Below are 51458 nucleotides of genomic sequence, written 5' to 3'. Positions count from 1 at the left end.
CGGGCGTCCCCGGATTCGGTCGGGGCGGGCTCGGGCTCGCGCCGGCCGGAGGGGTCGGGTGGGCCGTCGCCGGTCGCGACGACGTATCGGCCGTCCTCGATCTCGGCGATCCGGTCGTCGTCCGCGATGTCGAGGTCCGACGGCGAGAGCACTCCCTCCTCCGAGTCGGTCGGTCGCTCGTCGGTCATACTCGATAGATGTCAACTAACCGTAAATATCTGCCGGTCAGACGCGGAAGTTGAACGTCGCCTGGCTCCCGTTGACGATCACCGTCGCGCGGTGGTCGTCCGTGAGTCCGTCGTCGAGATCGACGGTCACCTCCGCGACGGCACCCGACGACCAGCGGTCGCCACCGGAGACGACCTCGATGTCGATCCCGGTCCGGTACTGCCCGTCGACCAGCACGTCGAGGTTCGAGCCGTCGGTGGGGATGGTCGTCTCGCCGGTGTTCTTCACGAGCAGGGTGAGCGATCCGTTCTCGTCCTCCTCGGGCTCCTGGTAGACCGCGGGGCTCGATGGGTCGCTGATGATCGCGATGTCGGTGTCGATCTGCTGGGTGAGCGAGTCGCTCTGCTGGTCGACGGAGCTGCTGACGTCCTCGACGCTGACGATCAGCGTGCCGGCGACGCTCGCGGCGACCAGCAGGCTCGCGATGAAGATGATCAGATGCGAGATCGAGACCGACCCCATCTACGTGGCCTCCGTGGTGTCGGCGTCGGGAACGTCGGCCGTCGCGGCGACCCCGTGCTGGGTGACGACCTTCACGCTGTCCCCGCCCGATTCGGCCTCGAACGCGAGGGTGTCGCCGGGCAGCCAGAGGTCCGTGTCGTCGGTGGTGGTGTCGCCATTGGTTATGGTGTGCTCCGCGTGGGTGTACCCGCCGTCGATCAGCAGGTCCGTGCGATCGATCGAGAGCGCGGTCGAACCGGTGTTCGTGACGTGGACGGTCAGGGTCGCGTCGTCCCGCTGTACGTCACCGATCTCGATTTCCGTGTTCTGTCGATCGAGGAGGCGATCAGCGTGCTCGTCCTGTGCGGTCGTCACCCTGTCGAAGCTGTCCACCGTGACCGTGAAGGCCGCGCTGAAGGCTATGAGACAGCCGATGAGGATGATCACCGTGGATCCGCTTACGCTGAAGCCCATTTGATGTGTTTCCGTTTGATGTACTGAAATCCGACGTCGCGTCGCAACGCCTACCGGTCAGTTCCGAAGGTGGTTAGCGGGCGGTTCTTAGAGGCGGACGGACTCGCCGTCACCGGAGCTAGCGAGCGAGTCAGGAGCCTGGAGGGTCACCGTCTGCTGGGAGCCCGATGCGGTCGTGATCGTCACTTCCGCGTTTTCACCCTCTGCGAGAGTTCCGATATCGACATCTGCACCGCTCAGCCCATCGAGATCCAGCTGGATCTGATACCGGTCACTGCGCTCGATCAGGACGTTGGAAGGGTCTTCATCCTCTGCCAGCTCCTCGCTAATCTGGACCTCTGCGAGGCTATATCCATCAGTGCCATCCTCACTGAATTCGAAGTCCTCAGCACCGTCCGGTCCTAAGAACTGCACACTCAGTGCCTCAAGGTCGATATCACCCGCACCGGGCGATTTCTGGACCATTAGATTGACATCGCTGATGTCATCACCGCTGGCGCCAACGGTCCCGACTTCGCTCAGGACGTTGATGTTGTCGGAGACCTGTTCCGTACTCTCGATGCCTGTATCTTCTGCCTGCNGCGCCAACGGTCCCGACTTCGCTCAGGACGTTGATGTTGTCGGAGACCTGTTCCGTACTCTCGATGCCTGTATCTTCTGCCTGCGTCTGGAGGAAGCCAGCCGTGTTGATCAGCACACCCGCTGCGATCGCCGCAACGAGGACCATCGCGATGAACACGATGAGGGTGCCGATACCGACCTGACCTCTTTCGGAGTTTTCTTTATTGAACATTTTAGAGCCTCACAGTGTCGCCGTCATGGACGATGTTGGGTGCGTTCAGGCTGTGGACGGTCTGCGCGCCCGAGCCGGTCGTGATCGTCAGCTCCGCACTGTCGCCGTCATCAAGCGTTTCGGTGGGCGTCAGCGTGATCGTGGCGCGAGTGGTGTCGTCGTTGAGGACTTCCACGTCATCCTCAACTTCGAAGTCACCAGAGTCGAACGTCTCGGCGTCATCGCCGAGCCACTCGATCATCACATCTCCGAGTACGATATCACCTGCACCCGGTGCCTTCTGAACAGTCAGTTCAACGGTATTGATGGACCCAACACCATCGGGATCGTCAGTGGAATCACTAGTGTCCTCACCGATCGAGGAGAGAACCTGCACGCGGTCGGAGACCTGTTCCGTACTCTCGATGCCAGTATCTTCGGCTTGCGTCTGGAGGAAGCCGGCCGTGTTGATCAGTACGCCCGCCGCGATCGCTGCGACGAGGACCATCGCGATGAACACGATGAGGGTCCCGATGCCAACCTGACCGCGGTCCTCTGTGGGGTTTCCGTCAAACATCTTTAGAGCCTCACTGCGGTTGTGTCGTCACCGATGTAGTTCGGTGCGTTCAGCGTGAGGTCGGTCTGTGCGCCCGAGCCGGTCGTAATCGTCAGATCGGCCGAGTCACCTGCATCAATGGAGTTACCAGTGATGGTGATCGTTGCTCGATCGGTCCGGTCGCTGAGAACATCGATATCCCCCTCGGTCAATCCACCGACATCAGTGATGGGATCCTCGCCGATCCATTCGATCATCACGTCGTCCAGAACGATGTCACCCGCGCCGGGTGCCTTCTGGAGAGTCAGTTGGACCGCATCAACCGATCCGTCATCACCTGTAGTAACGTCTGTCCCAACCGACGAGAGAACCTGCACGCGANCGCCGAGCCACTCGATCATCACATCTCCGAGTACGATATCACCTGCACCCGGTGCCTTCTGAACAGTCAGTTCAACGGTATTGATGGACCCAACACCATCGGGATCGTCAGTGGAATCACTAGTGTCCTCACCGATCGAGGAGAGAACCTGCACGCGGTCGGAGACCTGTTCCGTACTCTCGATGCCAGTATCTTCGGCTTGCGTCTGGAGGAATCCAGCCGTGTTGATCAGTACGCCCGCCGCGATCGCTGCGACGAGGACCATCGCGATGAACACGATGAGGGTCCCGATGCCAACCTGACCGCGGTCCTCTGTGGGGTTTCCGTCAAACATCTTTAGAGCCTCACTGCGGTTGTGTCGTCACCGATGTAGTTCGGTGCGTTCAGCGTGAGGTCGGTCTGTGCGCCCGAGCCGGTCGTAATCGTCAGATCGGCCGAGTCACCTGCATCAATGGAGTTACCAGTGATGGTGATCGTTGCTCGATCGGTCCGGTCGCTGAGAACATCGATATCCCCCTCGGTCAATCCACCGACATCAGTGATGGGATCCTCGCCGATCCATTCGATCATCACGTCGTCCAGAACGATGTCACCCGCGCCGGGTGCCTTCTGGAGAGTCAGTTGGACCGCATCAACCGATCCGTCATCACCTGTAGTAACGTCTGTCCCAACCGACGAGAGAACCTGCACGCGATCGGAGACCTGTTCCGTACTTTCGATACCCGTGTCTTCCGCCTGCGTCTGGAGGAATCCGGCCGTGTTGATCAGCACACCCGCCGCGATCGCCGCGACGAGAACCATCGCGATGAACACGATGAGGGTGCCGATACCGACCTGACCCCTGTCGTCTGTCTGTGTTTCGAACATAGTTGTTTTCGAGGCTCTACCGCTCTGGGCGAGCCCTGTATTACATTAGAAATCTTATGTATAAATAAATGACTGTCCTAATATCAAATGTGAATAGCAGGAATCGAAAGGGAGGGTCGATTGGCAGTATCGACCGATCCCGCCGTCGAGAGGGCCTCAAATCTACATCCCGCGCACGTGTCAGCGGAGTGTCCAAGGCAGCCGAAACATCGAGTCGGTCGTCAACTTTATTAGTATCGTATATCTCATATGACCTATCAGATGTATTCGGAAGAAGCCCTCCGCGCGCTCGGGAACGAGTACAACGCCGAGATCCTGGGTGCGACAGACGAACCGCGTTCGGCCCAGGCGCTCAGCGACGAGCTCGGCATCCCGATCGCGACCTGCTATCGACGGATCGAGGAGCTACAGGAGGTCGACCTCCTCGAACACCACGGGCGGGTGCTCTCGGACGACCGCCGACGGGTCAGCGTCTACCGACGCGCGGTCGACCGCGTCGCCGTGGACTTCGGGAGCGGGAGCTACACCGTCGACGTCGAGGACCGCGCGGACGTGACGACCACGCTCGACGACGTCTGGCGCTCGCTGTCGAGCTCCTAGTTCCACGACGGGGGTTCGTAGCCGGCCCGGCGGACCGCCGGCGGGTAGCCCAGCGCGATCACCACGGCGATCCCGACCGAGATCCAGAAGTTCGACTGGCCGGTGAGCCCGGCGACGAGCGTCACGAGCACGACGTAGATCGCGAACATCGCCAGGTAGTGGGGCAGGAGTTCGCGCCACTTCGAAGCCATACCGGGAGTTCGTGCCGAGGGAATTACGGGTTTCGTTCCATCGCGCTAGCGACCGCCCCGAGCACCTCGCCGCTCCCGACGACCGTCCCACGCTCCACGAGCGCCCCGTACAGCTCCCTCGCCGCCTCGCCGGCGTAGTTTCGCTCCGCGAAGGGGCGGTCCTCGACGACCACCAGCGCGTCGCTCGCGCGCGCACACTCGAGGTTCGCGAGGTTGCCCGTCCCGACTTCGCAGTCGCCGATCACGGTGACGTCGGCGGCCCCGATCAGCTCCGCGACGGCCTCCCGGGCCTCCGAACCGATCGGCGAGAACGGCTCGACGGCCACGCTATCGAGCCCGAGCAAGCGCGCGGTCTCGAGATCGGAGTCGCCCTCGCCGAGCGCCCCCGCGGAGACCTCGTAGCCCGCCACCGAGAGCACGTACAGTAGCCGCGAGACGGTGCCTCCGCCGCCGATCACGTGGACCCGCCCCTCGCGGTCGCCGCCCCGCTCGGGGAGCGCGGTCACGTAGACGGCCCCCGTAACGGGATGGCGGCTCACGACGGCGCGGGCGTCGAACGCCTCAGCGAGGTTCGCCTCGGTGAGCACCCGTTCGGGAGGCCCGCTCTCGAGGATCCGCCCGCCCGAGAGCAGCAGCAGCTCGTCGCAGTAGTGGGCCGCGAGGTTCAGGTCGTGGATCGCCGCGATCACGGTCTTGCCCTCGTCGGCGAGCTCGCGGACGAGCTCGAGGGTGCGGATCTGGTGGTTGATGTCGAGGCTCGCGGTCGGCTCGTCGAGCAGGAGTATGGGAGTGTCCTGGGCGAGCGCCCGCGCGAGGACGACTCGCTGGCGCTCGCCGCCGCTCACGGCGCTGATCGAGCGATCCGCGAACTCCTCCGTCTCGGTCCGGTCGAGCGCGCGCTCGATCGCCTCCTCGCCCGCCGGGTCGACGCTCGAGCGGAACCGCGAGCGATAGGGGGTCCGTCCCATCGCGACCACGTCGCGCACGTCGAAGTCGAACGAGAGGCTCGTGTCCTGGGGGACGGTCGCGACCCGCCGGCTCGCCGCCCGCGAGGGGAGGTCGTGGACGCTCTCGCCGTCGAGCGAGACGGTCCCGGCGTCGGGCTTCAACACGGCGCCGATCGCGCGCAGCATGGTCGACTTGCCGGCGCCGTTGGGGCCGACGAGGCCGACGAACCGCCCCTCGTCGATGTGGGTGCTGACGGCGTCGAGCACCGCCATCCCGCCCAGTTCGACGTCGAGATCGCGAACGTCGATCACAGCGCGTGCACCTCCCGGGTTCGAAGGAGATACAGGAAAAAGGGCGCGCCCAGCGCGGCGGTGACGATCCCGACGGGCACCTCGGCGGGGCCCGCCCGCGCCACGGTGTCGGTCGCGACGAGGAACACCGCGCCCGCGAGCGCGCTGGTCGGGAGCAGGATCCGGTGGTCGGGCCCGACCAGCAGGCGCATCATGTGGGGGACGATCAGCCCGACGAAGCCGATCACGCCCGAGACAGCTACTCCTGCAGCGGTGATGACGCTCGCGGCCGCCAGCAGCAGGCGCTTGGTGCGCTCGACCTCGATCCCGAGGCTCTGGGCGTCCTCCTCGCCCAGCAGGAGGACGTTGAGGTCGCTCGCGTAGACCATCAACAGGACGAAGACGGGGACCACGACGGGCAGCGAGAGCGAGACGTCGTGCCAGGTGCTCGCGTGGAGGTGCCCCATCAGCCAGTAGACCACCTGTTCGAGGCTCTCGCCGGCGCTGAGCTGGAGATACGAGATCATCGCGCCCAGGAACGTCTGGATCGCGACGCCGGCCAGAAGCAGGGTCGCGACGGGGGTCCGCCCGCCCTCGCTCGCGATCAGATAGACCGCGAACGCCGTGATGATCGCGGAGCCGAAGGCCATCGGGCGCAGCCCCAGCGAGAGCGGCAGGACGATCGAGGCGACCGCGCCGAGCGCGGCCCCCGAGGAGACGCCGATGATCGAGGGATCGGCCATCGGGTTCCGGAAGAACCCCTGCATCACGGTGCCGGCGGCCGCGAGCGCGAAGCCCACGACCGCCGCGAGGACGACCCTCGGCAGGCGGACCTGGGTGACGATCGTTTCGTGAGTCTCGGGGACCGGGAACTCGAAGACCGAGACCCATTCGAGCCGCGGGAGGGGGACCGAGAGCGGTCCCACCCCGGTCGGCGTCGCGGGGCCGAGCCCCCCGGGAACCGCGAGCCCGTTGAGGAGGATTCGGGCGACGACGACGGGCTCGACCCGGACGGGGCCGAGCGCCGCGCTCAGCAGGATCACGCCGAGCAGGAGGACACAGAGCCCCGCGGACCACGCCCCCGTTTCGATATGCCGCGTCACGACTGCAACTGGGGTTGGTTTAGGCAAATACTTATTGAATAAGCGCGCACCCTGTGTCGTGAATCGAGTCTTTACCGTCGTCGTGGCGCTGCTGGTGCTCACGTCGACGTTCGGAGCCGGGGCCGTCGGCGCACACGGCGGCGTCGCATCGGCCCAGCCGACGTGTGAGTTCCCCGTCAGCGTCACCGACGCGACGGGCGAGGAGATCTCCCTCGACGAGGAGCCCGAGCGGGTCGTCGCGATGCAGCCCAGCGACGCCCAGACGCTCTGGGAGATCGACGCCCGTGAGAAGGTCGTCGGGATGCCCGTCGGCCAGTACACCGAGTACCTCGAGGGTCACGACGAGCCCGAGGACATCACCGGCGACGACGACCTCACCGTCAACACCGAGCAGGTGATCGAGCTCGAACCCGACGTCGTCTTCGCCTCCGCGGTCGCCGACGAGGACCAGGTCGAGCAGCTCCGCGACGCCGGCCTGACGGTCTATCAGGTCCAGGACGCGACCTCGATCGACGACGTCGAGGAGAACGTCGAGACGTTCGGCCAGCTCACCGGCGAGTGCGAGGGTGCGGCCGAGACCCTCGAGTGGATGGACGAGGAGATCGGCACGATCGAGGAGGCCGTCGAGGGCGAGGACGAACCCACCGTGCTGTTCGCGATGGGTGACGGCTTCACCACCGGCGAGGGCACCTTCATCGAGGACGTGATCGAGACGTCCGGCGCCGAGAACCTCGGCACCGAGGCCGGCATCGAGTTCTACGGCCAGATCAGCGAGGAGGTCGTGATCAGCGAGGACCCAGACTGGATCGTCTACCCGGAGGGTAACTTCGATGAACCGCCCGTGAGCGATCAGGTCCTCGAGAGCACGACCGCCGGCCAGGAGGAGCAGATCGCCACGGTCGACGCGAACCAGATGAACCAGCCCGGCCCGCAGGTCGTCTACGCGATCCACGACCTCGCCGAGACGTTCCACCCCGACGCCTACGCCGCGGCACAGGACGACGCGGCGGAGGAGGCGGATGAGATGGATGAAACGGAGGAAACGGACGAGGAGCCGGCTGACGAGCCCGCCGAGGAGGACCAGCCCGGCTTCGGCGTCGTCGCCGCGCTCGTCGCGCTGGCGGCCGCCGGGCTGCTGTTCTTCCGGCGGCGATAGGTCGGAAGGCGTTTTACCTCCCGGGCAGCGAGAAGGGGTATGGTCGAAAACGTGATCTGGCCCGCCTATCTCGACGCGGAGGTGTCCCGCTCGAAGGGCCGACGGGTCCCGGGGGACCTCGCGGTCCCGGAGCCGACGGTCGACGAGATCGCCGCCGCCGCCCAGCAGGTGGGCTACGACGCGGTCATCGAGCGCGATCGGACCTACCCCCGCGAGTACGAGCCCCGGGGGCGGGTGCTGGTCAGGGACGCCGACGACGCCTCGAAGAACGACCTCGTGCAGGCCATCGCCGCCTACGTGACGGCGATGCGGGAGTGAGCCGATGAAACGCGTCGGCGAGGTCGTCCGCACCGCACAGGGGCTGGCGATCGCCCGCTGTCCCGAGGGGAGCGAGCCCGAGATCGGCACCGTCGTGATCGACGAGGGCCTCTCGGAGGTCGGCCGGGTCGTCGACGTCTTCGGGCCCGTCTCGCGGCCCTACGTCGCCGTCACCCCCGACGACCGGGCCTCCCTCCCGAAGCTGCTCGGCGGGAAGCTCTACGCGCGGTAGGCGACGAACGGAACCCCCAAGGCCCGCGAGCGAAAGCGGGCAGTATGGAGCAGCGCCGTCGCGTGTCGATCGCCGTCGCCGGAACTGTCGCCCTCTTCCTGACGATCCAGCTCGGCGCGCTCGCGCTGGTCGAGCCGTTCCAGTCGGCGGGCCTGCAGGCCGTCGAGGACCCCGACGATCCGACCAACTCCCTGCTCTACGTCGGCGCGATCCTCGTCGCCACGGGCCTGATGCTCGCGGCGTTCAAGTTCGACCTCCAGTGGCTCATTCGGGGGATGGTCGTCCTCGCGAGCGTCTTCCTCTCGTGGTACGTGCTCGTGGTCGTCCTTCCCCCCATATTCACCGTCGGCGGGGTCCACGTCCTCGCGGTCGTCGGCGCGCTGGCGATCGGCGCCGGGCTCGCGCTGTATCCCGAGTGGTACGTCATCGACGCTGCCGGCGTGATCATGGGCGCGGGCGCGGCGGGGCTGTTCGGCATCACCTTCGGCATCCTCCCCGCGCTCGTCCTCCTGGTCGTGCTCGCGGTCTACGACGCCATCAGCGTCTACGGCACCGAGCACATGCTCTCGCTGGCGGACAACGTCATGGAGATCAAGGTACCCGTCCTCCTGATCATCCCCGTCTCGCCGGGCTACAGCTTCCTCGACGCGGGCGGCACCGATGCATCCGAGGACGACGAGCCGGCCTCCGAGGGGCGGACGGACGGCGAATCCGAACCCGAACCCGAGCCGGAGCCCGACGACGCTCCGGGCCGGGACGCCTTCTTCATCGGCCTGGGCGACGCGGTGATCCCGACCGTGCTGATCGCGAGCGCGGCCTTCTTCGTCCAGACCCCCTCGCTCGTCCCGGGAATCGCGCTGACCGTCCCCGCGCTGGGCGGGATGATCGGCATGCTCGCGGGGCTGCTCGTCCTGCTGTGGATGGTCCTCCAGGGGAGGGCCCACGCCGGGCTCCCGCTTCTCAACGGTGGGACGATCGCCGGCTACCTGGTCGGCGCGCTCGCCAGCGGGCTGACGCTCACCCAGGCGCTCGGGCTGGGGCCGTATCTGTGACGACATGGGCCCGTCGAAACCCGTTCCTCGGGTGATTCCGCGACGAGACAGGTTCGTTGCGAGAGGGAGATCGACCCTGGCAGATACAGGCAGATGGGTTTTCCGAAAGGGTATCCGATCGCCAACTATGGTAGAGAGGCTTCCCCGGAGCGAGGGCAACAGTATCGGCTATTCGGCCACCGACGAGCTGAGCGAAGGAGAGTACGAGGAGATACTGGCCGACGTCGAGGAGGCGATCGAGGAGCACGGGTCGGCGAAGCTGCTCATGGATATCTCCGGCGTCTCGGAACCGTACGCCGAGTTCGACGCATACGAGGAGGACTTCGGCTTCTATCTCCGACACGGGGAGGACATGGAGTGTTACGCGGTCGTCGGCGACGATAGCCTGATCGAGTGGGGAACGGAGGCGAGCGATCTGGTCACCGATACGGAGATCGAGTTCTTCGAGGAGGACGAGCTCGACGAGGCGTGGGAGTTCGTAGAGGACGATTCAGGAAAGCGTCGAGAGTGAGCCGAAGTCGAAACGAGTTCGATACGCTGTGGGCGTGCTCGCGAACAGCTACCGTTCACCCAGGCGCCCGGGCTGTGAGAGCGGTCGCGGACGCTACGTACTGAGTCGGCCCGCGGCGGCGATCGTGGCGGCGCCGACCAGCGCGACGAGCCCCGCGGCGACGAACGCCGGCGCGTAGGTCCCGAGGACGTCGTGGCCCGCGCCGGCGAGATACGGCGAGACGAGCCCCGAGAGGCCGAGCGACACCGACACCAGCCCGAAGACGGCGTTGATGTTCTCCCGGCCGAACAGGTCGGCGGTGAGCGGCGCGAGCAGCGCGCCGTTACCCCCGTAGGCGAGGCCGTAGACGGCAGCGAACAGCAGGAGCGGCGCCACGGTGTCGAGGGCGGGGAGCGCGACCGTCGCGACACCCATGATCGCCGAGCAGACGACGAACGTCGGGACCCGACCGACCCGGTCTGCGGCGTGGCCGATCGCGACCCGCCCGATCACGCTCGCCCCGCCGATGAGCGCCACGGCGGTGGCGCCGACGGTCCGCGAGAGCCCCAGGTCGACGATGTGGACGACGAGATGCGAGAGGACGATATACAGCGTCGTGTAGACGAGCAGCCAGCCGGCGAACAGCGCGAGGAAGGCGGGCGAACGGGCGATCGCGCCGACCGCGGCCAGCCGCTCGTCGATACCGGTCCGGGGGCTCTCGACGAACCCGCCGTCGAACTCGTGGTCGGGGACCTGCTCGGCCGCGGGTTCGTCGCGAACCGCCGCGATGGCGACCGCCAGCAACGCCACGGCGCAGCCGGCGAGCAGAAGCAGCGCCGATCGCCAGCCCACGCGGGCGATGAGGACGTCGGCGACGGGCGCGACGACGACCATCCCCATGCCGAGCCCGGCCGATGCCAGCCCGCCCGCGAGCCCCTGGCGCCGGTCGAACCATCGGGGGACGGTCGCATACGAGACGACGAACAGGACGCTCATTCCGAGCCCGGTGACGACCCCGTAGGTGAACACGAGGACGGGGAGCGACCGGGCCCGGCTGGTGGCCACGAGCCCGACGACGAGCACGACGGTGCCGGCCGCGAGCATCCGGCGTGTGCCGTACCGGTCGACGAGCACGCCGACCCCGACCGCGCCGAGATACAGCATCAGCGACTGGACGCCGAACGCGACCGAGGTGGCGCCGCGGGAGCGGCCGAATTCCTCGAGGATCGGCTCGAAGAACACGCCGAAGGAGTACGAGAGGCCGAAGACGACGAACGAGCCCAGAAAACAGGCGGCGACGACGACCCAGCCGTAGTAGAGCTCCGATACGCGACCCATTGACACGGACGACGGGCTCCGATCGAGTTAAACGGTCGCGTTGGAGCAAGCCGTGGGCGGCCCGGCGGCGAGTCAGCGCCCGAGCATCGCTGCCCGCGGGTCGTCCCTCCCCGCTCGCCGATTCGGTGCGCTCCCGTCAGCGCCCGGGCATCGCCTCGCTCGCGGGGGCGAACTCGATCTCCGTCCCGCGACCCGCCTCGCTCGCGCGCTCGTAGAGCATGTGGGCGGCCGCGACCGTCTCGATCCCGGTGCCGCCGCTGTCGAAGACCGTGATCTCCTCGTCGTCCTCCCGTCCCGGGATCTCCCCTGCGAGGACCTCGCCCAGCTCGCCGTGAGGGTGATCGACGCCGATCGCCCCGGCCTCGATCGCGGCCATCAGCGAGCCGGCGTCGCGGTCGGTGCGCGCCCGGAGGTCGAGGACGTACTTCGCGCGTGAGACGGTCGTCGCGTCGAGCTCGTGTTTCTCGGTGTCGTACTGGCCCATCGCGGTGACGTGGGTTCCCGGCTCCACGAGCTCGCCGTCGAAGACGGGCTCGGGCGAGTTCGTCGCCGTGATCACGACATCGGCGCCCGAGACCGCGTCGGCGCTCGAGTCGACGGCCTCCACCACTGGATCGACGATCCCGTCCATCTCGTCGGCGAACGCCTCGCGGTTCTCGCGGGTCCGCGAGTAGACGCGAACGGAGTCGAACTCGCGGACGGTGGCGGTCGCGCGGAGCTGGCCGCGGGCCTGTGCGCCGCTGCCGATCAGGCCCAGAGTGTTCGCGTCCTCGCGGGCGAGCGCGTCGACGCCGACGGCGCCCGCGGCGCCGGTCTTGAAGGGGTTGAGGTAGGCGCCGTCGAGCACCGCGAGCGGCTCGCCCGACTCGGAATCGAACAGCGGCGTGATGAACCAGGCGTCGCGCTCGCCGAAGCCCGCGCCGTAGTTGTACCCGCCCATGGCGCCCGTCTCGGGCAGGACCGCCATGTAGCCCGTGAACATCCCCGGCGGCTCCTCGTTCGTGAGCTTCGTCCGGGGCTCGGCGGGTGCGCCCTCGCCGCGCTGGCGGTAGCCCTCGCGGACGGCGTCGACGTAATCCGCCGGCTCGGCGAGATCGGCCAGTTCGTCGCTCGTCAAGAACAGCGCCTCGGTCATGGGCCGGCTTCGGTCGCCAGCGAGAAAACAGTTGAGTCTCTCTACTCGGACGTCCGGGCGGGTACCGCGCCCGCACTGGGGGTGTCCGTGGGCTCGTTGACGAACAGCGCGTGCCCGATCAGGCCGACCGAGACGGAGGCGGCCACCGGGACGGCCAGCGTGAGCTGGAGCCCCAGAAGCGTCAGCGTTCCGGCGATTCCGAACAGTGCGAGGGGGATGAGGCCGAGGATCATATCATAGTAGGAAGTCATAATGTATTCTGATTTATGGACCATATCGGCATAAGTGTTTTGTTAACGTTTTGAATTATCTCCCGATATCCCTCCTTGTGAATCTTGAAAGGGTCTCTTACCGTTCTCTATAAGTTATAGAGATATGCCAAAAGATGAGGTGTACACGCATGGACACAAAAACGAGGATTTCGTGGACGGTTCGGGAGAAATGCAGCGGGTTCGACGGAGGCCGGCTATCGGCGGGAACGGACGCCGAGGGCCACGAGCACGCGCCAGGGCAGTAGGGTCGCGAGGCCGGTGACGACGGTGACGAGGACGAACGTCGGCGGCGCGCCGCCGACGAGCCACGGGGTCGCACGCAATCCGATGCCGACCAGTGCGGCGACCGTCCAGGCGATAATCACGGCGAGGGCCGTCTCGACGATCGACTCGCGGACGCGGGCGGTGTAGACCCCCAGCATCGGCGCGACGAGTAGCCACCCCAGCAGGAAGGGGGCGACCGTCTCCGCGGTGTAGAGAGGGTCGGCGAGCGGGGCGGTGCCGTGGGTGATCAGGCCGTAGGAGAGCTGTCCGGCGATGATCGCCGCGTCGACGACGAGCAGCAGGACCGTCAACGCCGATCGGTCGAACCGTGCGAGGTCGGCCATGACGGGCGTTCGGCCGGCGGGGCCATGTGTCTCCCGGTTTCCACACCGTTCAACACCGGGGGCGACAAAACGCCGACATGGAGCCCGAACTGCTCGGCTGGCCGCCCGACGGGCCGAAGCTCGAGCTCGACTACCGGTCGTTCAGCTACGCCGGGAAGTTCGTGATGACGAACACGGGCAAGGCGGTGGTGCGCGAGGGCGACGAGATCCGCGCGGCCGCGGCGTTCAACGAGGACCGGACCGACCCCGCGACGCTGTGGATCCGATATATCACGACCCACGACGAGCATCGTGGGGAAGGCCTCGGGCCCCGCCTGCTGGGGTTCGTCCGCGAGCGGGCGCTCGAACGGGGGTACGGGACCGTGCGGATCGCCGTCAACAACCCCTTCGCCTACGAGGCCTGCCACCGCGCGGGCTTCGGCTACACCGGCCGGGAGACGGGGATCGCCGAGCTGGTCCTCGAGGCACCCGCGGAGCCGACGACGGAGCGCTATCAGAAAGGGCTCGACGTATTTCGGGAGCGTGACCCCGAGGACCCCGAGCGGAGCTTCCTCGAGCGGAAACGCGGTGTCGACCCGCCGAGTGGGGAGGACGGGCGGGACGGATAGAAACGACCAAACGGTCGTCGGGGCTCGTGGGGGCATGGAGACGACACGGCACTTCGTCGCCACCGTCTACGTCGTCAACGACGGCGCGACCCTGCTGCACGAACACGGGAAGCTGGGGCTGTGGCTCCCGCCCGGTGGCCACATCGACCGTGACGAACTGCCCCACGAGGCCGCGAAACGCGAGGTCCGCGAGGAGACGGGTCTGGACGTGACGCTGGTGTGCGAACACGACGACGTGAGCTCGCCCACCGTCACGTCGCTGCCCGAACCCGTCCACCTCCTGTTGGAGGACATCAACGTCCACGAGGCGGGCGTGGGCCACCAACACATCGACTTCGTCTACTACGGTCGGGCCGATTCGCGGGAGCTCGCTCCCGCCGACGGCGAGCAGGGGACGGAGGCCTGGGAGTGGGTCGGGCCCGAGGAGCTGGATGAGAGGCGGTTCGACGCCGACGTCGCCCGGCTGGGCCGCGAGGCGATCTCCCTACTCGAGTAGCGACTCGACGTACTGCGTGACGTGGTCGTCCATCCGACGCTTGTAGCCCGCCCGCCGGGCGAGCCGGTCGATCTCGCGGGCGATCAGGCTGCCGTACTGCACCGCCTTCTTCTCCCGATCCGCAATCTCGGCCGGCACGAACCCGCGGGCCGCCCGCCGGAAGACCCGCTTTCGCTCCCCCTCCGTCGCGAGCATCGGCCCGTCGAGGCGGAGCGCGGCATCCACCACCCGGTCGTCGAGCAGGGGTGCGACCGGTTCGGCGCCGGCGGCCCTGATGGAGAGGACGTCGCGCTCCAGTTGCTCGGGAAGGGAGGCGATCACCTCGCGGGTCGCGCCCCGAACGGAGTCGGCCTCGACCCGGTGATCGGCCCGGATGACCTTCTCGTAGCCGCCGAACAGCTCGTCGGCGCCCTGGCCGACCGCCAGCCGATCGTGACCGTCCTCGACGGCCCGCTCGGCGACGAGAAAGAGCGGCAGGGCGATCCCGACGTCCATCGCGTTGGCCCGTCCCGTGGCGCGCGCCACGATGGGTACTGCCCGCTCGATGTCGGTGTGGGTACACTCGATGGTCCGGAGCTCGCGCCCCATCGCGCTGGCGCTTTCACGAGCGGCCTCGAGGTCGTGGCTGCCCTCGAAGCCGACGACGTACAGCGGGGCGTCGAGGCGACTGGCGACGACCGCGGAATCGACGCCGCCGGAGAACGCGACGGCGAGGCCGTCGTCGTCGATCCCGAGGCTCGCCTCCAGTGCGCTCGCGACCCGCTCGGTCGCCTCGTCCTCGGCGACGAAGGCAGGCGGGTCGGGGAGCGTCCAGACGCGCTCGTCGCCGGCGTGGCCGGCCGGGAACGAAACGGGATCCTCCAGTTCGGCCGGCGAGAAGGCCCACCCCGCGCTCGAGCGCTCCGTGAACACGGGATAGCGCCCGAGGACGTCCCGGACGGACCGGCCGTCGGGGAGTCGGCCGGCGAAGCCTCGGCCGCCGGGCAGGGAGTCGCCGCTCTCGATCGCCCGGTCGACGAGCGCGGGACTGGCCCCGTGGATCATTCGAGCAGGGAGGAGACTCGGCGTTTCACGCGGCGTTTCGCTCCGCCCCCGGCCTGTCGGAAGCTGATCCGCCAGGGGGTGCGCTTGCCGTCGACGGTCGTCCGGCCCTCGCGGATCCCCTTCGAGATCGCGTCGACGCTCCGCTCGCCCCCGGTGTCAACCCGCGTGACGGCCTGGCCGACCATCTCGCCGATGTGGGCGTCGCTGCCGGCGGTCATCGGGAGGCCCCGCGAGCGCGCGAAGCGTTCTGCCTTCCGGTTCGCTCGACCAGTGAGCAGCCGGGAGTTGTAGATCTCGATGGCGTCCGCGCGGGCGAGCTCGTCGCGTGAGACCCGCGTGCCGACGCCGTGGCGCGAGGACTGGAACGGGTGGGGAACGACGGCGATCCCGCCCGCCTCGTGGATCCGCTCGAGGGTCTCGTCGTAGGGGAGGCCGGCCTCCACCCGCTCCTCGACCCCGAGTCCGAGTACGTGGCCCGCCGCGCTCGAGACCTCGATCCCGGGGATCCCGACCAGCCCGTAGTCGGGGGCGAGCTCTGCGGCCTCGAGGCTCGCCTCGATCGCGTCGTGGTCGGTGATCGCGAGCGCGTCGAGGCCGACGGCGGCGGCCTGCTCGAGGAGGAGTTCGACGGGGTCGCGGCCGTCGTGCGAGAGGGCGGAGTGTGCGTGGAGCTCGACCGACAACACACCCGGGCTTCGGCGAGCGCCGGCAAAAGCGCCCCGGTCCGCGCCGATACCCATGAACGTGGGTATGGAAAGCGATTTATCCGCCTCGTTTGAACAGAGGGGTGAATGAGTCTGTCCGACTCGGATCGCGAGATCGTCACCGGGGAGCTCGGCCGCGAACCCACGCGAGCCGAGGCGGCGCTGTTCGAGAACCTCTGGAGCGAGCACTGTGCCTATCGCTCCTCGCGCCCGCTGCTCTCGGCGTTCGACAGCGAGGGCGAGCAGGTGGTCGTCGGGCCCGGCGACGACGCCGCGGTCGTCGCGCTTCCCGATCACGGCTCGGGCGAGGGCGAGACCTACATCACGCTGGGCATCGAGAGCCACAACCACCCCTCCTACGTCGACCCCTACGACGGGGCCGCGACGGGGATCGGGGGCATCGTTCGGGACACCCTCTCGATGGGCGCCTATCCCATTGCACTCACGGACTCGCTGTACTTCGGCGACTTCGATCGTGAACACTCCCGGTACCTCCTCGAGGGCGTCGTCGAGGGGATCTCCGACTACGGAAACGCGATCGGGGTTCCGACGGTGGGCGGCAGCCTCGCCTTCCACCCCGACTACGAGGGAAATCCCCTCGTGAACGTCGCCTGCGTCGGCCTCGTCTCGGAGGACCGGCTCGTCACCGCCGAGGCCCAAGAGGCGGGCAACGAGCTCGTCCTCGTCGGCAACGCCACCGGCCGGGACGGGCTGGGCGGTGCCTCCTTTGCCAGCGAGGACCTCGCGGAGGACGCCGAGACCGAGGACCGCCCCGCCGTGCAGGTCGGCGACCCCTACACCGAGAAGCTGCTGATCGAGGCCAACGAGAGCCTGATCGACGAGGGGCTGATCGAGTCCGCGCGCGACCTCGGGGCGGCGGGGCTCGGCGGGGCCTCGAGCGAGCTCGTCGCGAAGGGCGGCTTCGGCGCGGAGATCGACCTGAACCGCGTCCATCAGCGCGAGCCGAACATGAACGCCATGGAGATCCTGCTCGCCGAATCCCAGGAACGGATGTGCTACGAGGTGCGTCCCGAGAACGTCGAGCGCGTCGAGGCGATCGCCGAGCGCTTCGATCTCGGCTGCTCGGTCATCGGCGAGGTGACCGAGGGGAACTACACCTGTACCTTCGAAGGAAGCGAGGCGCAACGCGCCTCGGACGACACGAGCGGTGAGCAAAGCGAACCGCGAGGGCGCGAGACGGTCGTCGACGTCCCCGCGGAGTTCCTCGCGGACGGCGCGCCGATGAACGACCTCGCGCACGTCGAGCCCGAAGAGCCCGCACGCGATCTGCCCGACGTCGAATTAAGGGAGGCCTTCGAGACGGTCGTCGGGAGCCCGAACACCGCGAGCAGGGAGTGGGTGTACCGCCAGTACGACCACGAGGTCGGCGTGCGCACGGCCGTGAAGCCGGGTGACGACGCGGCAGTGATGGCCATCCGAGAGGCGCGGGCGGAGCCACGCTCCGCCGACGGGTCGAGCGGTGAGAACCGCGAGACGGGCACCGGGCTCGCGATCTCGGCGGGCGCGGACCCCAACTGGACGGGCGCGGCTCCCTACGAGGGCGCGCGGGCGGTCGCCGTCGAGAACGCGACCAACCTCGCGGCGAAGGGCGCGACGCCGCTCGCCGCCGTGGACTGCCTCAACGGCGCCAATCCCGAGAAGCCCGCGGTCTACGGCGGCTTCCGGGGGATCGTCTCGGGGCTTGCCGACGCCTGCTCGGCGCTCTCGGTGCCGGTCGTCGGCGGGAACGTCTCGCTGTACAACGACTCCGCGACGGGTCCGATCCCGCCGACGCCAACGCTCGCGATGGTCGGGACCCGCGAGGGCTACGACGCCCCGCCGACGCGGCTCTCGGGCGAGGGACGACTGCTGGTCGTCGGCGATCCGGTCCTCGCGGGCGAGGCGGAGCCCGAGCTGGGCGGCTCCGAACTGCTGGCCCGCTTTGGCGGCTCCGACCGGTTCCCCGCGCCCTCCGAGGGCGCCCCGGAGTTCGTCGCGGCGCTCGCGGCGGCCGCGAACGACGGGGGAACCCTCGCGGTCCACGACGTCAGCCACGGTGGACTGGCGGTGGCGCTCGCGGAGATGGTCGGCGAGGCGGGCGCGCGGGTCGACCTCTCGGGCGGGCCGACGATCGGGACCCTGTTCGGCGAGCGGGCCGGTCGCGCGGTGATCGAGACGACCGACCCCGAGGCCGTCCACGAACGGTTCGAGGACGTCGCGCCCGTCTCGGAGATCGGCGAGGCGACTCCTGAGAAAACGCTGGTGATCGAAACGGACGCGGGGGAGCTCTCGGCCTCGGCGGAGGAGATCCGGGCGCTCCGGGACGTCCTCGAACGAGAACTCGACTGAGACCGGGCTTCGGCGGCTTTGGCGAACTCGTCTCCTTCCGGCTACTCCAGCGAGACTACTCTCCCGCGGTCCTGGCTCTCCGCGCGCTCGACCAGGTGATCCGCCGTCGCGGCGTCCAACACTGCCGAACCGACGCTGCTGACCACGACGACCCCCTCCGGCCGCGTGAACCCTCCCTCGAAGACGTCCGAGAGAGGCACCAGATCGGCCGCCGAGAGCCCGCTGTCGCGCAGGTCGCCCGTTTCGATCGCTTCCTCGGGGACGTCCGCCAGCACCGCCTCGCTGCGCTCGATCGTCTCGCCGTCGAGCTCGCGCATCTCCCCGCTGTAGGCCCCGACCGCGACGACCAGCGCGTCGGGCGCGAGCGCGCTCCCCGGGAAGACGGGCTCCTCGCTCGTGGTCGCCGTCAGGACGACGTCGGCGCCGGCGACCGCGTCCTCGGGCGAGCCGACCGGCTTCGCCGTGATCCCCCGCTCGGTCAGATCCGCCGCACACCGGCGTTTGGAGTCGCTCGGCGAGTAGATCCGGACCTCCTCGAGGTCGCTCCCGGCGGCGATCGCGCGGGTCCCCCAGCGCGCCTGCGTGCCCGCGCCGATGATGCCCACTCGAAGGGGGTCGCTCGCCAGATCGCGGGCGGCGAGCCCGGCGATACAGCCCGTCCGCGCGCCCGTCACCCGGGTGCCGTCCATGTACGCTTCGGGCAGCCCCGTCCGAGCGTCCGTGACGGCGATCTGGGCGTTGACGGTCGAGAGCCCTCGTTCGGGATTCCCCGGGTGGACGCTCGCGAGCTTCGTCGCGTAGCGCTCGGCGCCGTGGACGTACGCGGGCATCGTCAGTCCGGTTCCGAGGGGTTCGTCGTCCAATCCGATTCCGACCGGGAAATGCGGGCGTTCGGGGCGCTCGACCTCGCCGCGGCCCTGCGCGAGGAAGGCGTCCTCGATGACGGGAAGCAGCTCCCCGAGGTCGAGCAGCGCGGCGACGTCCGACTCCGAGAGGATCCGAACCATGGGTCGAACGCCGCGGGCCGACGGCAAATGGTTATCCACTCGCGTTCCGTGTGACCGATATGCACACTGTCGTGATCGGCGGCGGGATCGTCGGCCTCGCGAGCGCCCACGCGCTGGCCGAGCGGGGCGTCGAGGTCACCCTCTGCGAGAAGGGGTCGCTGGGTGCCGGGAGCACGGGCCGCTCGGCCGGCGGGATCCGCGCGCAGTTCTCGACGCCGGTCAACGTCGCGCTCTCGCTGGCGAGCCTCGAGGTCTGGGACGCCTTCGAGGAGCGGTTCGGCGTCGACGTCGCCCATCGTCGGGTCGGCTACCTCTTCCTCGCGCGCGAGGAGGAAACGGCCGAGCGGCTACGGGAGAACGTCGCCATGCAGAACGAACTGGGCGTCCCCAGCGAGTTCCTCGACCCAGCGGCGACAGCGGAGCACTGCGGGGGGCTCCGGAGCGACCGGTTCGCCGGCGCGAGCTACTCCCCTACCGACGGCTTCGCGGATCCCGACCTCGCGGTGGAGGGCTACGCGCGGGCGGCCCGCGGGGCGGGCGTCGAGCTCCGAACCGGGACCGAGGTGACGGGGATCCGCCGCGATGGGGGACGAGTGGTCGGCGTCGAGCTCGCGGGGGCGAACGGGGACGGGCGGATCCCGGCCGATTACGTCGTCAACGCCGCCGGGCCGTGGGCGAGGCGGATCGGGCGGATGGCCGGCGTTGAGCTCCCGGTGGCGCCCAGGCGCCGCCAGATGGCGGTCGTCGAGCCCGAACGCCCGGTTCCGGAGTCGGATCCGTTCACGATCGACCTCGATGCGGGCTCGTACTTCCGGCCCGAGGACGGGGGGGCCGCGCTGGTCGGCGGGCAGTGGGGCGAGGACCCCGACGCGGATCCCGACCGCTACCACGAGGGGATGGACCCGGAGCAGGCCGCGGCCGCCGTCGAGCGCGCCGGGGAGTGGACGACCTACTTCGGGCCCGACTCGCGGATCCGCCGGGGCTGGGCCGGGTTGTATGCCGTGACCCCGGACAACCACCCGATCATCGAGGAGACGGTGCCCGGTCTGATCACCGCCGTCGGCTTCTCGGGCCACGGGTTCATGCACGCGCCCGCCACCGGCCGGCTGGTCGCGGAGCTCGCCTGCGACGGCGAGGCGTCGCTGGTCGACATCGGATCGTTGGGGAGCGGTCGGTTCGAGAAGCGGGGCGAAACAGAGCGAAACGTCGTCTAGTCGGAAAACCGCGACGGACGGGCGTATGGCGAACGGCCGCGTACCGGCGCGCATGACGCGAACAGCGCGGTTCGGACGGGAAGGAGCGTAACGAACCGTCCCCGACGTATCGGGGGTAGCGTTCGTGGTCGGATGGAAGACTTTCTCGAAGAGGGCGGCTAGCTGCCCGCGATGCGGGCGATCGTGCCCGGCAGGTCTCGGCGATGCGTCCGCTCGTTCACCCGGTGCGTTACTTCGGTTTCGAATCGAATCACCGGCGCTACTCGGAGTCCCGCGGTTCCCGGTCCTCGCCGAGCCACGTCTCTTTCACGTCTTCGAGCGACTCGCCGATCTTGCGTCCCTTGTAGCCGAAGAGGTCCGGGGAGCCTCCTTCCGACATCATTATCGGCCAGAACGGCTCGTCGGCGACCAGATCCTCCCCATCGACGCTCGCGTAGGTCGTTCCCGCGGGGACGCGTTCGAAGTTCTCAACGTACAGCTCGTAGGAGCTCCCGGAGGACTTCGGAACGGGTTCGCCGATGTGGAAGAAGTCCGGATCGGCCTCGGGTGGCTCGTCGGGGAGCGCGTCCACCCGCTCGAGGAACGCGCGGGCCTGATATTCGGCGGCCTCAGCGGCTTCCTCGGAGTCCTCCGAGGCGAGCTCGATCTCGACGGTGAAGCCACAGGTCGTGATCGTCTGCTCGTTCTCCCCCCAGTGATCGACGACGTGTGGCACGGGCAGTTCGGAGGCCAGTTCGAACTCACGCTCCTGGGCGCTGTGTATGAGCGCGAACGGCGTGGGCTCGGCCTCAGTACCGTGCAGCGAGAGTGACGTCCGACCCTCGACGAACTCGCAGAGCCGGGCGGCGATCCGTTCCTCCCGATCGCCGTCCGGATCGCCGGGGAACACGCGGTTGAGGTCCGAGTCGAGGTAGCGTTCGCCGGCCTCGATCGCGGCCGGATTGGCGAGGACGAACGCGACGCCCCGGCGGAGATCGAGGTCGGCCTCGCGCAGGCGACGCACCGCGCGGACGCCGCTCTTCTCGCTGCCGTGGACGCCTCCGATGACCACGACCTCGGGCTCCCCAGGACCCCGAACGGTCACGTCGAGTGGGCCGAATTCGTCTTCCATTGTACTGCCCGTATCTCGGGAGCCGAGACGAGTAAAGGCGCTCCTGGCGTGTTCCGGCCCGGTGAGGGTTGCGACGTGTGGAACCGTTAGTTCCCGGCCGGTTCGTGGCGGCACGTCCGATAGGGGGTCCGTGCTCGTATCACAGCCCCGACGGTCGGGAGGTCGGGTTCACGAGTTCACGGAACTGACTACGACTCCGTACCCGAAGCGCGTCGCAACCGCCACCTGCGATGGAACGATCGCTTCAAAGGCGCATCGAGGACGGGATCGATCCCGTCGTCTCTCCTCGTCGTCGGGCATCCCTACTGGCTCAAATCCACTGAAAGCTACCGCGAGGAGACGTACGCCTCGAGGCGGTTCATGGCCTCCTTCAGCTGGGGGAGGCCGCTCGCGTACGAGACCCGGAGGTGGCCCTCGCCGGCCTCGCCGAAGACCGAGCCCGGGACGGCCGCGACGCCCTCCTCCTCGAGCAGGCCCTCCGCGAACGCCTCGTCGTCGCCGGGGACCTCGGGAAAGACGTAGAAAGCACCCTGGGCATCGAAGCAGTCGATCCCCATCTCGGAGAAGCGCGAGAGGACGAACCGCCGTCGCCGGTTGAACGCCCCGACCATCTCCTCGACGTCGTCGTCGCAGCTCTCGAGTGCCTCGAGGGCGGCGTGCTGGGCGGTCGTCGGCGCCGAGAGCATCGAGTACTGGTGGATGCGGTTCATCGCCTCGATCCCCTCCCCGGGCCCGAGAGCGTAGCCCAGTCGGAGTCCGGTCATCGCATAGGCCTTCGAGAAACCGTTGAAGACGATCGTGCGCTCGCGCATCCCGTCGAGGGTGGCGATCGAGACGTGCTCGCCCTCGTAGGTGAGGTCGGCGTAGATCTCGTCGGAGAGGACTCGAAGGTCGTGCTCGCGACAGAACTCCGCGACGGGTTCGAGGTGCTCCTCGTGCATGACCGCGCCCGTGGGGTTGTTCGGATAGCACAGTATGAGGAGGTCGGCCTCCTCCGCGCCCGCGCGTTCGAGTGCCTCGTAGGTCAAGCGAAAGCGCTCCTCCTCGCGGGTGCGAACGGGCAGGGGCTCGCCGTCGGCGAGCAGCACGCCCGGCTTGTAGGAGACGTAGGAGGGGTCGACCATCGCGACCCGGTCGCCGGGGTCGACCAGCGCCCGCAGCGCGACGTCGACGCCCTCGCTGACGCCCGTGGTCACCAGCACCTCCTCCGCGGGGTCGTACGCGAGGTCGTAGCGCTCCGCGCAGTGGCGGGCGATCGCCTCGCGGAGCTCGCGCATCCCGCGGTTCGCCGTATACGAGGTCCGCCCCCGCTCCAACGAGCCGATCGCGGCGTCGCGGGCGGCCCACGGCGCCGAGAAGTCGGGCTCGCCGACGCCGAGCGAGATGACGTCGTCGCGCTCCTCGGCCAGTTCGAAGAACCTCCGGATTCCGGAGGGGGGAACCCGCCCGACGCGCTCGGAGGTCCTCATTCGAACGACCTCCGGCGAGCGCGAGTTCGGGACGGGATCGCCCCTGTCGTGGTGCCGTTCATGGCGAGACCGAGAGCCGATCGTCGTCGTCGCCGTCGTTCATCTCGATGCCGCCCTCCTTGTAGGTCTCCATGACGAAATGGGTCACCGTCTGGGTCACCTCGGGGACGGGCGCGACCTTCTCGCTGACGAACCGGGAGATCTTCCGCACCGAGCCCGCCTCGACGATCATCAGGAAGTCGTAGTTGCCGCTGACGAGGTGCAGCGAGTCGACCTCGGGGAACTTCGCGAGCCTGTCGGAGACCTCCGCGTAGCCCGTCTCGCGATCGAGGGTGACGTTGAGCTCGACCGCGGCGCGGGCGTGGTCCTCGTCGACCGCCTCCCAGTCGACGATCGCCTGGTAGCCCCGGATCGTGCCCTCGTTCTCGAGGTCGGCGATCGCTCGCTCGACCTCGTCCTCCGAGAGGCCGGTCTGGCGCGCCAGATCCGCCGTCTCGGTCCGGGCGTTCGCACAGAGGGCGTCGAGCAGTTCGCGTTTCGGCTCCATACAGGGGGAGCAGAGGGCAGCGGGTTAAGGCTTGCTCCCGGCCCGATATTCGCCCCGGCGGGATCGCAACGCATACCGATCCGGCGCGGGTAGCTCCCCCATGAACTACCTGCTGTGGGCGCTTCTCGCCCTGCTCGCCTACACGTTCGTCGCGCCGCTGATGAGCATCGCGACGACCGACGTGCCGAGCGACGTCGCGGTCATCGTCTCGAACACCATGCTCGTGATCGCCGCCGGGGCGATCATCGCCTTCACGCGCGAGCCCGTCGCCGAGTACCTCACCCATCCCGACGCGCCCTACATGTACGCCGCCGGGATCTGTCTCGCGGTGGGGATCCTCGCCTATTATCGGGCGCTCGCGATGGGGCCCGTCAGCGTCGTCGTCCCGATCTTCGGGATGTTCATCGTCACGAGCTCGCTGGTGGGGTTCGTCGCGCTCGACGAGCCGATCACGGGACGGAAGGTCGCGGGGATCGGCTTCGCGATCGTGGCGGTCTACCTCACCGCCGTCGAGTGAAGCTCTTTGTCGTCGTCGTCCATAGACCCCGGTATGGCGCTCCAGAAGTCCGACAGCGACCTCGCACACGGCGATCCGGCCCCCGAGTTCGAGCTTCCCGGTGCGGACGGCCGTACGTACGCCCTCGCGGAGTTCGCCGACCACGAGGCACTGCTGGTCGTCTTCACCTGCAACCACTGCCCGTACGCGAAGGCGAAGATCGAGCCGCTGAACGAGATCGCACGCGAGTACGACGACGTGGCGGTCGTCGGGATCAACCCCAACGACGCCGAGGAGTATCCCGAGGACTCGTTCGAACGCATGAAGGAGCTGGTCGAGGAGGGCACGATCACCTACGACGCCTATCTGCGCGACGAGTCCCAGGAGGTCGCCCGCGCGTACGGCGCGGTCTGTACGCCCGACCCGTTCCTCTTCGAGCGGGAAGGCGGGGAGTTCCGACTGACCTATCACGGGCGGATCGACGACGCCCACGATCCCGACGCCGAGCCGACCGAACACGACCTGCGCGAGGCCATCGAGTCGGTGCTGGCGGGCGAGGGGATCACGGTCGACGAGCAGCCCTCGCGGGGCTGTTCGGTCAAGTGGCGCGAGGAGTAGTCGGTTCGGAGTCAATCGTCCGTCCGGAGCCCGGCGACGAACGCCCGCGACCCGCGGTAGAGGGCGGCCGCGGCCGCCAGCGCGACGAGGGATCCGACGGCGACCGTCGCGGTTCCGTACCCGCCGACGACGGCCGAAACCGCGGCCACGAGCACGGCCGCCAGCACCGCGAACACGCTGACCGCGAGGGCGACGTGGCGGATGAGCATGACGCGGGGCGAGCCGCGGCCGAGCGCCGCGACGCCCCCCAGCTGGAGCGCGGCCGCCTCGACGGCGAGCTGGAGGCCGATCAGGACCGACAGGCCGAGGATAAGGGTGGAGCCGACGCTCCCTGAGAGCCAGTCCCAGCCGAGCGCCTCCAGCGCGTGGCCGAGCAGCGACGGGAGGACGGCCATCGTGGGGACGCCGACCAGAACGACGGCCCCCAGATAGACCGCGCCGGGTATCAGAAGCGATCGTCGTTCGGTGGACATGGATCGGACGTACACGAACGCGCGTAAATGCTTTCGGGCCGCGTGGACGGCTCAGTCCGTCGACTGCCGGAGCCGTTCCCAGGCACTTCGGAACTCGCTTTCGTCCTCCGTGCGTTCGTCCCAGGCCTCGAGGCCGCGTTCCTTCCTGGTGCCGGGAATCGTGTTATCGAGCACGAGCGCGACCAGCCCGCCGACGGCCATGCCGGTGCCGCCGATGACGAAGACGGTGTCGGCGATCAGGGGCGATCCGAGGACGGGCGAAACGCCGGCGGCCAGTTCGCGGAAGGCCGCCGCGCTCTCGAAGTTCGCCATGTACTGGGGGATCGCGAGCCCGACGAACAGCGAGAAGCCGACGGTGAAGACGTTTCGCTGGCTGTCCAGGTCGACGTGTTTCAGCGTCGAGATCCCGACGGCGACGATCTGGCCGAACATCGCGACGAACAGCCCGCCGACGATCGGGTCAGGGATGGTGGCGACCAGCTGGCCGAAATACCCGACGAAGCCGACGACGATCATGACCGCCGCGCCGACCTGCACGACGTAGCGCGAGGCCACGCCGGTGAGACCGATCGCGCCGATGTTCTCCGAGTAGGAGGTCGAGCCGCCGGTGCCCATGACCCCCGAAAAGACGTTCATCAGCCCCTCCATGCCGATCCCGTGGTTGATGCGTTTCTCGCTCGGCGCGCCCGAGCCGGTGAGGCGCGCGACCGCCTGATAGTCCCCGAAGCTCTCGATCACCGAGGCGAGCACTCCGGCTATCATCCCGATCACGAGCGCGAACTCGACCCTCGGAACCCCCCACTGGAAGGGATAGATCGGCATCAGCGGCGGGGCCGCTGCGACCTGACCCAGCGCGACGTAGCCCGGTGAGTCGGGGGAGTAGAAACCCGTCACCGAGAGGACCGCGGCGAGCACCCAGACGATCGCGACCCCGAGGATGACGGGGAACAGTTGGAACGCGCGGTTCTTCGACTTGAGGTACTGGGAGAAGAGGACGATCAGGCCGACCGTGAGGCCCAGAAGCAGCCAGTCCTGGTTCGCGGCGGTGATCTGGTCGGCGTCGAACAGCGCGAGCCCGATCAGGGCGATCGTGGGGGCGATGACGACGGGCGAGAGGAAGCGCCGGAGCCGACCGATGAGGCCGAGATAGCCGACGGCTATCTGGACGCCAGCGGCGACGATGATCGCCCCCTGGAGGTAGAGGAGGTCGGTCTGCCAGTTCGGCTCGCCGGGGATCGCGCCGACGACGGCGATGATCGCGAGCGCGGGCGCGAGCATCGAGAACGGCGCGCCCTGGACGATCGGATAGCGGTTGCCGAGGGTGGTCTGGGCGAGCGTCGCGATCCCCGAAACGACGAAGAACGTGCCCACGAACCGGGCGGTGACGTCGGGGGGCATCCCCATCGCGCCCGCGAGGATCAGCGGGACGGCGATGTTCGCGCCGACCATCGTGAGGTAGTGTTGTAGCCCCAACAGCACGGATTCGAAAAGCGGCGGTCTGTCCTCGATACCGTACTCGACGAAGCTGGCCCGGTCCTCACCCATTGTCCAAACTGCCTGTCGGTGGTCGGCGGGGGCTCAAATGCCTGCTGATTTGTCCGTGGACCGACGGCCAACACTTACAACGGGGGACGACGAACGGGAAAGCATGACCCAGGTCGACCTCGACGAGGAGACGATCGAACGGCTCGACGGGCTGCGCGAGGAGGAGGAGTCCTACGAGGAGCTCATCAACGAGCTGATCAACATCTACGAGACCAGCGAGATGACGCTCCACCACGCCGGCGAGGAGCTCTAGTCGGTCGCGGTCCGACAGGTCGACTCCCACTTCCCCTGTTCTTCGAGGCGCTCCTGTAGGCGGTCGGCGTACTCGGCGACGAGCGATTCGGCCGCCTGCCGGTCCTCGTCGCTCGCGCCGCTACCCCCGCCCCCGAGACCGAGGGCGCCCTTGATCGAGTCGAGGATGCCGCCGGAGGGGTCGCTCCCCGTAGAGCCGCCGGCCCCGCCCGCCGCCTGGACCTGGGCGTCGATCTTCTCGAGTTCGGGCATGATCTGGGGGAGCTTCTCGGTGTTCGCGACGATCTCGGCGCTCTCGGGCTCCTCGGCGCCGTGGATCTCGAACTCCGTCGCCGTCATGATCAGCCCCCACTGCTGGCTCGAGAAACGCGACTCGTTGACCCGCTCGGTGAACTCCCGGTCGACGGCCATCCGGTCGCCGACGATCCGGTCCATCCACTGTCGATCGCTCATACCCGTCATTCGATCAGGCGATAAAAGAAGGTTCCCGCTCGGCTCCGGCTTAGAACGCGCCGCCTTCGGCGCTGATCTCGGCGTGCAGGTCGTCGCGCAGCGCGGCGTGGACGTGACAGATGCCCTCCGCGCGATCGACGATCTCGTCGAGCTCGTCGTCGTCGAGGTCCTCCTCGACGTAGATCTCGAAGCGGACCGTCGAGAGGTCGTCGTCGTCGTCGAGGTCGGCCTCGGCGTCGATCTGGAGCTTGCCCAGGTCGTCGTGGTCGCGCTGCTGGCCGGCGACGCGGAACGCCGGCAGGAAACACGACGCGTAGTCCGCGACGAGTACCTGGTTGGGGTTTGGCCCCTCCTCGTCGGTGGCGTCGATGGTGAGTTCGAAGTCGCCGACCTGGCTGTTGGTTACGAAGCCCTGCTCGCTGACGCTGGTGGTCTCGATATCGGTCATTGCGTTCTATGAATCCGGCGCGAGCGCCCTAAAGGTGGTGTTAGCAGGTGAAGGGGACCGGTACCGACACGACGGATTTGGCGGGAGCTATCCCGACAGCTCGAAGGACTCGTCACCCGCGAGGACGTGGACCTCGGCGTCGCTGCCGGTCGCCTCGACCTCGCTTTCGAACTCCTCGGTGTCGATCTCGATGGGCGGGAAGGTGTCGTAGTGCATCGGGAAGGCGTGGTCGACGTCGAGCCAGTCGACGGCGATCGCGGCCTGCCACGGCCCCATCGTAAAGTGGTCGCCAGCCGGCAGTGCGGCGGCGTCGGGCTCGAGATACGGGCCGATGATCTCGCGCATCTCGGTCATCAGCGCGGTGTCGCCCGCGTGGTAGAACGCGGTCGACTCCTCGTCCTCGACCTGGGTGGGCTCGGTGTCGCTGATCACGAACCCGGCCGGCGGGCCCGCCGAGTACTCGTAGTCGGTGTCGATCCCGTTGGTGTGGTCGGCGCGACACATCGTCACGTAGGCGTCGCCGCACTCGACGGTGCCGCCCATGTTCATCCCCATGCCGCCGACCGCGTCCGAAAAGCCCAGCTCCTCCTGGGCGTAGGCTGCGAGCTCCGGGACGGCGACGAGGGTCGCGTCGCTGAACTCGCCCGCGTGGCCGATGTGGTCGGCGTGGGCGTGGGTGAGCAGGACGTAGTCGGGCGAGTCCACGTCGCCCGGTTCGAGGTCGGTCTTCGGGTTGTCGAAGAACGGGTCGATCAGCAGGTCGGTCTCGCCGACGGTGACGTACCACGTCGAGTGGCCGTGCCAGGTGAGTTCCATACGGGTGGGACATCGGCCGAGGACTCCATAAAAGGTACCGCCGGCTCCGATCCCTGATACGAACTGCCGCGGGACGAAGCCTTTTGACCTCCCGGTCTGAGACCCATCCATGCACCGCGTACGCTTCCGCGATCCCGCCGGCTCGGTCCGGCAGGGCGAGTACTCGGACGGGGAGGTCAGCTTCGGCGACGAGAGCTACGACGCCGAGGAAGTCGATCTCCTCGCGCCGTGTGAGCCGACCAAGATCGTCTGCATCGGCCGCAACTACGCCGCCCACGCCGAGGAGCGCGACGAGGAGGTCCCCGATCGTCCCCTCCTGTTTCTCAAACCGCCCAACGCCGTCGCGGGCCACGGCGACACCGTGGGGCTGCCCGCCGACCGGTACGTCGAGCACGAGGCCGAGCTCGCGGTCGTGATCGGCGAGCAGTGTCGCCACGTGGACGAGGCCGACGCGGAGGACGTGATCGCGGGCTACACCTGCTTCGATGACCTCTCGAACCGCGACGACCAGGACGAGGAGCAGAACTGGGTCCGCGGGAAGGCCTTCGACAACGCCGCGCCGATTGGTCCCGTGCTCGCGACGCCCGACGAGGTCCCGGACGACGCGCGGATCCAGCTGCGAGTCGACGGCGAGACCCGCCAGGACTCCACCCTCGATCACCTGATCTTCTCGATCCCGGAGCTGATCGCGGAGATCACCCAGTACATGACCCTCGAATCGGGCGACGTGATCGCCACCGGAACTCCGGAAGGTGTCGGGCCGGTCGAGGACGGGAACACGGTCGAGGTCGAGATCGAGGGGATCGGCACCCTCGAACACGACGTGCGCCAGTAGCGCGCCGGGAGCCGTAGAACCGCCGAGGATTTTCTCAGTCCATAACGGATAGAACCAAACGAACAGGAGGTTTCCCGGTCGCGCCCGACGTGGTAGCCGGAGCCATGTCACGCAACACCGACGACGACCGACGGACCGTACTGAAGCTCGCCGGGCTGACCGCGGGCGGGGTAGCGGGCGTCGCGGGCCTCGGGGGGATCGGGGCCGCGGACGAAGGCGACGAAAGCGAGGAGGACGGGCTCGTGACCGTCGAGGGCGGCGAGACGGTGGCGGGGACCGTCGAACGGATCGAGGCCGCGATCGAGGAGGAGCCCCCGGAGCTGATCACGACGTTCGATCACGCGGCGAACGCCGAGTCGGTCCGCGAGGAGCTCCGAGAGACGACGCTGATCCTCTTCGGCACGCCGGAGGTCGGAACCCCGATCATGCGGGAGAACCAGGCCGCGGGGATCGACCTCCCCCAGAAGCTGCTGGTCTGGTGTGACGAGGAGGGGCAGGTGCAGATCACCTACAACGATCCCGAGTGGAACCTCGTCGAGCGCCACGGCGTCTCGCGCTCCGAGGAGATCGAGGCGATGAGCGAGGCGCTCGCGAACTTCGCGGCGGCCGGCGCCGGCGAGGGGGCGGAGTAGCGGAGGAAGCTCAGACGAGCTCGCGGTACCATCTCTCGCGCTCCGCGCGCTCGACCTCGAAGCCCTTCGCCGCGAACCCGCTGGTCGCCTCGCAGCGCGCGTCCTCGGTGTGTTTCCGCGGGAGCTTCAGGTCGTGGCTGGTCCGTCGGGGGCCGTCCTTGTACTCGATCCGGAGGGTGTCGTCGCCGACCCGCGAGACCGACTCGACGTCGCTACAGCGGATCTCGGCGGGAGCGAGGAGCCAGCGCCGCAGCCAGACCGAGAGCTGCCAGACGAGCGCACCGAGAACGAAAATGCCGCCGATCACCGCCCACAGCGCCCCGTCGGAGGCCCGCGAGAACGTTCCGGGGAGCGTCGAGACGGTCCCGAGGAGCGTGAAGGCCACCAGTGCCGGCTTGCCGAGGGCACCGAGGTCTGCCTCGCGGATCCCCTCGATCGTCCGTCGAACGTGCCAGATGGGGCCCTCGTCGAGGTGGATCGAGCCCTGCTCGATCCGGCACTCCCCGTGGCGCGTCTCGAACGACTGGGGCTCGTAGGAAGGCGTGCGACGGCGACCCATACAGCATGAACTCGTGTATCTGACATAAAACTCACGGCGTCGGGAGCGGGGCCCAGGGCGTGTGGCCACGCTTAATATACCCGCCCCACTTGGGGCGACCATGCAACCACGGGACCTCTCCTCGCACGTCGCCTACGAGGCCGGACGGGGGGTCGAGGAGGTCGCCCGCGAACTGGGGCTCGACCCCGGCTCGCTCGTGAAGCTGGCCTCCAACGAGAACCCGCTCGGGCCGAGCCCGGCCGCGGTCGAGGCGATCCGCGAGCACGCCGACCGGATCCACTCCTACCCGAAGGCCTCCCACGCCGACCTCACCGCGGAGCTCGCCGACCGCTGGGGACTCTCCACGAGCCAGGTCTGGCTCGCGGCCGGCGGCGACGGCGCGCTCGACTACCTCGCGCGGGCGACCCTGGAGCCGGGCGACCGGGTGCTCGTTCCGGAGCCGGGCTTCGCCTACTACGGGATGAGCGCCCGGTACCACCACGGCGGGGTGGCGACCTACCCCGTCTCGAAGGCCGAGGGGTTCGAACAGACCGCCGAGAAGGTGCTGGCCGACTACGACGGCGACCGGATCGTCTACCTCACCAGCCCGCACAACCCCACGGGTTCGGAGATCGACCTCGCGGAGGTCGAGGAGCTGGCCGAGCGCACCGACGAGGAGACCCTGATCGTCGTCGACGAGGCCTACGGCGAGTTCTCCGACGGCCCGAGCGCGGTCGATCTGGTCGATGGACGCGACGACGTGGCCGTCCTGCGGACCTTCTCGAAGGCCTACGGGCTCGCCGGCGTCCGGTTGGGCTACGCGCTGGTTCCCGAGGCGTGGGCCGACGCATACGCGCGGGTGAACACGCCCTTCGCCGCGAGCGAGATCGCCTGTCGGGCCGGGCTGGCCGCCCTCGGCGACGCCGAACACGTCGAGCGCTCCGTCGCGGTCGCCCGCGACTCCCGGCAGTTCATGTACGAACGCCTCGACGCTCGGACCTGGGAGAGCGCGGGCAACTTCGTGCTCGCGGAGGTCGGCGACGCGAGTGGGGTCGCAGAGCAGCTTCAGGAACGGGGGGTGATCGTCCGGGACTGTACGAGCTTCGGGCTGCCCGAGTGCATCCGGATCACCTGTGGCACCGACGAGGAGACCCGCAAGGCGGTCACCGAGTGCAACGAGCTGCTCCGGGAGACGGTATGAGGGTCGTCGTCACCGGCACCCCCGGAACGGGCAAGACCAGCGCCACGGAACCCCTCACGGACCACGACGTCCTGCACCTCAACGAGGTCGTCGAACGCGAGGGGCTGTACACCGAACGCGACGAAGAGCGCGACAGCCTCGTCGTCGACATGGACGCCCTCGGCGAGTACGTCGACGATCGGGAGGGGATCGTCGAGTCACACCTCGCCCACCACCTCCCGGCCGACCGGGTCGTCGTTCTGCGGTGTGCGCCCGACGAGCTCGAACGGCGGCTTCGCGAGCGCGGGGAGAGCGAGCCGAAGGCGAGCGAGAACAACGGGTCGACGAAGTCGCCCCAAGCCCTCGCTCGCTACGCTCGCGAGAACGCCGAAAGCGAGGCGCTCGACCTGATCCTCTCGGAGGCGGTGGCCGAACACGGCCTCGAGAGCGTCTACGAGATCGACACCACCGACCGTTCGCCCGAGGAAGTGGCCGAGGAGATCGAGCGCGTGATCGACGGGGAACGCGAGCCCAGCGCCGGGGAGGTGGAGTTCTCGTGACCCTCGATCAGTATCGCTCGCTCGCCGACCGGACCCTCGAGCCGTTCGTCGAGGGCGCCGACAGAGCGGGCATGACGCCGAACGGCGTGAGCGTCCTCGCGTTCGCGGTCGCGGGGTTCGCGGCCGGGGCGTTCTACGTCGCCGGGGCGAACCCGGGCTGGTATCTCGTCGGCGCGCTGCTCGTCCTGTTGAACGGGGCGCTCGACCTGCTCGACGGGGCTCTCGCGCGACGTCAGAACGTCGCCTCGACGGCGGGCGACCTGCTCGACCACGTCCTCGACCGGTACGCGGACATCCTCATCATCGCCGGGCTCGCGGCGGGGATCGGCGAGTACGCGGTCGGCTTCCTCGCGGTGACGGGCGTGTTGATGACCTCCTATCTCGGCACCCAGGCCCAGGCCGTCGGCCTCGACCGCGTCTACGGGGGGATGCTCGGACGGGCGGATCGACTGGTGCTGGTGGGGGTCGTCGCGGTGCTGACCGCCCTCTATCCGGCTGCGATCCTCGGGCTGACGCTCGTGGGCTGGCTGCTCGTGCTGTTCGCGGTCGTCGGCCACATCACCGCCCTCCAGCGGTTCTATCACGCGATGGGCGCCCTTGGGTGAGCGTGGCGCACCATTTATACACCCCCGCCGGTAAGGGCGGGTATGGTTCAGTGTGAGATGTGTGGCACCGATACCTCCACACCGACGACGATCAAGATCGAGGGCGCTGAACTCGACGTCTGCGATTCCTGTTCGGAGTTCGGGACGGAGGTCCGCACGCAGGACGCCTCGTCGGGCTCCACGAAGTACTCGACGTCCTCCTCGTCGGGCACGTCGGACTCGGGCGGCGACAGCGGGTCGGGGTCGTCGGGCTCCTCGGGCGGGTCCAGCCGCCGTCGGAGCGACATGTTCGACGAGATGGAGGAGATCGCCTCCGACTACGACCAGCGCATCCGCCAGGCCCGCGAGTCGGCCGGCCTGAGCCAGGAGGATCTGGCGGGCGAGCTCAACGAGAAGGCCAGCCTGATCCGCAAGCTCGAGCGCGGCGACATGCTGCCCAGCGACTCGGTCCAGACGAAGCTCGAGCGCAAGCTCGACATCACCCTCTCGGAGGGCGTCAGCGACGACGACACCGAGTGGGAGGGTGGTTCTTCTACAGGGAGCTACACGCTGGGCGACGTCGTCACCCGCAAGGACTCCTGATCGCTGATCGGGAAGACTCTTTAGCCGCCCCGCCCGAGGGCGAGCCATGTTCGTTCTGGTCAACTGCAAGGCCTACCCGTGTGACCCCGTCGAGATCGCAGAGGCAGCCCACGAAGTGAGCGAGAGCTCGGGGGTTCGCATCGCCGTCGCACCCCAGACCGCCCGACTGGAGTCGGTCGCCAAGACGGGCGTCGAGACGTGGGCCCAGCACACCGACGGCAACGAGACCGGCAGTCACACCGGCAGCGCGCTCGCCGAGTCGCTCGCGGAGGCGGGCGCGACGGGCACGATGATCAACCACTCGGAGAAGCGCCTGAAGCTCGCCGATATCGACGCCGGGATCGGGGCCGCCGAACGGGCCGGCCTCGAAACCGTCGTCTGTGCCAACAATCCCGAACAGGTGAAGGCCGTCGCCGCGCTCGGCCCCGACGCCGTCGCGGTCGAGCCGCCCGAGCTCATCGGCTCCGGTACTCCCGTCAGCCAGGCCGATCCCGACATCGTCACCGACGCGGTCGCGGCCGCAGAAGCCGTCGACGAGTCGGTGGAAGTGCTCTGTGGCGCCGGCATCAGCACCGGCGAGGACCTGGCCGCCGCCGAGGAGCTGGGTGCCAAGGGTGTGCTGCTCGCGAGCGGCGTCGCGAAGGCCGACGACCCGCGGGCGGCGCTCGAGGACCTGGTCGAGCCGCTGTAGACGGATACAGTTCTACGGATCGCCGTTCAGTGCGGCGGACGGCGCGAACGGGGTCGCCGAACGTGACGACCCCGTTCGCGGGGCGGGGAAGGCGTCCTTGGCGAGCGATTCCGATCGGAATCGCACGTTGGCGGGCCTGGCGGTCTCAAAAATCGCGAAGCGATTTTGCTGGCACACGAGAAACGCGGAGCGTTTCTCGGGACCGAGTGAGGGCTTTCGTTTAGACGTAGGCGCGGACGTCCCGCGTGATGTCGTCGACGTCGTACTCGTCCTCCTCCTTCTCGAAGACGACCTCCCCGTCGACCCGGACCTCGAAGATCCCGTGGTCGCCGGTGATCAGGGTCAGCTCGTCGATCTCCTCGCCGAAGTTCGTGAGCAGGGCGTGCTGGACGGCCTCGGCGCGTTCGAGGAAGCCACACGGAACGCAGTACTCGATCTCGACGGTGGTCATACACGGCGGTAGGGACGGCTCGCTGATAAACCCTCACTCGAACTGCGAGAGGGAGGCCTGCCCGGAGCCCTCGGCGCGGTCGGTGCTCGACTCCGCCTCGGGCCCGTCCTCCTCGCCCTCGGAACTGGACCCGTCGACGACGTCCTCGCTCCCGGCCCAGCCGTCGAGGCTGGCCTGGGCCGCCGAGCCGAACTCGAGGTTCGAGACGCGCACGCCGACCTTCCGCACCCGCTCGCCCTCGAACTCGGAGAGCAGCTCGCGGACGACCCGCCCGACGAGCTCGGGGTCGTCCACCGGCCCGGGAAGCGACCGGGCGCGCGTGTTCACGTCGAACGGCGGGGTGACGACCTTGATTCCGATGGTACGGTAGAGCGCGTCCTTCCGGATGGCCCGCTCGGAGACGGCCGCCGCGAGCGTCAGGGCCCGCTCCTCGACCGCCCCGAGGTCGCCGGTCGGATCGGCGAACGCCGACTCGCGCGAGAGACTCTTCGGTCTCCCCTTCGGGGTCACCACCCGGTCGTCCACCCCACGGGCCCGGTCGTAGAGGTCCGCGCCGCGCTCGCCGAACTCCGAGACCAGGGCGTGGCGCTCGGCGCCCGCGAGGTGGCCCGCGGTTTCGATCCCACGATCGCGAAGGGTGCGGGCGGTGACGGGACCCACACCGTGGAGGTCCTCGACGGGGACGGGCGCGAGGAACTCCCGGACCGCCTCGGGCTCGACGACGACCAGCCCGTCGGGCTTCTCGGCGTCGCTCGCGATCTTCGCGGTGCTCATGTTCGGGGCGACTCCGATGCTCGCGACCACGCCGACCTCGCGCTCGATCCGGTCCTTGATCCCGCGGGCGAAGTCCTCGGCCTCGTCCCAGGTCGTTTCCTCGGTGACGTCGAGGTACGCCTCGTCGATGCTGACCTCGCGGACGGTGCCCGCGTGGGCGTGGAGGATCTCCCGGACCTCCTCGCTGACCGACTCGTAGAAGGCCATGTCGACGGGCCGGTAGAACCCCGCCGCCTCGACGTCGAGATCGGGGTCGGTCGCGGCGACCCGTTTCCGGGGGAGGCGTTCGAGCGCCTCGGTGATCGCCTGGGCGCTCTCGACGCCGAACGCGCGGGCCTCGTAGCTCGCGGTCGCGACGGCGCCGACCGTCTCGCCGGGCTCGTAGCCCATGCCAACGACCAGCGGCTCGCCCCGGAGCGCGGGCTCGCGGAGGCGCTCGCAGGACGCGTAGAAGCAGTCCATGTCGGCGTGGGCGACGATCCGGTCCTCCGACTCGACGCCGGGCAGCCGCGCTCCCATCATGGGTACTGCGGGGCGGGCGGTGTTAAGCGCCGCGGCTACGGTGTGGTCGTGATCGCCCGGTACCGGACGAGTGGGGCCGATAAAACGCGGGTATGCCGGAAGCGAGCGCGTGCGTCAGGCGGGCGGGCGCCGGGAGCGCCAGCCACCCGCGGCGACGCCGATCAACACGAGCGCGAAGAACGCGACGGCGAGCCACTGCCCCGTCTGCGTCGCGAGGAAGTCGGCCACCATGCCGAGCAGGTCGAGACCGAACGCCTGCCCGAGCGCGAACAACAACAGGACGGTGCCCAGAACGACGAGCCCCATCCTGACGATCCCGCGTGCGAAGAACGCGGTCGCGCTCCCCTCCGCGGGCGGTTCGTCGCGCTGTGCGTCGTCCGTGCCGGATCGCTGCTGTTCCGACATACCCGAACATGTCGATTTGGACAGGTAAGGTTATGGAGGTGTTAATCGGAGGTATCGTCGTCGGGGCGAGCAGGAGCACGTTCTGGGGAGTCGGGGTCGTCCGGATCGGCACCTCGTGTATATCATTCTGTTGATTGGACATGTATTAAATCTATTGATATGTGTGGTGAGGATCGTTCCTCCCTCCCGAGAGGTTCGGTCCCGGCCGTCGCGGAGTCCACCAGCACCGTTCGTCGTTCGGCGTCGAGCGCGGATCGGTCAGAGGGCTGTTTCGGGCCGGTACGAGCCGGTATCGTCGGCAGATCCTCTCGTTCGGGTCGGTCCCCGAACGGCAGGTGCCGGGTGAACGTTAAAACCTATCAGTACCGTTAACCTACGTGGCCCTACCGAGAGATGTGTGCTGATCTCGCCACGACGGGTGGCGTCCCCGTGACGCTCCGGCCCGATCCGGTCCCCGAGATCCAACAGGCGTATCTGAACACACCGGGAGCGCAGCTGTTCGCGACGATGCTTCTGGTCGCGCTGGTCGTCCTCTCGCTCAAGTCCGGACGTCGGTTGGAGGCTCGTCTGATGGATCGCTACGGCCGGCATATCGGCGAGGTCGGCCGGATCGTGTGGCTGCTGTTCGTCATCGCGGCGGGCGTGTACGCGTTCAGCGTCATCTGGCAGGTCACGTTCTTCCTCGAGGTGATCGTCGATGCGGTCGTGATCGATCGTTGGACGGTCATCCAGCAGCTCGTGACCGTCGCGGTGGTGCTGATCGCGTACCTCCTGATACGGTTCGTCAACCGGTCGATCGACAAGCTCCAGCAGACCTCCTCGGTAACCAGACATCAGAGCGAGGTCGCCTACCACGTCGCCGACGTCGGGATCGCCCTCGCCGCCGGGACCGTGATCCTCACCGTCTGGGGGGTCGACCTGACGAACATCTTCATCGGCGCGGGCGCGATCACCGCCATCGTCGGTTTGGCGGCCCGCGAGACGCTCGCGGCGATGCTCGCCGGGTTCGTCCTGCTGTTCTCGCGTCCCTTCCGTGTCGGCGACTGGATCCAGATCAAGGACCACTCGGGGATCGTCAAGGACGTGACGATCTTCAACACGAAGATCCAGACTTTCAGCGACGAGCACGTCCTGGTGCCCAACGACATCATCACCGAGAGCGACCTCACGAACCTCTCGCGGAACAACCAGCTCCGCGTCGAGATCGAGGTCGGCATCGACTACGACACCGACGTCAACCGCGCCCGTCGGGTCGCCGTCGAGGCGGTCGAGGGGCTCGATTCCATCAAGTCCTCGCCCGACCCGGAGGTGGTCGCAAAGCGTTTCGCCGACTCGTCGATCCTGCTCGAGCTGCGGGTCTGGATCGGCGATCCGACCAGGCGCCGCGAGTGGGATGCCCGGACCGACGCGATCGAGGCGATCAAGGAGGCGTTCGACCGCGAGGGGATCACCATCCCCTACCCACAGCGCGTCCAGTCCGCCCGCGGCGAGGGGTTCCCGATCGACGGCGACGGGCCACGGGAGCAGCCGCCCGAGGTCGAGAACGATTGATACCACGCGGTTATATAGCCGGAACCGAAAGCGGGCGTGATGAGCGACGGCAGTCGGGTACGTGAATACGCGGGACGGATGGGGCCGACGTGGCTCGCGGGCGCGGTCGCCGCGGGACCGGCGACGATGGCAAGCCTGCTGACCGCGGGGGCGGGCTACGGCTACACGCTACTGTGGGTCGTGGTCCTGGCGGCCCTGTTGGGCGCGCTCGGCCAGTATCTCGCCGCCCGGCTCGGCTACCTCACCGAGGAGGGGCTCGTCTCGGTCGTCGAGACCCGTCTCGGCGAGGGCTGGGCGTGGGTGCTCGTGATCGACGTGGTGCTCGCGGCGGGGCTCGCCCAGCTGGTGATCATGCAGACTGCCGCGAACGTGAGCGAGCTGCTGACCGGCATCGACGCGCGTCTCTGGGCGGTCGTCTGGGCCGTCGTGCTCGCGGTCGGGCTCGCGAGCGGCGGCTATCGCTTCGCCGAGCTGGGCGCGAAGCTGCTCGTCTCGCTGGTCGTGTTAGTGTTCGTCGCGACGGCCGTCGTCGTCCCGATCGATCCGACCGCGGCCGCCGGCGGGCTCGCCCCGCGGATCCCCGAGGGCCTGTCGGGCGCGCTGGTCGCCGCCGGCGTCCTCGGGGGTGCCGTCCACGTCACCCTGCTGGTGATGCAGAGCTACACGATGCGCGCGCGGGGCTGGGGGCGCGAGGAACGCGGGCTCGTCCGCTTCGACATCGCCAGTTCGATGCTCGTCGCCTTCGGGATCTACGGCCTCGCGATCTTCCTCGTCGCCGCGAGCGTGCTCCACACGCCGGGGGTCGACGCCGAGACGATCACCGAGATCGGCGCCGCCCAGGCGCTCGCGCCGACCGTCGGCGAGTACGCGACCTGGCTGTTCCTGCTTGGCCTGCTCGGGGCCGCGCTCTCGACGCTCGGGGGCAACACCGTCGTTCCCCCCTACGCCGTCGCCGACAAGCTCGGCTGGGAGGGGTCGATCGAGGACCCGCGTTATCGCGCGCTGGTGGTCTGTGTCGCGCTGGCCTCCGCGGGCGGGGCCTTCCTCGAGGGCTCCTTCTTCTCGCTTCTGGTGCTCGTCCTCGCGTTCGGGCTCGTCGGGACGCCCTTCGCGATCGTGCTCGTGCTCTACCTGCTGAACGACCCCGCGGTGGTCGACGAAACCCTTTCCGTGCCCGTGAACCTCGCCGGACTGGCGCTGCTCGGCGTCGCGGTCGTCACCGCGGGCACGTTCGTCCGCGAACAGGCCGCCGCGATCACCGACCCCTTCTCGGCGTTCGCCGTCCTCTTCGCCGCCGGGATGGGGCTCGCGACCGCGCTGTTGCTCCTCCGGTTCGCCCGGGTCGCGTGGCAGTCCGCTCCGGCGGAGACATGAGCCCGCCTCTCCCGACGGCGGGCCGGCTCCTGATCACCGGCCCCTCGAACGCCGGCAAGACCCGACTGACCGCGCGAGCACTCGAACGATGGGTCCTGGAGAACGGGGCCGAGGGCGTGGCGGTCCTCGAGTTCGCCCCCGAGATCGAACGCGACGGGGTCCTGCTCGGCGGGCGCCTGTCGCGTTTCACCGGCCTCCCGGAGGAGGCGTGGGTCGGCACGCTTGACGCGAACGCCCCGCGGGCCGAGGGCGAGACGGAGGAGGAGGCACACGAACTCGCCCGGAAGAACGCCCGCGGGGGGATGGAACTCATCGAGTCGATGCCCTCCGCGAGAGCGGTGTTCGTCAACGACGCGACGATCCCCTTCCAACACGCCGGCGACGTAGAGGCGTTGCTCGCCGCCTGCGAGGGCGCCGAACTCGTCGTGATGAACGCCTTCGCGGGCGACGAACTGGGGTCCGACGACCCGATCTCGCGCCGGGAGTGCGATTCGAGACGGCAATTGGAGGCGTGGGCCGACACCCACGAGCGGCTCGCGGACGAGGACTAGTGGAGTGCGCGAGCGCGGGCAACACGCCCACCGTCCGTTCGAGCGGCGCGAGAGTGATCTCGCTGACGAACGGGACGGAGAAGAGCAGGCCGAAGACGAGCGGGAGACGGACAGAAACCGCGAACGACCAGCACGCATATACGGGGGGGACCGCCTCGGAGCGGACGATGGCAGTGCTATCGGCACTTCGCACCCACCTTCCTGGTCTGGTCCTCTGGATCGTTTTCGCCTACCTCGCCATCGTGTTCTTCGAGGCGATCCTCTGGGAACGGGCTCCGGTGGCTGTCGTACGTTCCGGGCGCCATCGGCTGTGGGATCGGGCTGTACGTCGCTCAGCGGGGAGTGGCGCTCCCGCACGACCGGTGAACTAGCCGTATAGAGTTCCGTTCCTCAAACGAAACGCCGTGTGTCCGTCACTCGAGATCAGGATCAGTCGGTAACCGGACGATCGAAAGCCAGTACTGTTCGGTCGAGAGGATCGTGTCGATGAACTCCCCGGGATCGACCGGCTTCGTGAGGTAGGCGTTCGCAGCGAGTTCGTACGATCTGACGACGTCCTCCTGGGCTTTCGACCCCGTGAGAACGATGACGGGAATCTCCTTCCGGTCCGGGTCGGCGCGGAGCTCCTCGAGCACCTCGTCGCCGGTCTTGCGTGGCAGGTCGAGATCCAACAGGACGAAATCCGGACGAGGGGCGTCGGCGTACTCGTTTCGTTGAAACAGGAAGTCGAGCGCTTCGACGCCGTCGCCGACGACGTGGAGCGTGTTCGCGATCCGTCCCTCCTTGAACGCTTCCTTCGTGAGCTTGACGTCACCGTAATTGTCCTCGACAAGCAGGATATCCGCCGGCTCGAACGCCTCTCCGTTACGCATCGTGATCCCCCTCGGGCGCCGCCGGCAACGTGAACGAAAACGCCGACCCCTCGCCGAGTTCGGAGTCGACCCAGATCTCGCCGCCGTGGCGCTCGACGATCTGCTCGCAGAGCGCAAGCCCGATGCCCGATCCAGTGTGGTCGGTCCCGTTGGGGCCCCGCTGAAACAGCTCGAAGACGGAGTCGGCGTCGACGGGATCGATGCCGATCCCCTCGTCGCGAACGGTGATGATCCACATCGGTCCGTCCGGCTCGGCGGAAACGTGGATCTGTGGCGGCCCTGAACCGCTGTACTCGATCGCGTTTTTCAGCAGATTCTGGAACACCTGCTGGAGCTGATCTTTCTCACCCTCGACGATGGGAAGCGGTTCCGCCGCGATCTCGGTATCGGTGTCCTCGATTTTCATCCGGAGATCGTTTCGCACGTTCGCCAGCACCTCCTCGAGGTCGACCGGCTCGAACCCCTCGTCGCTCGACGCCACTCGCGAGTACCGCAGCAGGCCGTCGACCATCGCGGTCATTCGGTCGGCGCTGTCGACCACGATCTCGAGATACTCCCGGCCCTCCTCGTCGAGCTTGTCGTCGGATCGGCGCTCGAGGAGCCGCAGGTAGCTCGAGATCATCCGCAGCGGCTCTTGCAGGTCGTGGGAGGCCGCGTAGGCGAACTGTTCGAGACGCTCGTTGGACGTTTGTAGTTGTTCGACCGTGGTATCGAGCCGCTCTCGGGTTCGCTGTAGCTCCTTGGCCCGTGCGTTGTGAATGCCCGCACCGTAGCCGGCGACGCTGCTGAGTGCCGTGAGGATGGGGGCCACCGGGGTGGACGTAGAGATGCTGGTCCCGGGCTGGAGATGATAGAGAGCGAGGAGACCGACCATCACCCCACATCCGCCGAGACACCAGAGGGCGATGGTCGGGTAGAACTCGGGAGGGACCTCAGTCCGTGACAATCGATATCCGTTATACAGGAGGAAGAGACCGGGGCAGATCAGCAGGAGATAATTCAGCGGGGTCTGCCAGAACGGTACGTACCAGACGTTCCATACGTACGTCAGCCCGCCAGCAACGATATACACTCCCCCGAAAGCCATGATGACGCCCCTCCACACGTCGGCGGACGCGAACTGTCTCAAGGAAACCATCACCACCAACGACAAAACGTACCGCCATAAATATGCCTGAATATGTATATTTAATTTAATGTATAATACACCGCAATTACGATAGGAAGGCGCCCGGAGGCAGCTGTATGAAAGCCCTCGTTGAACGATGTGTTCTATGCGAGGCGCAAACGGAGCGGAGCCGAGCCGGGTTAGTCGTCCGATTCCGCGAGCGCGGGTTCGGCGGCGGCCGCGGCCTCGCGTTCTTCGCCCTCGAGGTACTCGTCGGCGTCGATCGCGGCCTTACAGCCCATGCCGGCGGCCGTCACGGCCTGCTGGTAGTGGTAGTCGACGACGTCGCCCGCGCCGAAGATCCCGGGGACGTCGGTTTCCGTCTGGCCGCCGCCCGTGCCGCCGTGGGTCTTCAGGTAGCCGTCGGCGTCCATCTCGACGCCCGTGTTCTCGAGGTACTCGGTGTTGGGAGTGTGGCCGATGGCGATGAAGAACGCGCCGACGTCGAGGTCGTACTCCTCGGTCTCGGGCTCGTCGAGCCTGTCCTTCGGGTGGCCTTCGGGATGGGTGGCCAGCGAGACGTGGTCGACGCCGCCGTCGGGCGTGCCGTCGATCTCGGTGACCTCGGTGTTCGTGAGGATCTCGACGTTGCCCGCCTCGACCTCCTCGCCGATGCGGTCGACCCAGTAGTCCTCCGCGCGGAACTCCTCGCGGCGATGAACCAGATAGACCTTCTCGGCGAACTTCGTGAGGAAGGTCGCCTCCTCCATGGCGGCGTCGCCGCCGCCGACGACGACCATCTCCTCGCCCCGGAAGAACGCGCCGTCACAGGTTGCACAGGTCGAGACCCCGTAGCCCATCATCTCGTCCTCGCCGGGGATTCCGAGGGTTCGGGCGCTCGCGCCGCTTGCTGCGATGACTGCGTCGGCGGTGTAGACGTCGCCGTTCTTCATGCGTACCTCGTAGGGCCGCGTCGAGTCGTCGACCTCCTCGATGACGCCGTTGATCACGTCGGCGCCGAACTGCGTCGCCTGTTCCTTCATGTTGTTGATCAGCTCCGGCCCGCCGATCCCCTCCGGGAATCCGGGGTAGTTGGCGACGTCCGTGGTGAGGGTGAGCTGGCCGCCGGGTTCGGTGCCCTCGATCACCAGCGGCTCGTTGTTCGACCGGGCGGCGTAGATCGCGGCCGTCAGGCCGGCGATCCCGCTGCCGGCGATCACGAGCCGGCGGTGGGCCTCCTCCTCGCCGGTCTCGATGCCGAGCATCTCGTCGAGCTCGCCGGTCTCCTCGAGCGCGCTGGTCTCGTCCCAGCCGCCGATCAGCTCGTCGTCGACGAACACCTCCGGGGCGGTCTTGCGACCCTCGGCGCGCTCGACCATCTCCTCGAACAGCGCCTCGTCCTCCGAGACGTTGTAGAGCTCGTAGTCGACGCCCTTCGCGTCGAAGAGGTCCTTGGCCATCTCGCAGTACGGACAGTCGGTCTTGGTGTAGATCTCGACCCGTGGCTCGTCGCTCATGGGGGACGTTACGGGCGCGCGGTATTTACCTTGCGTCCTCCGTGCAGCGTTGGCCGCTACGTCGGACGGCGTGCGAAGCCCTTAGGCGTCGCTCGGACGACCGGTGAGCCATGCCCGCCGACCTGGAGGAGAAGACCGACCGCTACGAGCGCCTGCTCGCCGAGGCGCTCGCGGCCGCGGAGCCCGCCGATACGGACGGAACGACCCACGAACGGAGCGCCGAGGAGTGTCTCGAAATGGCCGAGTCCTACCTAGCGGACGGACGGCATTTCCGCGAGCAGGGGGACGCCGTGAACGCGCTGGCATCGTTCTCTTATGGCCACGGCTGGCTCGACGCGGGTGCCCGGATCGGGGTCCTCGACGTCCCGCGCGAGGGCCACCTGTTCACCGTTTAGCCGTTCCCCACTGCTGTTCGATCCGCGACCGATGTCGGCGAACGGAAACGGCCGCGAGATACCGTCTCCGGCGGGTTCCCGGTAGTATACGTCATGATCGATCACCAAAAGTCCATGCGAAGCATTTAAGTATCTTTCGGTGTTACATAGAGTTAGGAAGCAACGAGTCCTCCGGGTTTCTTTCAAAGGGTTTCCCGCCGGAGAGCACTCTCGCGGTCATACGAGACACCAATGAGACAACGAACATTCACTGACGAGTCGGTCACGGAAACGGAGCGGGAAGAGACTGAGGAGAACGAACAGGAGTCGGAGCTCACCTGCCCCGAGTGTGGTGGCCGGCTCCAGACGGACACCGAACACGGCGAGACCGTCTGTGCGGACTGTGGGCTCGTCGTCGAGGAGAACGAGATCGACCGCGGGCCCGAATGGCGCGCGTTCGACTCCTCGGAGCGCGACGAGAAGAGCCGGGTCGGCGCCCCCACGACCAACATGATGCACGACAAGGGGCTCAGCACGAACATCGGCTGGCAGAACAAGGACGCCTACGGCAACACGCTCTCGAACCGCCAGCGCCAGAAGATGCAGCGCCTCCGCACCTGGAACGAGCGCTTCCGCACGCGCAACTCCAAGGAGCGAAACCTCAAACAGGCGCTCGGCGAGATCGACCGGATGTCCTCGGCGCTGGGGCTCCCGAAGAACGTCCGGGAGACCGCCTCGGTGATCTACCGCCGGGCGCTCGAGGACGACCTGCTGCCGGGGCGCTCGATCGAGGGCGTCGCCACCGCGAGCCTCTACGCCGCCGCGCGCCAGGCCGGCACGCCACGCAGCCTCGACGAGATCGTCCAGGTCTCGCGGATCGACCGGATGGAGCTCACCCGGACGTACCGCTACGTGGTCCGCGAGCTGGGTCTCGAGGTCCAGCCCGCCGACCCCGAGAGCTACGTCCCCCGGTTCGCCTCGGACCTCGAGCTCTCGGACGAGGCCGAACACCGCGCCCGGGAGCTGCTCTCGAACGCGAAACAGGCCGGCATCCACAGCGGGAAGTCGCCGGTGGGCCTCGCCGCGGCCGCGGTCTACGCCGCCGCGCTGCTGACCAACGAGAAGGTCACGCAGGCCGAGGTCAGCGAGGTCGCGAACATCAGCGAGGTGACCATCAGGAACCGCTACAAGGAGCTGCTTCAGGCGGACGACACGAACCCCGCTGCGGGCATCGCGAACGCCGAGCCCGCCGACTGATCGTGGAGATTTCGGGCCCGACGCCGATGACTCGGGAGGGGCGATCTTCCCCCGAGTGGTGTCAGTCCGGCTACGTGTGTCAATGAAACTCAGGATACTAATATAACCCTGCAACCGTAACCCAAGAGTGCTCATGAAAAAGCAGGAGCTCATCCACCTTCACGGCCTGCTGGCAGAGGTTTCGAACCACTACGAGCAAAACGCGGGGGAACCGGATTTCGAGGAGTACGATTCGCTGGGCGTACGACCGACGTCGATCCACAAGTCGAAGACCGACCACAAGGCCGCGGTGTTCGCGATCGCCACCGGAATCACCAGCGACATCGACACGGAGTCGCAGGAAGCAGTCACGCCGCAGGCTGACTGAACGTCGACCTTCTCCCCGATCGCTCGAACTTCGCCAGCGAAGCGGCCGCTCGGTCCGAGCACCCGGATCACGCGAGAAACGCTGTGTTCGTGGGCCGTCGCGGCGTCACTCCAGCAGGTCGTCGAACTCCGGCAGCACGTCGTCCTCCTCGTCAGTCGCGTCGTCGCTCGCGTTTTCGGTCGTCTCCCGGTCCTCGTCACCCTCGTCGTCACCGTCCTCCTCCTCGTCGTCTTCGAGGACCTCGACCGTGAGGACGTCGAGCGGGATGTTCCGCAGCCGCTGGCCGATCTCCTTGCGGGCGATCCGCGAGGCGTGTTCCTCGCGCTCGACGTTGAAGACGTCCATCTCGAGCTCGAGGGCGACGAGCGCCTCGTCGGCGACGATGAAGGCGGGTTCGAGCTCCTCGCCGCTCGGGGAGGTACGCGTTCCCATCGAGATCTCGACGTAGTTGAGGTCGGGGTTGAGCATCTCGCCCGTCTTGGAGATGGCGATCCGCACGGCTTCGTCGGGTGTAGAGACGTCGTACACCGGGACGGCAGCCTCGACGACAACGCGACAGTCCATGGTCACTGTGAACATCACGAGCCAGCGGTATGAATGTTGCCCGCGAGTCGAAACCCACAAGCGCGCCCCCTCCGACCGACGATCCATGGAACGTGGTGCGATCCCTCTCGACGCGTGTCCGGGCGGCCTCGATCTCCGATCGACGCTCGAGAGCGGCCAGTCGTACCACTGGCGCCGCGAGGACGGCCGGATGTACGAGAACGCCCCCGACGGACGCTACTACACGATCGTCGACGGGGAGTTCCTCCGGGTGCGCCAGGCCGAAGCGGCCCTCGAGTGGGAGGCGACGACCGACGCCGAACCCTACCTGCGCGAACTGCTCAGGCTCGACGACGACCTCGACGCGATCGTCGCGAACGGCCCCGACGACCCGCTCCTTCGCGAGGCGTACGCCGCCCACCGCGGGCTGCGGATCGTCGACGATCCCGCCTTCCCGTGTCTGATCTCCTTCATCTGCTCGGCCCAGATGCGGGTCTCGCGGATCCACGGGATGCAGGTAACGCTGGCCGAGCGCTTCGGCACTACCCACGAGATCGAGGGCGAGACCTACCACGCGTTCCCGACGCCCGAACAGCTCGCGGGCGCGAGCGTCGAGGAACTGCGCGAGTGCTCGCTCGGCTACCGCGCGCCCTACGTCAAGGAGACGGCGGAGATGGTCGCCGAGGGGGAGGCCCACCCGGAGGAGGCGCTCGGCATGGACTACGAGGACGCCCGCGAGAGTCTGACGCGGTTCGTCGGCGTCGGGAACAAAGTCGCCGACTGCGTCCTGCTGTTCTCGCTCGGCTACCTGGAGGCCGTCCCGCTCGACACCTGGATCCGCTCGGCGATCGAGGACCACTTCCCCGACTGCGACCGGGGCTCCTACGCCGCGACTTCGCGGGCGATCCGCGAGCGTTTGGGCGGGGAGTACGCCGGCTACGCACAGACCTACGTCTTCCACCACCTCCGGACGGCCGGGACGGCGGAGGCACCCTGAGAATGAAAGGCTATAGGCGCCGAGCCCCAATTACGGACGATGGGTTCAGCACCGAACCTCCTGAACGGCGCCCGCAGGACGGTCAAGCCGCCGATCCACCGGCTCTGTAACTGGGCGTTCGGAGGCTACGCGATGACCGACAACACCGAGGAGGAGTACGTCGGGACCATCGACCTTCCCCAGTCGGAACTCGAACAGCTGCTCGCGGCGGCGGGCTTCCGGCGGAACGTCGTCTCGTCGCTGAAGGTCCGGGTCGACGGCAACGTCTCGGACGGCTCGTGGGCCTGGCGCGAGTCCCCGCTCGCCGACTGGCAGCTGCACGTCATCCTCCACGACGTCGGCGACAGCGTCGAGGCCTACGCCCACTGGGAGTACTCGTGGTACACCCACCCGATCAAACACTACTCGGCGACCGACTGCAGCCCCGAGAAGGGCGTCGGGATGACCCGCGAGCTCCTCCGGAACTACGAGAGCGAGCGATATCCCGACGGCATCCCCTTCGAGGTCGAGTCGCTCTACTGGCGGAAACCCTGGTATCTCACCCACCTCTACAACGCGAGCGAGCGGATCAACGGCGGCGCCGAGCAGTTCGAGAAGTGGGCCAGCGGGCTCAAACGCCGGGTCAGTGCCCGGCGATCGTAGTCGGTCGTGGGAATTTTTACCGCTGGACGCACATCCGAAACCATGAGTTCGAACCGAACGCGCGCACACGTCCTCGTCTCCGGCACCGTCCAGGGGGTCTACTACCGCGCGACCACCCGCGACACCGCCCGCGAGCACGGCGTTTCGGGCTGGGTGAAGAACCTCGACGACGGCCGCGTCGAGGCGGTTTTCGAGGGGAGCGAGGAGGACGTCGAGGCGATGGTCGGCTGGTGTCACGAGGGCTCCTCGGCCGCGCAGGTCGAGGACGTCGAGGTCGAGTACGGCGAGCCCGAGGGGATCGAGGGCTTCGAGATCCGGCGGTAGCGCCGGGACCACGGGATCGAACCGGCCCGCGAGTCACTCGGGGAGCCGTTCGGCGAGCCACGGCGGCTCGTCGGTGTGGTTCCACTCGCCCCACGCGGCCTTCTCGCCCGCGTAGTACGCCCGGTAGGCCTCGACGGGGTCCTCGCGCCTGTACTCGTCGGGCATCGCCTGCGGGCGCGGGGTCGGCTCCGTCGAGGGAAACGCGATCGCCTCGGGGTCGATCCGCTCGATCACCGCCCAGCTGGCGTGATCGTCGTCGTGGCCGTAGCGCTCCGTGAACTCGGCGTTGAGCGCCGCCGTGTGCTCGCGCAGGCGCAGCCAGTTGGCCCGCGACTCGCCGGCCCATCTCGTGATCGGGTGGCCGGTGTGGGTCGACGTATAGAGGAACTCCGCCTCGTAGCCGTTCTCCCTCGCCGCCGTACAGAGCACTTGGGCGGCCTCCAGCAGCATCTTGTTCACGTGCTGGTCGCAGTGATAGCGCGCGGCGAGCCGCGGGTCCTCGTCGAGCCAGAAGACGTTCACGCCTCCCCGTTGGTCCGCGCGGAAATCAGGGTATCGCCCCGTCGTCCGCAATCTTCAACGGCCGCCCGGCCGAAGCCCGGGTATGATCACGACAGCACGGATGGGCGCGGTCGACCGCAACGCCGCGGCGCTCGGCGTCCCCCAGAAACAGCTCATGGAATCGAGCGGCAACGCCGTCGCCCGCGTCGTCCGCGAGGTGGCGAGCGAGGGCGATTCGGTCACGATCGTCGCCGGCCGGGGGAACAACGGCGGGGACGCGCTGGTCGCCGCCCGATTCCTCGACGGGTACGACCTCTCGATCCAGCTGCTGGGGCGGCCCGAAGCCATCTCGACCGACATCGCCCGCGAGAACTGGGAGGCCCTCGAGGAGGCGGGCTACCCCTGCGAAAGCGTCACCGACTCGGCCGTCCTCGAACTGGGCGAGCCCGACGTGGTCGTCGACGCCATGCTCGGGACGGGGATCAGCGGCGAGCTGCGCGAGCCCGAGGCGAGCGCGGCCCGCGCGATCAACGCCTGCGACGCGACGGTCGTCTCGGTGGACGTCCCCTCGGGGGTGGACGCCGACACGGGCGACGTGCCGGAGAGCGCCGTCGAGGCCGATCGCGTCGTCACCTTCCACGACGGGAAACTGGGACTGGCGGAGCTCGACTGCGAGGTCCGGGTCGAGGACATCGGCATCCCCGCGGCCGCCGAGCGCTACGTCGGACCGGGCGACCTCGAGCTCGGCACGCCGGCTCCCGACGCGGGGACCCGGGTGTTCGTCATCGGCGGCGGTCCCTACACGGGCGCGCCCGCCCTCTCGGCACAGGCGGCGCTTCGCGCGGGCGCGGAGCTGTCCTTTCTCGCCTGTCCCGACTCCATCGGCGACGTCCTCGCGGGCTACGCCGAGGACCTGATCGTTCAGGCCTACGACAGCGACCGACTCTCCCCCGACGAGGTCGACGACCTAATCGAAACGGCCACGAAACACGACGACGTGGTCGTGCTCGGCCCGGGTCTGGGCACCGCGGACGAGACCCTCGACGCGGCGCGAACGTTCCTCGAGGAGTTCGAGGGGCCGATGGTCGTCGACGCCGACGCGCTCTCGATCGTCCCCGAGGTCGACACCGACGCGACGCTAGTCTGTACGCCCAACCGCAAGGAGCTGGCGGGGATGGGCGGGCCCGAGCTCGACGATCTGGAGGCAGGGGCCGACGAGATCGAGGCGTTCGCCGCCGACCTCGGCCACGTGGTGATGGCGAAGGCCGAGGCCGACGTCGTCTCGGACGGCGAACGCACCCGGATCTCGACGCGGGGCACCCCCGGGATGGTCGTCGGCGGGACCGGCGACACCCTCGCGGGGATCACCGCCGCGTTCATGGGGGAGCGCGACCCGCTCGACGCCGCCGCTGCGGCCGCCTACGCGAACGGCCGGGCCGCGGAGCGTCTCGAGAAGGGGGGCGGCCTGCTGGCTTCCGACCTGCTCGACGAGCTTCCCGGCGTCATCTGGGGGGAGCGATGAGTGACCCTGACGAAGAACGCGATCTGACCCACGTCGACGAGTCGGGCGAGGCCCGGATGGTCGACGTCGGCGCGAAGCCCGACACAGCCCGCCGGGCGGTCGCCGCCGGGGAGATCCACCTAAGTGAGTCGACGATCGAGGCGATCCGCGAGAACGACACGAAGAAGGGCGACGTGCTCGCGACGGCTCGCGTGGGCGCAATTCAGGCGGTCAAACACACCTGGGAGACGATCCCGATGTGCCACCAGATCCCGATCACGAACATCGATACCGAGTTCGAGGTCGGCGAGGACCGCGTCGAACTGGAGGTCGGCGTCGAGACCACCGGGAAGACCGGCTGCGAGATGGAGGCTCTCGAAGGGGTGACGACGGGGCTGAACGTCGTCTGGGACATGGTGAAGGCCGCCGAGAAGGACGAGGAAGGTCAGTACCCGGGAACGCGGATCTCGGACGTTCGGGTCGTCGAGAAGGAGAAACGGGTACTCGAGTAGAACGACGGCGGCGCAATCCCGAATATCGACGTCCGACTCAGGCCGACTCGGGCATCGACAGCTCGCCCGCCTTCGCCCGCGAGCGCTCGATCACGTCCGGCCGGGCCGAGAACTCCACGAGGACCTGGTCGGCGTCGTAGGTCACGTCCTCGACGCGGGCGTTGTCGTGGAGCCACGAGACGACGCTCATCGTGTCCTCGGTCATCGGCAGGACGAGCCGCTCGTCCTGCAGCGGCGGCAGCTCCTCCGCGATCCGCTGTTCGAGCGCCGCGACGTTCAGCCCCTCCTTCCCGCTGACGGCGACGGGGTTCGGCGCGAGCGCCGACAGCGCCTCGCGTTTCTCCGCGAGCTCCTCGTCGCTCACGGCGTCGGTCTTGTTCAACACCGTCACGATGGGCGCCTCGTTTCGCTCGTAGAGCGTGTCGTGGCAGGTCACGAGCTTCTCGCGGATCTCCTCGACGGGCTCGTTGACGTCGACGACCAGCAACACGAGGTCCGCCCGGTAGACCTCGTCGAGCGTCGACCGGAAGGACTCGACCAGCCAGTGGGGCAGGTCGCTGATGAACCCCACCGTGTCCGTGAGTAGAAC

At 68.1% G+C, this 51458-nt stretch carries 65 protein-coding genes and 1 pseudogene (2 of these 66 cut by a window edge); 31 read left to right on the top strand and 35 right to left on the bottom strand.

All coding sequences use genetic code 11. The annotated features are described in order from the left end of the window. The 7 genes and pseudogenes from WOA58_RS04870 to WOA58_RS04835 all read right to left on the bottom strand — a co-directional run. On the bottom strand, positions 1-188 hold the 5' portion of the coding sequence (locus tag WOA58_RS04870; protein ID WP_340603035.1) for a DUF7500 family protein. Its footprint begins 280 nt before the window's first position; the window shows 188 of its 468 coding nt (coding positions 1-188); its start codon is at positions 186-188; the stop codon falls past the left edge of the window. A 37-nt stretch (positions 189-225) separates the two neighbouring features. Continuing rightward, entirely contained in the window at positions 226-690 is a 465-nt protein-coding gene (gene arlG / locus WOA58_RS04865) for an archaellum stator protein ArlG (protein WP_340603034.1), read from the bottom strand. Beyond that, positions 691-1143, bottom strand: a complete 453-nt coding sequence (gene arlF / locus WOA58_RS04860; RefSeq protein WP_340603033.1) for an archaellum stator protein ArlF — start codon at positions 1141-1143, stop codon at positions 691-693. An 87-nt stretch (positions 1144-1230) separates the two neighbouring features. Continuing rightward, positions 1231-1936: pseudogene (locus WOA58_RS04855) on the bottom strand (archaellin/type IV pilin N-terminal domain-containing protein). Position 1937: 1 nt separating this feature from the next. Next, entirely contained in the window at positions 1938-2492 is a 555-nt protein-coding gene (locus tag WOA58_RS04845; RefSeq protein WP_340603031.1) for an archaellin/type IV pilin N-terminal domain-containing protein, read from the bottom strand. A 2-nt stretch (positions 2493-2494) separates the two neighbouring features. After that, the gene (locus tag WOA58_RS04840) at positions 2495-3187 is read right to left on the bottom strand and encodes an archaellin/type IV pilin N-terminal domain-containing protein (RefSeq protein ID WP_340603030.1); all 693 of its coding nucleotides are present in this window, start codon (positions 3185-3187) and stop codon (positions 2495-2497) included. A 2-nt stretch (positions 3188-3189) separates the two neighbouring features. Then, positions 3190-3720, bottom strand: coding sequence for an archaellin/type IV pilin N-terminal domain-containing protein (locus WOA58_RS04835; RefSeq protein WP_340603029.1), 531 nt, complete (start codon positions 3718-3720; stop codon positions 3190-3192). 261 nt (positions 3721-3981) lie between these two features. On the opposite strand from WOA58_RS04835, the gene WOA58_RS04830 reads away from it, so the two are divergent. Next, entirely contained in the window at positions 3982-4320 is a 339-nt protein-coding gene (locus WOA58_RS04830) for a winged helix-turn-helix domain-containing protein (protein WP_340603028.1), read from the top strand. Here WOA58_RS04830 and WOA58_RS04825 read toward each other — a convergent pair. The 3 genes from WOA58_RS04825 to btuC are packed head-to-tail and all read right to left on the bottom strand — an operon-like array spanning position 4317 to position 6852. Then, positions 4317-4511 (bottom strand): hypothetical protein, encoded by a 195-nt coding sequence (locus WOA58_RS04825; RefSeq protein WP_340603027.1) that lies wholly within the window; start codon positions 4509-4511, stop codon positions 4317-4319. The genes WOA58_RS04830 and WOA58_RS04825 overlap by 4 nt on opposite strands. Before the next feature lie 23 nt (positions 4512-4534). Beyond that, a complete protein-coding gene (locus WOA58_RS04820; protein ID WP_340603026.1) occupies positions 4535-5770 on the bottom strand; it encodes a heme ABC transporter ATP-binding protein in 1236 nt (411 codons plus the stop codon). Next, a complete protein-coding gene (gene btuC, locus WOA58_RS04815; RefSeq protein ID WP_340603025.1) occupies positions 5767-6852 on the bottom strand; it encodes a vitamin B12 ABC transporter permease BtuC in 1086 nt (361 codons plus the stop codon). The genes WOA58_RS04820 and btuC overlap by 4 nt, the downstream gene beginning before the upstream one ends. A 58-nt stretch (positions 6853-6910) precedes the next feature. Here btuC and WOA58_RS04810 point away from each other — a divergent pair, with 58 nt between their 5' ends. The 5 genes from WOA58_RS04810 (at position 6911) to WOA58_RS04790 (ending at position 10121) form a co-directional block, all read left to right on the top strand. Continuing rightward, the gene (locus WOA58_RS04810) at positions 6911-8008 is read left to right on the top strand and encodes a PGF-CTERM-anchored ABC transporter substrate-binding protein (protein ID WP_340603024.1); all 1098 of its coding nucleotides are present in this window, start codon (positions 6911-6913) and stop codon (positions 8006-8008) included. 39 nt (positions 8009-8047) lie between these two features. Beyond that, on the top strand, positions 8048-8326 hold the full coding sequence (srp19, locus tag WOA58_RS04805) for a signal recognition particle subunit SRP19 (protein WP_340603023.1): 279 nt from the start codon (positions 8048-8050) through the stop codon (positions 8324-8326). Positions 8327-8330: 4 nt separating this feature from the next. Beyond that, positions 8331-8558: an H/ACA ribonucleoprotein complex subunit GAR1 gene (locus WOA58_RS04800; RefSeq protein ID WP_340603022.1), complete on the top strand. Its 228-nt coding sequence runs from the start codon at positions 8331-8333 to the stop codon at positions 8556-8558. A 44-nt stretch (positions 8559-8602) separates the two neighbouring features. Further along, positions 8603-9610 carry a presenilin family intramembrane aspartyl protease PSH gene (locus WOA58_RS04795; protein ID WP_340603021.1) on the top strand — a complete coding sequence of 336 codons (1008 nt, stop codon included), beginning with the start codon at positions 8603-8605 and terminating at the stop codon, positions 9608-9610. A 127-nt stretch (positions 9611-9737) separates the two neighbouring features. Continuing rightward, entirely contained in the window at positions 9738-10121 is a 384-nt protein-coding gene (locus WOA58_RS04790; protein ID WP_340603020.1) for a SpoIIAA family protein, read from the top strand. A 93-nt stretch (positions 10122-10214) separates the two neighbouring features. Here the strand turns inward: WOA58_RS04790 and WOA58_RS04785 are convergent, their stop codons facing one another. The 4 genes from WOA58_RS04785 to WOA58_RS04770 all read right to left on the bottom strand — a co-directional run bounded on the left by WOA58_RS04785 (position 10215) and on the right by WOA58_RS04770 (position 13453). Further along, positions 10215-11438, bottom strand: coding sequence for an MFS transporter (locus tag WOA58_RS04785; RefSeq protein WP_340603019.1), 1224 nt, complete (start codon positions 11436-11438; stop codon positions 10215-10217). A gap of 136 nt (positions 11439-11574) precedes the next feature. Next, entirely contained in the window at positions 11575-12573 is a 999-nt protein-coding gene (locus WOA58_RS04780) for an ornithine cyclodeaminase family protein (protein WP_340603018.1), read from the bottom strand. A gap of 41 nt (positions 12574-12614) precedes the next feature. Beyond that, positions 12615-12824, bottom strand: a complete 210-nt coding sequence (locus WOA58_RS04775; protein WP_340603017.1) for a hypothetical protein — start codon at positions 12822-12824, stop codon at positions 12615-12617. Between the two features lie 215 nt (positions 12825-13039). Then, positions 13040-13453, bottom strand: coding sequence for a DUF3054 domain-containing protein (locus tag WOA58_RS04770; RefSeq protein WP_340603016.1), 414 nt, complete (start codon positions 13451-13453; stop codon positions 13040-13042). Between the two features lie 77 nt (positions 13454-13530). Here WOA58_RS04770 and WOA58_RS04765 point away from each other — a divergent pair, with 77 nt between their 5' ends. Beyond that, positions 13531-14061 carry a GNAT family N-acetyltransferase gene (locus WOA58_RS04765; protein WP_340603015.1) on the top strand — a complete coding sequence of 177 codons (531 nt, stop codon included), beginning with the start codon at positions 13531-13533 and terminating at the stop codon, positions 14059-14061. Between the two features lie 34 nt (positions 14062-14095). Continuing rightward, a complete protein-coding gene (locus tag WOA58_RS04760) occupies positions 14096-14557 on the top strand; it encodes an NUDIX hydrolase (protein ID WP_340603014.1) in 462 nt (153 codons plus the stop codon). Here WOA58_RS04760 and WOA58_RS04755 read toward each other — a convergent pair. Together WOA58_RS04755 and WOA58_RS04750 are read right to left on the bottom strand one after the other, a co-directional pair. Continuing rightward, positions 14546-15598 (bottom strand): asparagine synthase C-terminal domain-containing protein, encoded by a 1053-nt coding sequence (locus WOA58_RS04755; RefSeq protein WP_413789459.1) that lies wholly within the window; start codon positions 15596-15598, stop codon positions 14546-14548. The two genes, WOA58_RS04760 and WOA58_RS04755, sit on opposite strands and share 12 nt — an antisense overlap. Beyond that, positions 15598-16287: a PHP domain-containing protein gene (locus WOA58_RS04750; protein WP_340603012.1), complete on the bottom strand. Its 690-nt coding sequence runs from the start codon at positions 16285-16287 to the stop codon at positions 15598-15600. Before WOA58_RS04750 ends, WOA58_RS04755 begins: the two co-directional genes overlap by 1 nt. 105 nt (positions 16288-16392) lie before the next feature. On the opposite strand from WOA58_RS04750, the gene purL reads away from it, so the two are divergent. Further along, on the top strand, positions 16393-18654 hold the full coding sequence (gene purL, locus WOA58_RS04745) for a phosphoribosylformylglycinamidine synthase subunit PurL (protein ID WP_340603011.1): 2262 nt from the start codon (positions 16393-16395) through the stop codon (positions 18652-18654). A 41-nt stretch (positions 18655-18695) separates the two neighbouring features. Here purL and WOA58_RS04740 read toward each other — a convergent pair whose 3' ends face one another. After that, complete coding sequence (locus WOA58_RS04740; protein WP_340603010.1) at positions 18696-19661, bottom strand: ornithine cyclodeaminase family protein; 966 nt, start codon at positions 19659-19661, stop codon at positions 18696-18698. A 59-nt stretch (positions 19662-19720) separates the two neighbouring features. On the opposite strand from WOA58_RS04740, the gene WOA58_RS04735 reads away from it, so the two are divergent. Beyond that, on the top strand, positions 19721-20875 hold the full coding sequence (locus WOA58_RS04735; protein ID WP_340603009.1) for an NAD(P)/FAD-dependent oxidoreductase: 1155 nt from the start codon (positions 19721-19723) through the stop codon (positions 20873-20875). Positions 20876-21134: 259 nt separating this feature from the next. On the opposite strand, the gene WOA58_RS04730 is transcribed toward WOA58_RS04735, so the two are convergent. The 3 genes from WOA58_RS04730 to WOA58_RS04720 all read right to left on the bottom strand — a co-directional run bounded on the left by WOA58_RS04730 (position 21135) and on the right by WOA58_RS04720 (position 24002). Next, positions 21135-21986, bottom strand: coding sequence for a M14 family metallopeptidase (locus WOA58_RS04730; RefSeq protein WP_340603008.1), 852 nt, complete (start codon positions 21984-21986; stop codon positions 21135-21137). Positions 21987-22312: 326 nt separating this feature from the next. Beyond that, positions 22313-23455, bottom strand: a complete 1143-nt coding sequence (locus WOA58_RS04725; RefSeq protein WP_340603007.1) for a pyridoxal phosphate-dependent aminotransferase — start codon at positions 23453-23455, stop codon at positions 22313-22315. Positions 23456-23513: 58 nt separating this feature from the next. Beyond that, on the bottom strand, positions 23514-24002 hold the full coding sequence (locus WOA58_RS04720) for an Lrp/AsnC family transcriptional regulator (RefSeq protein WP_340603006.1): 489 nt from the start codon (positions 24000-24002) through the stop codon (positions 23514-23516). Positions 24003-24102: 100 nt separating this feature from the next. On the opposite strand from WOA58_RS04720, the gene WOA58_RS04715 reads away from it, so the two are divergent. Both WOA58_RS04715 and WOA58_RS04710 read left to right on the top strand, forming a co-directional pair. Further along, positions 24103-24519: an EamA family transporter gene (locus WOA58_RS04715; RefSeq protein WP_340603005.1), complete on the top strand. Its 417-nt coding sequence runs from the start codon at positions 24103-24105 to the stop codon at positions 24517-24519. Between the two features lie 33 nt (positions 24520-24552). Further along, the gene (locus WOA58_RS04710) at positions 24553-25116 is read left to right on the top strand and encodes a thioredoxin family protein (protein WP_340603004.1); all 564 of its coding nucleotides are present in this window, start codon (positions 24553-24555) and stop codon (positions 25114-25116) included. 11 nt (positions 25117-25127) lie between these two features. On the opposite strand, the gene WOA58_RS04705 is transcribed toward WOA58_RS04710, so the two are convergent. Both WOA58_RS04705 and WOA58_RS04700 read right to left on the bottom strand, forming a co-directional pair. Next, entirely contained in the window at positions 25128-25589 is a 462-nt protein-coding gene (locus WOA58_RS04705; RefSeq protein WP_340603003.1) for a hypothetical protein, read from the bottom strand. A 51-nt stretch (positions 25590-25640) separates the two neighbouring features. Beyond that, positions 25641-27134 (bottom strand): uracil-xanthine permease family protein, encoded by a 1494-nt coding sequence (locus tag WOA58_RS04700; protein ID WP_340603002.1) that lies wholly within the window; start codon positions 27132-27134, stop codon positions 25641-25643. 103 nt (positions 27135-27237) lie between these two features. Here WOA58_RS04700 and WOA58_RS04695 point away from each other — a divergent pair, with 103 nt between their 5' ends. After that, entirely contained in the window at positions 27238-27387 is a 150-nt protein-coding gene (locus WOA58_RS04695; protein ID WP_340603001.1) for a DUF7557 family protein, read from the top strand. Here the strand turns inward: WOA58_RS04695 and WOA58_RS04690 are convergent. The 3 genes from WOA58_RS04690 to WOA58_RS04680 form a co-directional block, all read right to left on the bottom strand. After that, on the bottom strand, positions 27384-27839 hold the full coding sequence (locus WOA58_RS04690; RefSeq protein ID WP_340603000.1) for a DUF5799 family protein: 456 nt from the start codon (positions 27837-27839) through the stop codon (positions 27384-27386). The two genes, WOA58_RS04695 and WOA58_RS04690, sit on opposite strands and share 4 nt — an antisense overlap. A 49-nt stretch (positions 27840-27888) precedes the next feature. Continuing rightward, on the bottom strand, positions 27889-28287 hold the full coding sequence (locus WOA58_RS04685) for an OsmC family protein (RefSeq protein ID WP_340602999.1): 399 nt from the start codon (positions 28285-28287) through the stop codon (positions 27889-27891). 87 nt (positions 28288-28374) lie between these two features. Beyond that, entirely contained in the window at positions 28375-29103 is a 729-nt protein-coding gene (locus tag WOA58_RS04680) for a metal-dependent hydrolase (RefSeq protein WP_340602998.1), read from the bottom strand. A 109-nt stretch (positions 29104-29212) separates the two neighbouring features. Between WOA58_RS04680 and WOA58_RS04675 the strand changes: the two genes are divergently transcribed. Both WOA58_RS04675 and WOA58_RS04670 read left to right on the top strand, forming a co-directional pair. Further along, a complete protein-coding gene (locus WOA58_RS04675; RefSeq protein ID WP_340602997.1) occupies positions 29213-29938 on the top strand; it encodes a fumarylacetoacetate hydrolase family protein in 726 nt (241 codons plus the stop codon). Between the two features lie 104 nt (positions 29939-30042). Next, complete coding sequence (locus WOA58_RS04670; protein WP_340602996.1) at positions 30043-30570, top strand: DUF302 domain-containing protein; 528 nt, start codon at positions 30043-30045, stop codon at positions 30568-30570. A gap of 10 nt (positions 30571-30580) precedes the next feature. Here WOA58_RS04670 and WOA58_RS04665 read toward each other — a convergent pair whose 3' ends face one another. Next, positions 30581-31129 carry a hypothetical protein gene (locus WOA58_RS04665; RefSeq protein WP_340602995.1) on the bottom strand — a complete coding sequence of 183 codons (549 nt, stop codon included), beginning with the start codon at positions 31127-31129 and terminating at the stop codon, positions 30581-30583. A gap of 100 nt (positions 31130-31229) precedes the next feature. Here WOA58_RS04665 and hisC point away from each other — a divergent pair, with 100 nt between their 5' ends. From hisC to tpiA, 5 genes are read left to right on the top strand one after another with little or no spacing between them, the layout of a single operon-like run. Continuing rightward, complete coding sequence (gene hisC, locus WOA58_RS04660) at positions 31230-32309, top strand: histidinol-phosphate transaminase (RefSeq protein WP_340602994.1); 1080 nt, start codon at positions 31230-31232, stop codon at positions 32307-32309. Then, positions 32306-32848: an adenylate kinase family protein gene (locus tag WOA58_RS04655; RefSeq protein ID WP_340602993.1), complete on the top strand. Its 543-nt coding sequence runs from the start codon at positions 32306-32308 to the stop codon at positions 32846-32848. Before hisC ends, WOA58_RS04655 begins: the two co-directional genes overlap by 4 nt. Beyond that, entirely contained in the window at positions 32845-33453 is a 609-nt protein-coding gene (locus tag WOA58_RS04650) for a CDP-alcohol phosphatidyltransferase family protein (protein ID WP_340602992.1), read from the top strand. Before WOA58_RS04655 ends, WOA58_RS04650 begins: the two co-directional genes overlap by 4 nt. A gap of 42 nt (positions 33454-33495) precedes the next feature. After that, a complete protein-coding gene (locus WOA58_RS04645) occupies positions 33496-34035 on the top strand; it encodes a multiprotein bridging factor aMBF1 (protein WP_340602991.1) in 540 nt (179 codons plus the stop codon). 46 nt (positions 34036-34081) lie between these two features. Then, the gene (tpiA, locus tag WOA58_RS04640) at positions 34082-34726 is read left to right on the top strand and encodes a triose-phosphate isomerase (RefSeq protein WP_340602990.1); all 645 of its coding nucleotides are present in this window, start codon (positions 34082-34084) and stop codon (positions 34724-34726) included. 220 nt (positions 34727-34946) lie between these two features. Here the strand turns inward: tpiA and WOA58_RS04635 are convergent, their stop codons facing one another. The 3 genes from WOA58_RS04635 to WOA58_RS04625 form a co-directional block, all read right to left on the bottom strand. Beyond that, a complete protein-coding gene (locus WOA58_RS04635; protein WP_340602989.1) occupies positions 34947-35177 on the bottom strand; it encodes an Rdx family protein in 231 nt (76 codons plus the stop codon). Between the two features lie 33 nt (positions 35178-35210). Then, positions 35211-36470: a DNA polymerase IV gene (gene dinB, locus WOA58_RS04630; RefSeq protein WP_390220445.1), complete on the bottom strand. Its 1260-nt coding sequence runs from the start codon at positions 36468-36470 to the stop codon at positions 35211-35213. Positions 36471-36587: 117 nt separating this feature from the next. Beyond that, positions 36588-36878 carry a hypothetical protein gene (locus tag WOA58_RS04625; protein ID WP_340602987.1) on the bottom strand — a complete coding sequence of 97 codons (291 nt, stop codon included), beginning with the start codon at positions 36876-36878 and terminating at the stop codon, positions 36588-36590. Between the two features lie 393 nt (positions 36879-37271). On the opposite strand from WOA58_RS04625, the gene WOA58_RS04620 reads away from it, so the two are divergent. From WOA58_RS04620 to WOA58_RS04610, 3 genes are read left to right on the top strand one after another with little or no spacing between them, the layout of a single operon-like run. Further along, positions 37272-38429 (top strand): mechanosensitive ion channel family protein, encoded by a 1158-nt coding sequence (locus tag WOA58_RS04620; protein WP_340602986.1) that lies wholly within the window; start codon positions 37272-37274, stop codon positions 38427-38429. A gap of 39 nt (positions 38430-38468) precedes the next feature. Continuing rightward, positions 38469-39803, top strand: a complete 1335-nt coding sequence (locus tag WOA58_RS04615; protein WP_340602985.1) for an NRAMP family divalent metal transporter — start codon at positions 38469-38471, stop codon at positions 39801-39803. Continuing rightward, positions 39800-40354, top strand: coding sequence for a hypothetical protein (locus WOA58_RS04610; RefSeq protein ID WP_340602984.1), 555 nt, complete (start codon positions 39800-39802; stop codon positions 40352-40354). The genes WOA58_RS04615 and WOA58_RS04610 overlap by 4 nt, the downstream gene beginning before the upstream one ends. A gap of 413 nt (positions 40355-40767) precedes the next feature. Here WOA58_RS04610 and WOA58_RS04605 read toward each other — a convergent pair whose 3' ends face one another. From WOA58_RS04605 to trxB, 3 genes are all read right to left on the bottom strand, one after another. After that, on the bottom strand, positions 40768-41226 hold the full coding sequence (locus tag WOA58_RS04605) for a response regulator (RefSeq protein ID WP_340602983.1): 459 nt from the start codon (positions 41224-41226) through the stop codon (positions 40768-40770). Continuing rightward, complete coding sequence (locus WOA58_RS04600) at positions 41219-42313, bottom strand: ATP-binding protein (RefSeq protein ID WP_340602982.1); 1095 nt, start codon at positions 42311-42313, stop codon at positions 41219-41221. The genes WOA58_RS04605 and WOA58_RS04600 overlap by 8 nt, the downstream gene beginning before the upstream one ends. 221 nt (positions 42314-42534) lie before the next feature. Continuing rightward, entirely contained in the window at positions 42535-43851 is a 1317-nt protein-coding gene (gene trxB, locus WOA58_RS04595; RefSeq protein WP_340602981.1) for a thioredoxin-disulfide reductase, read from the bottom strand. Positions 43852-43961: 110 nt separating this feature from the next. On the opposite strand from trxB, the gene WOA58_RS04590 reads away from it, so the two are divergent. The 3 genes from WOA58_RS04590 (at position 43962) to WOA58_RS04580 (ending at position 45849) form a co-directional block, all read left to right on the top strand. Then, positions 43962-44246 carry a DUF357 domain-containing protein gene (locus tag WOA58_RS04590; protein WP_340602980.1) on the top strand — a complete coding sequence of 95 codons (285 nt, stop codon included), beginning with the start codon at positions 43962-43964 and terminating at the stop codon, positions 44244-44246. A 231-nt stretch (positions 44247-44477) separates the two neighbouring features. Then, complete coding sequence (locus WOA58_RS04585) at positions 44478-45482, top strand: transcription initiation factor IIB (protein ID WP_340602979.1); 1005 nt, start codon at positions 44478-44480, stop codon at positions 45480-45482. Positions 45483-45615: 133 nt separating this feature from the next. Beyond that, positions 45616-45849 (top strand): UPF0058 family protein, encoded by a 234-nt coding sequence (locus WOA58_RS04580; RefSeq protein WP_340602978.1) that lies wholly within the window; start codon positions 45616-45618, stop codon positions 45847-45849. A 105-nt stretch (positions 45850-45954) separates the two neighbouring features. Here WOA58_RS04580 and WOA58_RS04575 read toward each other — a convergent pair whose 3' ends face one another. Beyond that, positions 45955-46413, bottom strand: coding sequence for a DUF555 domain-containing protein (locus WOA58_RS04575; RefSeq protein ID WP_340602977.1), 459 nt, complete (start codon positions 46411-46413; stop codon positions 45955-45957). An 85-nt stretch (positions 46414-46498) separates the two neighbouring features. Between WOA58_RS04575 and WOA58_RS04570 the strand changes: the two genes are divergently transcribed. Genes WOA58_RS04570 through WOA58_RS04560 form a run of 3 tightly spaced genes read left to right on the top strand, consistent with a single transcriptional unit; the run spans position 46499 to position 48355 of the window. Continuing rightward, positions 46499-47389, top strand: a complete 891-nt coding sequence (locus tag WOA58_RS04570; protein ID WP_340602976.1) for a DNA-3-methyladenine glycosylase family protein — start codon at positions 46499-46501, stop codon at positions 47387-47389. Between the two features lie 39 nt (positions 47390-47428). Further along, a complete protein-coding gene (locus WOA58_RS04565) occupies positions 47429-48031 on the top strand; it encodes a hypothetical protein (RefSeq protein WP_340602975.1) in 603 nt (200 codons plus the stop codon). A 42-nt stretch (positions 48032-48073) separates the two neighbouring features. After that, positions 48074-48355 carry an acylphosphatase gene (locus tag WOA58_RS04560; RefSeq protein ID WP_340602974.1) on the top strand — a complete coding sequence of 94 codons (282 nt, stop codon included), beginning with the start codon at positions 48074-48076 and terminating at the stop codon, positions 48353-48355. Between the two features lie 33 nt (positions 48356-48388). On the opposite strand, the gene WOA58_RS04555 is transcribed toward WOA58_RS04560, so the two are convergent. Next, on the bottom strand, positions 48389-48877 hold the full coding sequence (locus WOA58_RS04555) for a hypothetical protein (RefSeq protein ID WP_340602973.1): 489 nt from the start codon (positions 48875-48877) through the stop codon (positions 48389-48391). An 82-nt stretch (positions 48878-48959) separates the two neighbouring features. On the opposite strand from WOA58_RS04555, the gene WOA58_RS04550 reads away from it, so the two are divergent. Then, positions 48960-50378 (top strand): NAD(P)H-hydrate epimerase, encoded by a 1419-nt coding sequence (locus WOA58_RS04550; RefSeq protein ID WP_340602972.1) that lies wholly within the window; start codon positions 48960-48962, stop codon positions 50376-50378. Further along, positions 50375-50869, top strand: a complete 495-nt coding sequence (gene moaC, locus WOA58_RS04545; RefSeq protein ID WP_340602971.1) for a cyclic pyranopterin monophosphate synthase MoaC — start codon at positions 50375-50377, stop codon at positions 50867-50869. Before WOA58_RS04550 ends, moaC begins: the two co-directional genes overlap by 4 nt. 37 nt (positions 50870-50906) lie before the next feature. Here the strand turns inward: moaC and hflX are convergent, their stop codons facing one another. After that, positions 50907-51458: the 3' portion of a GTPase HflX gene (gene hflX / locus WOA58_RS04540; protein ID WP_340602970.1), read on the bottom strand. 741 nt of this gene lie beyond the right edge of the window; 552 of the gene's 1293 nt are visible here — the last part of the coding sequence; its start codon lies beyond the right edge, outside the window; its stop codon occupies positions 50907-50909.

Source organism: Halalkalicoccus tibetensis (assembly GCF_037996645.1).
In the GTDB taxonomy this organism is placed as follows: domain Archaea; phylum Halobacteriota; class Halobacteria; order Halobacteriales; family Halalkalicoccaceae; genus Halalkalicoccus; species Halalkalicoccus tibetensis.
This window is presented reverse-complemented; position numbering and strand designations above follow the sequence as displayed.

Coding starts and splice junctions, on each gene's coding strand:
- arlG (WP_340603034.1), bottom strand. CDS start 690: ATGGGGTCGGTCTCGATCTCGCATCTGATCATCTTCATCGCGAGCCTG.
- arlF (WP_340603033.1), bottom strand. CDS start 1,143: ATGGGCTTCAGCGTAAGCGGATCCACGGTGATCATCCTCATCGGCTGT.
- WOA58_RS04845 (WP_340603031.1), bottom strand. CDS start 2,492: ATGTTTGACGGAAACCCCACAGAGGACCGCGGTCAGGTTGGCATCGGG.
- WOA58_RS04835 (WP_340603029.1), bottom strand. CDS start 3,720: ATGTTCGAAACACAGACAGACGACAGGGGTCAGGTCGGTATCGGCACC.
- WOA58_RS04830 (WP_340603028.1), top strand. CDS start 3,982: ATGTATTCGGAAGAAGCCCTCCGCGCGCTCGGGAACGAGTACAACGCC.
- WOA58_RS04825 (WP_340603027.1), bottom strand. CDS start 4,511: ATGGCTTCGAAGTGGCGCGAACTCCTGCCCCACTACCTGGCGATGTTC.
- srp19 (WP_340603023.1), top strand. CDS start 8,048: ATGGTCGAAAACGTGATCTGGCCCGCCTATCTCGACGCGGAGGTGTCC.
- WOA58_RS04800 (WP_340603022.1), top strand. CDS start 8,331: ATGAAACGCGTCGGCGAGGTCGTCCGCACCGCACAGGGGCTGGCGATC.
- WOA58_RS04795 (WP_340603021.1), top strand. CDS start 8,603: ATGGAGCAGCGCCGTCGCGTGTCGATCGCCGTCGCCGGAACTGTCGCC.
- WOA58_RS04790 (WP_340603020.1), top strand. CDS start 9,738: ATGGTAGAGAGGCTTCCCCGGAGCGAGGGCAACAGTATCGGCTATTCG.
- WOA58_RS04785 (WP_340603019.1), bottom strand. CDS start 11,438: ATGGGTCGCGTATCGGAGCTCTACTACGGCTGGGTCGTCGTCGCCGCC.
- WOA58_RS04780 (WP_340603018.1), bottom strand. CDS start 12,573: ATGACCGAGGCGCTGTTCTTGACGAGCGACGAACTGGCCGATCTCGCC.
- WOA58_RS04775 (WP_340603017.1), bottom strand. CDS start 12,824: ATGACTTCCTACTATGATATGATCCTCGGCCTCATCCCCCTCGCACTG.
- WOA58_RS04770 (WP_340603016.1), bottom strand. CDS start 13,453: ATGGCCGACCTCGCACGGTTCGACCGATCGGCGTTGACGGTCCTGCTG.
- WOA58_RS04765 (WP_340603015.1), top strand. CDS start 13,531: ATGGAGCCCGAACTGCTCGGCTGGCCGCCCGACGGGCCGAAGCTCGAG.
- WOA58_RS04760 (WP_340603014.1), top strand. CDS start 14,096: ATGGAGACGACACGGCACTTCGTCGCCACCGTCTACGTCGTCAACGAC.
- purL (WP_340603011.1), top strand. CDS start 16,393: ATGAGTCTGTCCGACTCGGATCGCGAGATCGTCACCGGGGAGCTCGGC.
- WOA58_RS04740 (WP_340603010.1), bottom strand. CDS start 19,661: ATGGTTCGGATCCTCTCGGAGTCGGACGTCGCCGCGCTGCTCGACCTC.
- WOA58_RS04735 (WP_340603009.1), top strand. CDS start 19,721: ATGCACACTGTCGTGATCGGCGGCGGGATCGTCGGCCTCGCGAGCGCC.
- WOA58_RS04730 (WP_340603008.1), bottom strand. CDS start 21,986: ATGGAAGACGAATTCGGCCCACTCGACGTGACCGTTCGGGGTCCTGGG.
- WOA58_RS04725 (WP_340603007.1), bottom strand. CDS start 23,455: ATGAGGACCTCCGAGCGCGTCGGGCGGGTTCCCCCCTCCGGAATCCGG.
- WOA58_RS04720 (WP_340603006.1), bottom strand. CDS start 24,002: ATGGAGCCGAAACGCGAACTGCTCGACGCCCTCTGTGCGAACGCCCGG.
- WOA58_RS04715 (WP_340603005.1), top strand. CDS start 24,103: ATGAACTACCTGCTGTGGGCGCTTCTCGCCCTGCTCGCCTACACGTTC.
- WOA58_RS04710 (WP_340603004.1), top strand. CDS start 24,553: ATGGCGCTCCAGAAGTCCGACAGCGACCTCGCACACGGCGATCCGGCC.
- WOA58_RS04705 (WP_340603003.1), bottom strand. CDS start 25,589: ATGTCCACCGAACGACGATCGCTTCTGATACCCGGCGCGGTCTATCTG.
- WOA58_RS04700 (WP_340603002.1), bottom strand. CDS start 27,134: ATGGGTGAGGACCGGGCCAGCTTCGTCGAGTACGGTATCGAGGACAGA.
- WOA58_RS04695 (WP_340603001.1), top strand. CDS start 27,238: ATGACCCAGGTCGACCTCGACGAGGAGACGATCGAACGGCTCGACGGG.
- WOA58_RS04690 (WP_340603000.1), bottom strand. CDS start 27,839: ATGAGCGATCGACAGTGGATGGACCGGATCGTCGGCGACCGGATGGCC.
- WOA58_RS04685 (WP_340602999.1), bottom strand. CDS start 28,287: ATGACCGATATCGAGACCACCAGCGTCAGCGAGCAGGGCTTCGTAACC.
- WOA58_RS04680 (WP_340602998.1), bottom strand. CDS start 29,103: ATGGAACTCACCTGGCACGGCCACTCGACGTGGTACGTCACCGTCGGC.
- WOA58_RS04675 (WP_340602997.1), top strand. CDS start 29,213: ATGCACCGCGTACGCTTCCGCGATCCCGCCGGCTCGGTCCGGCAGGGC.
- WOA58_RS04670 (WP_340602996.1), top strand. CDS start 30,043: ATGTCACGCAACACCGACGACGACCGACGGACCGTACTGAAGCTCGCC.
- WOA58_RS04665 (WP_340602995.1), bottom strand. CDS start 31,129: ATGGGTCGCCGTCGCACGCCTTCCTACGAGCCCCAGTCGTTCGAGACG.
- hisC (WP_340602994.1), top strand. CDS start 31,230: ATGCAACCACGGGACCTCTCCTCGCACGTCGCCTACGAGGCCGGACGG.
- WOA58_RS04655 (WP_340602993.1), top strand. CDS start 32,306: ATGAGGGTCGTCGTCACCGGCACCCCCGGAACGGGCAAGACCAGCGCC.
- WOA58_RS04645 (WP_340602991.1), top strand. CDS start 33,496: ATGGTTCAGTGTGAGATGTGTGGCACCGATACCTCCACACCGACGACG.
- tpiA (WP_340602990.1), top strand. CDS start 34,082: ATGTTCGTTCTGGTCAACTGCAAGGCCTACCCGTGTGACCCCGTCGAG.
- WOA58_RS04635 (WP_340602989.1), bottom strand. CDS start 35,177: ATGACCACCGTCGAGATCGAGTACTGCGTTCCGTGTGGCTTCCTCGAA.
- dinB (WP_390220445.1), bottom strand. CDS start 36,470: ATGGGAGCGCGGCTGCCCGGCGTCGAGTCGGAGGACCGGATCGTCGCC.
- WOA58_RS04625 (WP_340602987.1), bottom strand. CDS start 36,878: ATGTCGGAACAGCAGCGATCCGGCACGGACGACGCACAGCGCGACGAA.
- WOA58_RS04620 (WP_340602986.1), top strand. CDS start 37,272: ATGTGTGCTGATCTCGCCACGACGGGTGGCGTCCCCGTGACGCTCCGG.
- WOA58_RS04615 (WP_340602985.1), top strand. CDS start 38,469: ATGAGCGACGGCAGTCGGGTACGTGAATACGCGGGACGGATGGGGCCG.
- WOA58_RS04610 (WP_340602984.1), top strand. CDS start 39,800: ATGAGCCCGCCTCTCCCGACGGCGGGCCGGCTCCTGATCACCGGCCCC.
- WOA58_RS04605 (WP_340602983.1), bottom strand. CDS start 41,226: ATGCGTAACGGAGAGGCGTTCGAGCCGGCGGATATCCTGCTTGTCGAG.
- WOA58_RS04600 (WP_340602982.1), bottom strand. CDS start 42,313: ATGGCTTTCGGGGGAGTGTATATCGTTGCTGGCGGGCTGACGTACGTA.
- trxB (WP_340602981.1), bottom strand. CDS start 43,851: ATGAGCGACGAGCCACGGGTCGAGATCTACACCAAGACCGACTGTCCG.
- WOA58_RS04590 (WP_340602980.1), top strand. CDS start 43,962: ATGCCCGCCGACCTGGAGGAGAAGACCGACCGCTACGAGCGCCTGCTC.
- WOA58_RS04585 (WP_340602979.1), top strand. CDS start 44,478: ATGAGACAACGAACATTCACTGACGAGTCGGTCACGGAAACGGAGCGG.
- WOA58_RS04580 (WP_340602978.1), top strand. CDS start 45,616: ATGAAAAAGCAGGAGCTCATCCACCTTCACGGCCTGCTGGCAGAGGTT.
- WOA58_RS04575 (WP_340602977.1), bottom strand. CDS start 46,413: ATGGACTGTCGCGTTGTCGTCGAGGCTGCCGTCCCGGTGTACGACGTC.
- WOA58_RS04570 (WP_340602976.1), top strand. CDS start 46,499: ATGGAACGTGGTGCGATCCCTCTCGACGCGTGTCCGGGCGGCCTCGAT.
- WOA58_RS04565 (WP_340602975.1), top strand. CDS start 47,429: ATGGGTTCAGCACCGAACCTCCTGAACGGCGCCCGCAGGACGGTCAAG.
- WOA58_RS04560 (WP_340602974.1), top strand. CDS start 48,074: ATGAGTTCGAACCGAACGCGCGCACACGTCCTCGTCTCCGGCACCGTC.
- WOA58_RS04550 (WP_340602972.1), top strand. CDS start 48,960: ATGATCACGACAGCACGGATGGGCGCGGTCGACCGCAACGCCGCGGCG.
- moaC (WP_340602971.1), top strand. CDS start 50,375: ATGAGTGACCCTGACGAAGAACGCGATCTGACCCACGTCGACGAGTCG.